The organism is Pseudomonas sp. IT-P294, from assembly GCF_949767865.1.
Classification (GTDB): Bacteria; Pseudomonadota; Gammaproteobacteria; order Pseudomonadales; family Pseudomonadaceae; genus Aquipseudomonas.
The window spans coordinates 113,137-169,753 of the sequence record NZ_CATKQW010000058.1; the positions used below are offsets into that span (position 1 = coordinate 113,137).

At 58.0% G+C, this 56,617-nt stretch carries 52 protein-coding genes, 1 tRNA gene and 1 riboswitch (2 of these 54 running past the window's edge); of the genes, 23 read left to right on the forward strand and 30 right to left on the reverse strand.

Translation table 11 applies throughout. The features are described 5' to 3' along the window. From ACM6I0_RS29365 to ACM6I0_RS29390, 6 genes are all read right to left on the reverse strand, one after another. Positions 1–932 carry the 5' end (the start) of an ATP-binding protein gene (locus ACM6I0_RS29365; protein WP_414923906.1) on the reverse strand. 1,333 nt of this gene lie to the left of the window's left edge, so 932 of the gene's 2,265 nt are visible here — the first part of the coding sequence; it begins with the start codon at positions 930–932; its stop codon lies off the left edge, out of view. Next, complete coding sequence (locus ACM6I0_RS29370; RefSeq protein WP_414923907.1) at positions 929–1,702, reverse strand: substrate-binding periplasmic protein; 774 nt, start codon at positions 1,700–1,702, stop codon at positions 929–931. The genes ACM6I0_RS29365 and ACM6I0_RS29370 overlap by 4 nt, the downstream gene beginning before the upstream one ends. Positions 1,703–1,707: 5 nt before the next feature. Then, positions 1,708–2,424, reverse strand: coding sequence for a response regulator (locus ACM6I0_RS29375; protein ID WP_285430008.1), 717 nt, complete (start codon positions 2,422–2,424; stop codon positions 1,708–1,710). 92 nt (positions 2,425–2,516) lie between these two features. Further along, positions 2,517–3,164 carry a TetR family transcriptional regulator C-terminal domain-containing protein gene (locus ACM6I0_RS29380; RefSeq protein ID WP_090181253.1) on the reverse strand — a complete coding sequence of 216 codons (648 nt, stop codon included), beginning with the start codon at positions 3,162–3,164 and terminating at the stop codon, positions 2,517–2,519. 247 nt (positions 3,165–3,411) lie between these two features. Next, on the reverse strand, positions 3,412–4,191 hold the full coding sequence (locus ACM6I0_RS29385; protein ID WP_414923908.1) for a class II aldolase/adducin family protein: 780 nt from the start codon (positions 4,189–4,191) through the stop codon (positions 3,412–3,414). Positions 4,192–4,266: 75 nt separating this feature from the next. Next, the gene (locus tag ACM6I0_RS29390; protein WP_414923909.1) at positions 4,267–5,310 is read right to left on the reverse strand and encodes an ABC transporter substrate-binding protein; all 1,044 of its coding nucleotides are present in this window, start codon (positions 5,308–5,310) and stop codon (positions 4,267–4,269) included. Between the two features lie 216 nt (positions 5,311–5,526). Between ACM6I0_RS29390 and ACM6I0_RS29395 the strand changes: the two genes are divergently transcribed. Together ACM6I0_RS29395 and ACM6I0_RS29400 are read left to right on the forward strand one after the other, a co-directional pair. Then, positions 5,527–7,488 carry an FAD-dependent oxidoreductase gene (locus tag ACM6I0_RS29395; protein ID WP_414923910.1) on the forward strand — a complete coding sequence of 654 codons (1,962 nt, stop codon included), beginning with the start codon at positions 5,527–5,529 and terminating at the stop codon, positions 7,486–7,488. Positions 7,489–7,556: 68 nt separating this feature from the next. Beyond that, positions 7,557–8,156 (forward strand): cupin domain-containing protein, encoded by a 600-nt coding sequence (locus ACM6I0_RS29400; RefSeq protein ID WP_285430381.1) that lies wholly within the window; start codon positions 7,557–7,559, stop codon positions 8,154–8,156. A gap of 90 nt (positions 8,157–8,246) precedes the next feature. Here the strand turns inward: ACM6I0_RS29400 and ACM6I0_RS29405 are convergent, their stop codons facing one another. From ACM6I0_RS29405 to dapA, 8 genes are all read right to left on the reverse strand, one after another. Next, on the reverse strand, positions 8,247–8,624 hold the full coding sequence (locus ACM6I0_RS29405) for a hypothetical protein (RefSeq protein WP_285430014.1): 378 nt from the start codon (positions 8,622–8,624) through the stop codon (positions 8,247–8,249). Continuing rightward, positions 8,617–8,916, reverse strand: a complete 300-nt coding sequence (locus ACM6I0_RS29410) for a hypothetical protein (RefSeq protein WP_090181246.1) — start codon at positions 8,914–8,916, stop codon at positions 8,617–8,619. The genes ACM6I0_RS29405 and ACM6I0_RS29410 overlap by 8 nt, the downstream gene beginning before the upstream one ends. 314 nt (positions 8,917–9,230) lie before the next feature. Next, entirely contained in the window at positions 9,231–9,563 is a 333-nt protein-coding gene (locus ACM6I0_RS29415) for a hypothetical protein (protein ID WP_285430016.1), read from the reverse strand. A gap of 157 nt (positions 9,564–9,720) precedes the next feature. Beyond that, positions 9,721–9,810: transfer RNA gene (locus ACM6I0_RS29420), tRNA-Ser, on the reverse strand. An 83-nt stretch (positions 9,811–9,893) separates the two neighbouring features. Beyond that, positions 9,894–10,607, reverse strand: coding sequence for a phosphoribosylaminoimidazolesuccinocarboxamide synthase (gene purC, locus ACM6I0_RS29425; protein WP_008034929.1), 714 nt, complete (start codon positions 10,605–10,607; stop codon positions 9,894–9,896). A 28-nt stretch (positions 10,608–10,635) separates the two neighbouring features. Then, positions 10,636–11,394 (reverse strand): MBL fold metallo-hydrolase, encoded by a 759-nt coding sequence (locus ACM6I0_RS29430; RefSeq protein ID WP_414923911.1) that lies wholly within the window; start codon positions 11,392–11,394, stop codon positions 10,636–10,638. Positions 11,395–11,398: 4 nt separating this feature from the next. Beyond that, a complete protein-coding gene (gene bamC / locus ACM6I0_RS29435; RefSeq protein WP_414923912.1) occupies positions 11,399–12,514 on the reverse strand; it encodes an outer membrane protein assembly factor BamC in 1,116 nt (371 codons plus the stop codon). A 17-nt stretch (positions 12,515–12,531) separates the two neighbouring features. Further along, on the reverse strand, positions 12,532–13,410 hold the full coding sequence (dapA, locus tag ACM6I0_RS29440) for a 4-hydroxy-tetrahydrodipicolinate synthase (RefSeq protein ID WP_090181221.1): 879 nt from the start codon (positions 13,408–13,410) through the stop codon (positions 12,532–12,534). A gap of 328 nt (positions 13,411–13,738) precedes the next feature. Here dapA and ACM6I0_RS29445 point away from each other — a divergent pair, with 328 nt between their 5' ends. Both ACM6I0_RS29445 and ACM6I0_RS29450 read left to right on the forward strand, forming a co-directional pair. Continuing rightward, positions 13,739–14,299: a glycine cleavage system protein R gene (locus ACM6I0_RS29445; RefSeq protein WP_019692529.1), complete on the forward strand. Its 561-nt coding sequence runs from the start codon at positions 13,739–13,741 to the stop codon at positions 14,297–14,299. Between the two features lie 10 nt (positions 14,300–14,309). Further along, the gene (locus tag ACM6I0_RS29450) at positions 14,310–14,783 is read left to right on the forward strand and encodes a peroxiredoxin (RefSeq protein WP_414923913.1); all 474 of its coding nucleotides are present in this window, start codon (positions 14,310–14,312) and stop codon (positions 14,781–14,783) included. 82 nt (positions 14,784–14,865) lie between these two features. Here ACM6I0_RS29450 and ACM6I0_RS29455 read toward each other — a convergent pair whose 3' ends face one another. Together ACM6I0_RS29455 and ACM6I0_RS29460 are read right to left on the reverse strand one after the other, a co-directional pair. Beyond that, positions 14,866–15,936, reverse strand: coding sequence for an AI-2E family transporter (locus tag ACM6I0_RS29455; protein WP_285430085.1), 1,071 nt, complete (start codon positions 15,934–15,936; stop codon positions 14,866–14,868). 30 nt (positions 15,937–15,966) lie between these two features. Then, positions 15,967–16,206 carry a sulfurtransferase TusA family protein gene (locus tag ACM6I0_RS29460; protein ID WP_090181214.1) on the reverse strand — a complete coding sequence of 80 codons (240 nt, stop codon included), beginning with the start codon at positions 16,204–16,206 and terminating at the stop codon, positions 15,967–15,969. Positions 16,207–16,304: 98 nt separating this feature from the next. Here ACM6I0_RS29460 and ACM6I0_RS29465 point away from each other — a divergent pair, with 98 nt between their 5' ends. Then, positions 16,305–17,738, forward strand: a complete 1,434-nt coding sequence (locus ACM6I0_RS29465) for a M48 family metalloprotease (protein WP_222590149.1) — start codon at positions 16,305–16,307, stop codon at positions 17,736–17,738. 78 nt (positions 17,739–17,816) lie between these two features. Here ACM6I0_RS29465 and ACM6I0_RS29470 read toward each other — a convergent pair whose 3' ends face one another. The 4 genes from ACM6I0_RS29470 to rpoE form a co-directional block, all read right to left on the reverse strand. Continuing rightward, the gene (locus tag ACM6I0_RS29470; protein ID WP_285430087.1) at positions 17,817–19,238 is read right to left on the reverse strand and encodes a DegQ family serine endoprotease; all 1,422 of its coding nucleotides are present in this window, start codon (positions 19,236–19,238) and stop codon (positions 17,817–17,819) included. 182 nt (positions 19,239–19,420) lie between these two features. Continuing rightward, entirely contained in the window at positions 19,421–20,374 is a 954-nt protein-coding gene (locus tag ACM6I0_RS29475; protein ID WP_414923914.1) for a MucB/RseB C-terminal domain-containing protein, read from the reverse strand. An 8-nt stretch (positions 20,375–20,382) separates the two neighbouring features. After that, positions 20,383–20,970 carry a sigma-E factor negative regulatory protein gene (locus ACM6I0_RS29480; RefSeq protein ID WP_285430090.1) on the reverse strand — a complete coding sequence of 196 codons (588 nt, stop codon included), beginning with the start codon at positions 20,968–20,970 and terminating at the stop codon, positions 20,383–20,385. 30 nt (positions 20,971–21,000) lie between these two features. Beyond that, positions 21,001–21,582, reverse strand: coding sequence for an RNA polymerase sigma factor RpoE (rpoE, locus tag ACM6I0_RS29485; protein WP_007944079.1), 582 nt, complete (start codon positions 21,580–21,582; stop codon positions 21,001–21,003). Positions 21,583–22,138: 556 nt separating this feature from the next. On the opposite strand from rpoE, the gene nadB reads away from it, so the two are divergent. Continuing rightward, positions 22,139–23,755, forward strand: a complete 1,617-nt coding sequence (nadB, locus tag ACM6I0_RS29490) for an L-aspartate oxidase (protein WP_285430093.1) — start codon at positions 22,139–22,141, stop codon at positions 23,753–23,755. Here nadB and ACM6I0_RS29495 read toward each other — a convergent pair. Together ACM6I0_RS29495 and ACM6I0_RS29500 are read right to left on the reverse strand one after the other, a co-directional pair. Then, the gene (locus ACM6I0_RS29495) at positions 23,724–24,176 is read right to left on the reverse strand and encodes a protein YgfX (protein WP_414923915.1); all 453 of its coding nucleotides are present in this window, start codon (positions 24,174–24,176) and stop codon (positions 23,724–23,726) included. The two genes, nadB and ACM6I0_RS29495, sit on opposite strands and share 32 nt — an antisense overlap. Further along, on the reverse strand, positions 24,160–24,414 hold the full coding sequence (locus tag ACM6I0_RS29500) for a succinate dehydrogenase assembly factor 2 (RefSeq protein WP_007944081.1): 255 nt from the start codon (positions 24,412–24,414) through the stop codon (positions 24,160–24,162). Before ACM6I0_RS29500 ends, ACM6I0_RS29495 begins: the two co-directional genes overlap by 17 nt. A 149-nt stretch (positions 24,415–24,563) precedes the next feature. Between ACM6I0_RS29500 and ACM6I0_RS29505 the strand changes: the two genes are divergently transcribed. Beyond that, a complete protein-coding gene (locus ACM6I0_RS29505) occupies positions 24,564–25,505 on the forward strand; it encodes a YgfZ/GcvT domain-containing protein (protein ID WP_414923916.1) in 942 nt (313 codons plus the stop codon). 35 nt (positions 25,506–25,540) lie between these two features. Then, positions 25,541–26,362 carry an HDOD domain-containing protein gene (locus ACM6I0_RS29510; RefSeq protein ID WP_414923917.1) on the forward strand — a complete coding sequence of 274 codons (822 nt, stop codon included), beginning with the start codon at positions 25,541–25,543 and terminating at the stop codon, positions 26,360–26,362. Between the two features lie 112 nt (positions 26,363–26,474). Here the strand turns inward: ACM6I0_RS29510 and ACM6I0_RS29515 are convergent, their stop codons facing one another. Next, positions 26,475–27,863, reverse strand: a complete 1,389-nt coding sequence (locus tag ACM6I0_RS29515; RefSeq protein ID WP_222590141.1) for a sensor histidine kinase — start codon at positions 27,861–27,863, stop codon at positions 26,475–26,477. Further along, complete coding sequence (locus ACM6I0_RS29520; protein ID WP_090181166.1) at positions 27,856–28,527, reverse strand: response regulator; 672 nt, start codon at positions 28,525–28,527, stop codon at positions 27,856–27,858. Before ACM6I0_RS29520 ends, ACM6I0_RS29515 begins: the two co-directional genes overlap by 8 nt. Positions 28,528–28,930: 403 nt before the next feature. Here ACM6I0_RS29520 and ACM6I0_RS29525 point away from each other — a divergent pair, with 403 nt between their 5' ends. From ACM6I0_RS29525 to ACM6I0_RS29540, 4 genes are read left to right on the forward strand one after another with little or no spacing between them, the layout of a single operon-like run. Then, a complete protein-coding gene (locus tag ACM6I0_RS29525) occupies positions 28,931–29,908 on the forward strand; it encodes a Bug family tripartite tricarboxylate transporter substrate binding protein (protein ID WP_208671691.1) in 978 nt (325 codons plus the stop codon). Positions 29,909–29,967: 59 nt separating this feature from the next. Then, the gene (locus ACM6I0_RS29530; protein WP_090181160.1) at positions 29,968–30,426 is read left to right on the forward strand and encodes a tripartite tricarboxylate transporter TctB family protein; all 459 of its coding nucleotides are present in this window, start codon (positions 29,968–29,970) and stop codon (positions 30,424–30,426) included. 1 nt (position 30,427) lies between these two features. Next, the gene (locus tag ACM6I0_RS29535; RefSeq protein ID WP_090181158.1) at positions 30,428–31,942 is read left to right on the forward strand and encodes a tripartite tricarboxylate transporter permease; all 1,515 of its coding nucleotides are present in this window, start codon (positions 30,428–30,430) and stop codon (positions 31,940–31,942) included. Beyond that, positions 31,935–32,975: an AbrB family transcriptional regulator gene (locus ACM6I0_RS29540; RefSeq protein ID WP_285430099.1), complete on the forward strand. Its 1,041-nt coding sequence runs from the start codon at positions 31,935–31,937 to the stop codon at positions 32,973–32,975. The genes ACM6I0_RS29535 and ACM6I0_RS29540 overlap by 8 nt, the downstream gene beginning before the upstream one ends. An 86-nt stretch (positions 32,976–33,061) precedes the next feature. Here ACM6I0_RS29540 and ung read toward each other — a convergent pair whose 3' ends face one another. Beyond that, positions 33,062–33,754, reverse strand: coding sequence for a uracil-DNA glycosylase (ung, locus tag ACM6I0_RS29545; protein WP_285430100.1), 693 nt, complete (start codon positions 33,752–33,754; stop codon positions 33,062–33,064). Between the two features lie 132 nt (positions 33,755–33,886). On the opposite strand from ung, the gene ACM6I0_RS29550 reads away from it, so the two are divergent. Further along, positions 33,887–34,996 carry an enoyl-CoA hydratase/isomerase family protein gene (locus ACM6I0_RS29550; RefSeq protein ID WP_285430101.1) on the forward strand — a complete coding sequence of 370 codons (1,110 nt, stop codon included), beginning with the start codon at positions 33,887–33,889 and terminating at the stop codon, positions 34,994–34,996. A gap of 60 nt (positions 34,997–35,056) precedes the next feature. Here the strand turns inward: ACM6I0_RS29550 and ACM6I0_RS29555 are convergent, their stop codons facing one another. The 5 genes from ACM6I0_RS29555 to ACM6I0_RS29575 all read right to left on the reverse strand — a co-directional run bounded on the left by ACM6I0_RS29555 (position 35,057) and on the right by ACM6I0_RS29575 (position 43,875). Beyond that, the gene (locus ACM6I0_RS29555; RefSeq protein WP_414923918.1) at positions 35,057–40,645 is read right to left on the reverse strand and encodes a calcium-binding protein; all 5,589 of its coding nucleotides are present in this window, start codon (positions 40,643–40,645) and stop codon (positions 35,057–35,059) included. A gap of 2 nt (positions 40,646–40,647) precedes the next feature. Beyond that, positions 40,648–41,505 (reverse strand): hypothetical protein, encoded by an 858-nt coding sequence (locus ACM6I0_RS29560; protein WP_414923919.1) that lies wholly within the window; start codon positions 41,503–41,505, stop codon positions 40,648–40,650. 29 nt (positions 41,506–41,534) lie between these two features. Next, the gene (locus ACM6I0_RS29565) at positions 41,535–42,749 is read right to left on the reverse strand and encodes a glycosyltransferase family 4 protein (RefSeq protein WP_414923920.1); all 1,215 of its coding nucleotides are present in this window, start codon (positions 42,747–42,749) and stop codon (positions 41,535–41,537) included. 254 nt (positions 42,750–43,003) lie between these two features. After that, entirely contained in the window at positions 43,004–43,441 is a 438-nt protein-coding gene (locus ACM6I0_RS29570) for a hypothetical protein (RefSeq protein ID WP_414923921.1), read from the reverse strand. A 167-nt stretch (positions 43,442–43,608) separates the two neighbouring features. Further along, on the reverse strand, positions 43,609–43,875 hold the full coding sequence (locus ACM6I0_RS29575) for a hypothetical protein (protein WP_414923922.1): 267 nt from the start codon (positions 43,873–43,875) through the stop codon (positions 43,609–43,611). Between the two features lie 276 nt (positions 43,876–44,151). Next, a riboswitch (guanidine-I (ykkC/yxkD leader) is annotated at positions 44,152–44,252 on the forward strand. Between the two features lie 62 nt (positions 44,253–44,314). On the opposite strand from ACM6I0_RS29575, the gene ACM6I0_RS29580 reads away from it, so the two are divergent. From ACM6I0_RS29580 to ACM6I0_RS29625, 10 genes are all read left to right on the forward strand, one after another. Continuing rightward, positions 44,315–45,382 carry a putative urea ABC transporter substrate-binding protein gene (locus ACM6I0_RS29580; RefSeq protein ID WP_414923923.1) on the forward strand — a complete coding sequence of 356 codons (1,068 nt, stop codon included), beginning with the start codon at positions 44,315–44,317 and terminating at the stop codon, positions 45,380–45,382. A 15-nt stretch (positions 45,383–45,397) separates the two neighbouring features. Continuing rightward, positions 45,398–46,213: an ABC transporter permease gene (locus ACM6I0_RS29585; RefSeq protein ID WP_414923924.1), complete on the forward strand. Its 816-nt coding sequence runs from the start codon at positions 45,398–45,400 to the stop codon at positions 46,211–46,213. After that, a complete protein-coding gene (locus ACM6I0_RS29590) occupies positions 46,210–46,998 on the forward strand; it encodes an ABC transporter ATP-binding protein (RefSeq protein WP_414923925.1) in 789 nt (262 codons plus the stop codon). Before ACM6I0_RS29585 ends, ACM6I0_RS29590 begins: the two co-directional genes overlap by 4 nt. 12 nt (positions 46,999–47,010) lie before the next feature. After that, entirely contained in the window at positions 47,011–47,736 is a 726-nt protein-coding gene (locus tag ACM6I0_RS29595; protein ID WP_414923926.1) for an urea amidolyase associated protein UAAP1, read from the forward strand. An 11-nt stretch (positions 47,737–47,747) separates the two neighbouring features. Further along, a complete protein-coding gene (locus tag ACM6I0_RS29600) occupies positions 47,748–48,389 on the forward strand; it encodes an urea amidolyase associated protein UAAP2 (RefSeq protein WP_414923927.1) in 642 nt (213 codons plus the stop codon). Positions 48,390–48,673: 284 nt separating this feature from the next. Further along, complete coding sequence (gene uca, locus ACM6I0_RS29605; protein ID WP_414923928.1) at positions 48,674–52,315, forward strand: urea carboxylase; 3,642 nt, start codon at positions 48,674–48,676, stop codon at positions 52,313–52,315. A gap of 24 nt (positions 52,316–52,339) precedes the next feature. Then, a complete protein-coding gene (gene atzF / locus ACM6I0_RS29610) occupies positions 52,340–54,112 on the forward strand; it encodes an allophanate hydrolase (protein ID WP_414923929.1) in 1,773 nt (590 codons plus the stop codon). Between the two features lie 169 nt (positions 54,113–54,281). Then, complete coding sequence (locus ACM6I0_RS29615; protein ID WP_285430111.1) at positions 54,282–55,781, forward strand: sensor domain-containing diguanylate cyclase; 1,500 nt, start codon at positions 54,282–54,284, stop codon at positions 55,779–55,781. Then, positions 55,778–55,972, forward strand: a complete 195-nt coding sequence (locus ACM6I0_RS29620; RefSeq protein ID WP_285430112.1) for a cysteine-rich CWC family protein — start codon at positions 55,778–55,780, stop codon at positions 55,970–55,972. The genes ACM6I0_RS29615 and ACM6I0_RS29620 overlap by 4 nt, the downstream gene beginning before the upstream one ends. A 56-nt stretch (positions 55,973–56,028) precedes the next feature. Beyond that, a protein-coding gene (locus tag ACM6I0_RS29625; RefSeq protein WP_285430113.1) for a pseudouridine synthase crosses the window boundary here: on the forward strand, positions 56,029–56,617 show its 5' portion. It continues 104 nt past the right edge of the window; 589 of the gene's 693 nt are visible here — the first part of the coding sequence; it begins with the start codon at positions 56,029–56,031; its stop codon lies beyond the right edge, outside the window.

The following is a 56,617-nucleotide window of genomic DNA, read 5'->3' on the forward strand; positions in this document are numbered from 1 at the left end:
TTGTACAGCGCATCCAGACGTTTGCCATCGCGCTCATCCAGATTCGCGCCGCGCAGCAATTGGGCCATGCCGAGAATGCCGTTGAGCGGTGTGCGCAATTCGTGGCTCATGGTCGCCAGGAAACGCGACTTGGCGAGGTTGGCCGCCTCGGCTTCGTCCTTGGCGCGCATCAGGCTGGCGGTGCGACGTTCGACCATTCGCAGCAATTCATCGCGGTTGTTCTGCAAGGCCAGTCGATCGGTTTCCCGTCGTTCAATGTCACTGAGAATCGCCCGGCGCATGTCGTCCAGGGCATGAGCCACGGTGTCGATTTCGTCTTCGTTCGCGCTGCGCCGCTTGTCCAGATGCAAGGGCTCGTGCCAATCACCGGCAGCGATGCGCCGGGCAAATTCGGCCATGACTTGCAGGTGCCGGGTGACCAAGCGGTAAAACAGCCCCGACAACGCCACCGCCAAACCGCACAGAAACACGCTCATCCACAGCAGGCTGGTCAATCCGGTGGCGTACAAACGCTGATGCACGGCGCCCAGATCGGTGCTGACCTCCAATTGCCCCAGATGCCGCAAAGGCCCGGACGGCGGTTTATAGTCCAGCTCGAAACGCTCGATGCGCAGTGGCCCGACCGGGTCGGCGTTGCCTTGCAGCAGATCGAAATCGGGGCTGATCAGGTGCACCCGCGCCACGTCGGAGAAGTCCACCAGACCGCGCAACTGCACGTTCAATTGTTCCTGGTTCAAGTCCCAGAGACTGCGCTCCAGGCTGGCCAGATAACCGGCGCGGATCAGCTCCATGCGCGAGTCGATGTCGCGCATCTCGCGCCGGTATTCGAAGTACAACTGCACGGTGCTCGCCAGCACGGTGAAGCACAGGCTGAACAACAGAATGAACAGCAGCAGACGCCGCAACAGTCCGCCAGGCCGGGCGCGGATCATTTGGAATTGGCCGGCAGGTTGATCATGTCGCGGTAGGTGACTTCGCTTTCGTTGAGCAAGCGCTCGACCTCCCCGCTGCTGACCATGCGCTGCAATTGCACGTCGATCTCCGGCATGCGGCTGGCCAGCGGGGATTTGCGCGAAACCGCAACCCGCAGGTAATCGACGCTCAAGGCATTGGGCAACGCGACAATGTCTTGCGCGCCCGGCAGGTTTTCGACGTACAACTGACCGGTGCGCCGTTCCGAGGTGATGAAATCGATGCGCCCGCGAATCAGTTTGCCGAAGTTCTGGCGGCTGTCGGAGACCCATTCGATGTTCTGTTGCTGGGCAACCAAACGGTCGAATTCGACGCCGTAGCTTTCGCCGAACAACAGCCCGCCCCGGTAATTGGCCAGGTCTTGCAGACGATCAAATTTCACCGGGTGCTGACGGTTGATGAACAGCGCGACTTCTTCGCGCAGCACAGGCACCGTCGAAAAAATCATGCTCTGTTCCCGTTGCGCGGTGCTGTAGGCCAGGGCCACATCGACCCGGCCTTCGGCGACATCGAGCAGGCAACGTTTCCAGTTGCCCAGCACGACGATTTCGACGTCATAGCCCAGACGGCCGAAGAGGTTTTTCACCACGCTTGGGGCCAGGCCGCGCACTTGTTTGCCGTCGCTCCAGGAGATCGGCGGATACACCGGATAGTCGCAGTAGCGAATGTTCTCGGCGGCCATCGCGCTGTTGGCGATCAGCGCCAGCAGCAGCGCAAACACCTGCCACATCAGACTCAGGCCGCCACGCTGGCGGTGAACAGATACCCGGCGCCGTGGATGGTGATGATCAGTTGCGGCTCGGCCGGGTCGTCGTGCAGTTTGCGCCGCAAGCGCCCGACCAGCACGTCGATGGAGCGATCGTTGGGCACCCATTCGCGATTACGGATCTGGTCCATCAACTGATCGCGGCTCAAGGTGTGCCCGCTGTTGCGCAGGAACACGCTGAGCAATTGATACTCGCCGTGGGTCAACAGGGTTTCGCTGCCGGTGGGGTCGATGAGCCGCCGGCGGTCGGTGTCCAGCGCCCAATCAGCGAATTGTTTGACGGGCTTGGCAACAGCCGCGACCGGTTGCGGCGTCTGCGCGTGGCGAACCCGGCGGATCAGGTTTTTCGCCCGGGACACCAGTTCGCGAGGGTTGAGCGGTTTGATCACGTAGTCATCGGCGCCGCATTCAAGGCCGACGATACGATCAATTTCATCGTTGCGCCCGGTGATCAGAATGATCCCGACCTCGGAACGCACTCGCAGCTCCCGGGTCAGGGTCAGGCCGTCCTTGCCGGGCAGGCGGATATCGAGCATCACCAGATCGACGGTCTGGCTCGCCAGGAAGGTGTCGGCCAATTCGGCCGTGGCGGCGCAATGCACTTCGTAACCTTCCTGGGACAGGTAGGCGTGCAGCAGTTCGCGAATCAGCGGATCGTCATCGACGATCAGTACCCGAGGAATCATCGCTAGGTGTCCCGCAAATGCCCGAAGGCGTGTTTCTTATTAGAGTGTTTTGTTGCCGTGGCGCCAGAGAGTATCGACAGCTGAACGAGCGATCAACAGCCCGTCGTCTGGACGCAAAACCGTTGGCGACCACCGGCCTGCAATCCGTCGACCCAGGCTTCGCAAATCTGAATGCCTTGCTCCGGGGTGAAGGTGCCGGGGTTGAGGCCCGATTCCAGCCACAAGCCGTCGAGCAACGCACTGAGGCTGATGGCGGCCAGATCGGCGTCGAAGTTCTCCCAGCCCTCTTCCTGTGCCAACTCGGTCAGCACCTTGCGCAAGATCCCACGGTACTCGCCGTAGGAATGTTCGTGCGCGAGGTTGATCGACTCGGCCGTGCGCACCGCGCCCCAGAATGCCAGCCAGGCATCGATCAGTTGCGGGTCGAGCAACTCGGCCGAAAACGAACCGCGAAAGAACGCTGACAATCGTTCGCGGGCCGTCGGCGCGGCCTTCTCCATCGCGTCGCGCAACAGGCTCATGACCCGCCCCGTAATCGCTCGGTAGGCCTCGGCGACCAGTTCATCCTTGCCGGAATAGTGGTGGCTGATCAACCCGACCGAAACCCCGGCCTCGGCGGAAATCTTGCGGATAGAAGCGCCCTGAAAACCATGACGCTTGAGGCACACCAGCGTCGCTTCGATCAGGTTGGCCTTGCGCAACTCCGGCTCCATGCGGGAAAAACGGGCTTCCTGACTCATGCGCGATACTCTCAGTGGATCAATCGTTAGGGACACGGCGGTAAAGCCTGCGGGCTGAACGACTGTACAGCAAGAGCGTGGCAAGTCTCCAGCAGTTGCATACCTCATGGGACCGAGTTGCCGCCATCGCGAGCAGGCTCGCTCCCACAATTAATCCGGGGGCACTTGGTATTCGCGCCAGCCGCAAAACCCTGTGGGAGCGAGCCTGCTCGCGATGGCGCCAGCCCCACAAATGCAGGGCCACGGGTCAATCCCGATAACCCGGCGCCACCCGATCCAGCAATCGCAACAACGCGGCCCAAACCAATTGCATGGCGTCCGGGTCGCTCAACTCGCCTTCGTCCAGCGGACGGCCGGGGTCGTTGAACTGACGCTCGGTGTGTTCGCACACCTCGGCGGGCGGCAATACCAACTCACCGGCGGCTTGCGCGGCGAGCTGGATTTCGCAGGCTTTCTCCAGGTAATACATGCGCAAAAACGCCTGGTTCACAGTCTCTCCGACAGTCAGCAAACCGTGGTTGCGCAGCATCAGCACCGATTTGTCGCCAAGGTCTTGCACCAGACGTTGCTGCTCGCTCATGTCCAGCGCCACACCTTCATAGTCGTGGTAAGCGACCCGTCCGTAGAACTCCATGGAAATCTGGTTCACCGGCAGCAATCCGCATTTCAACGCGGCGACGGCACAACCGGATTTGGTGTGGGTGTGCAGCACGCACTGCGCATCTTCACGCGCAGCGTGAATGGCGCTGTGAATCACAAACCCTGCCGGATTCACCGGGTACGGCGACGATTCGACGGCCCGGCCATCAAGACCGATCTTCACCAGATTGGACGCAGTGATTTCATCGAACATCAGCCCATATGGATTGATCAGGAAATGATGGTCAGGCCCCGGCAGGCGCACCGAGATATGGGTGAAGATCAGATCAGTCATGCGAAAGTGCGCGATCAATCGGTAACAGGCGGCCAGCTCCTCTCGCAGCTTTTGTTCCGTGGCGCTGCGCAAAGGGGTAGCGATCTCGTTCATTGTTTTGGTTCTCCAGGCTGATCGACCGCGCAAGGCCGTAAGGCTGGACGCTTTCAAACGTCCAGCCGTTTGCGACTACTTGCTGGCCCAGGCGTTGAAGCGTTCTTCAAGTTCTTCGCCGTGATCGACCCAGAACGCCACGTCCATCGACAGCGCACCCTTGAGGTTTTGCGGCGCAGTGGGCACCCATTGCGCCAGCTTGGCGTCCAGTCGGGCGGCGGCTTCGGTATTGGTCGGGCCATAAGGGATCTGCTCGACATACTTGACCTGGGCGTCCGGCTGATTGGCGAAGGCAATGAAGCGCTTGGCCTGATCGACGTGTTTGGAGCCCTTGATGATTGCCCAATAATCCATGCCATACAGGCTGCCCGGCCACACCAGCCCGAGGTGGCTGCCATTTTGCGCGGCAGCCGCCACGCGTCCGCTGTAAGTGGAGGTCATCACCACATCCCCGGCCGTCAGCCATTGCGCCGGTTGCGCGCCAGCTTCCCACCACTGGATGTAGGGTTTGAGTTCGGTGAGTTTGGCGAAGGCGCGGTCGACACCCTGCGGCGTGCTCAACACTGAATACACGTCCTCGACCTTCACGCCGTCGGCCAGCAAGGCGAATTCCAGGTTGTACACCGCGCGTTTACGCAGCCCGCGTTTACCGGGGATTTTCTGCACATCCCAGAAGTCGGCCCATGAGGTCGGAGCTTGCGCCAGTTTCTGCGTGTCATAGGCAATCGCCACGCTCCACACCAGCGCCGCCGAACCGCACGTCTGCGCCGCCTCGGGAATCAACTGCTCGGCGCGCCCCAGGGTTTTCCAGTCAAGTTTTTCGTACATGCCTTCGTCGCAACCGCGCATCAGGTCCGGGCCTTCGATCTGCACCACGTCCCAATCGGCGTTGCCGGTGTCGACCATCACTTTGATCCGGGCCATCTCACCGTTGTATTCGCTCTGGATCAGCTTGCTGTGATCTGCCGCGCTGAACGGCTGGAAAAACGCCACATCCTGGGCTTTCTGGCCGGCACCGCCATAACCCACCACCACCATGTCCGGTGCTGCCTGAGCGCTGCCAAGGCCCATGGCCAGGGACAGCATCAAGAAACCGTGCTTGAGCGTGTTCGATTTCATCAGTGGTTCCTCTTGCAGGTGCCATACGACTGAACGCCGACGTGGCCCTTTTTATTGTTGTGAGGTTCGCCCCAGATGCGGGCGCCAAATGAATCTACTGCGAGCCACAGTAAAAAAACAAGTTGATTTTTTACTGAAGGTAAATTTCTATAGGCAAATAATAACAACGCCGAAAACCCGGCCTTTCGGCTTCAGCCTGCCTGGAGTACCCGCACCATGCCGACCTCGTCCCCTGCTTTTGCGCACCTGTTCGAACCCTTGCAGCTACGTGGCAAACGGCTGAAAAACCGCATCATGTCCAGCGGTCACGACACCTCGATGCCCACCGACAACCTGGTCAACGAGCAACTGATCGCCTACCACACTGCGCGTGCCGAAGGCGGCGTCGGGCTGATCGTGCTGCAAGTGGCCGGTGTGCATGACAGCGCGCGGTACACCTCGCATGTGCTGATGGCCACTGACGACGCCTGCATCGAGGGCTATCGCAAAATCGCCGAAAGTTGCCATGCGCATGGCACGGTTGTGCTGTCGCAAATCTTCCATCCGGGGCGTGAGATCATGGAGTCCAGTGATGGCCTGCTGGCCGTCGCTTACTCGCCTTCGGCGGTGCCCAACGAACGCTTTCGAGTGATGCCGCGTGCGCTCGATCAAGCAATGATCGATGAGATCGTCGCCGGTTACGGTGCGGCGGCTCGACGCTTGTATCAGGCCGGGATCGACGGCGTGGAAGTGGTCGCCAGTCACGGTTACCTGCCGGCGCAATTCATCAACCCACGGGTCAACCGTCGCACCGATGGCTACAACGGCGAGCTGGAGCAACGTCTGCGTTTCCTGCGTGAAGTGATCGCGGCGGTGCGCGCCAACACTGATGACCAGTTCATCATCGGCCTGCGTATTTCCGCCGATGAACGCGACCCTGAAGGCCTGACCGAGGACGAATCACTGTCCGCCGTGCAATCGCTGCAAACGACGCTTGATTACGTGCACATCGTCGCCGGGACCTCGGCTTCGTTGGGCGGCGCCGTACACATCGTGCCGCCGATGGCGATCGAAGCGGCGTATCTGGCCAAGGAAGCTGGGACCTTCAAGGCCAGTCTGTCGATTCCGCTGTTCGTCACCGGGCGCATCAACCAACCGCAGGAAGCCGAACTGATTCTGGCGCGCGGTCAGGCCGATGTTTGTGGTATGACCCGTGCCCTGATCTGCGACCCGCAAATGCCCAACAAAACCGATACCGGCCACGTCGAAGATGTGCGCGCCTGTATCGCCTGCAATCAGGCGTGCATCGGCCACTTTCACAAAGGCCTGCCAATCTCCTGCATCCAGCATCCGGAGACCGGACGCGAACTGATCTTTGGCCAGCGGCAACTGACGAAACAACGCAAACGCATCATGGTCGCTGGCGGTGGCCCGGCCGGGATGAAAGCTGCCGCTGTCGCTGCTCAGCGCGGACATGACGTCACGCTCTACGAAGCCGGCTCTCAACTCGGTGGCCAGGTATTGCTCGCGCAGTTGTTACCTCGACGTGCTGAATTCGGTGGTGCCAGCACCAACCTGCAACGGGAAATGGAACTGGCCGGCGTGCGTATCGTGCGCAACACCCGAGTGGACCGGGCGCTGGTCGAACGCGAACGGCCGGACATGGTGATCGTCGCCACCGGTGCCGAACCGTATTGGCCAGCGTTCGAGCGCGGCGGTGAATTGCAGGTGGTGGACGCCTGGCAAGTATTGCGCGATGAAGTGCAGATCGGCCGTTCGGTGGTGGTGGTCGACTGGCGCTGTGACTGGATCGGACCCGGCATCGCTGAACGTCTGGTCCGCGCCGGGCACCAGGTACAACTGGCCGTCAACGGTACCCATTGTGGGGAAAACCTGCCGCTGTACGTGCGCGACCAACTAGCTGGTGAACTGCACAAACTCGGCATCCCGATCACGCCTTACGCGCGCCTGTATGGCTGCGACGACAACACCGTTTACCTGCAGCACACTGCCAGCGGTGAACCGATGCTCTTCGAAAACATCGACACACTCGTGCTCTGCCAAGGCCATCAACCGGTCGATACGCTGGGCGCCGAGCTACAAGGCCTGGTGGAGTTCCGGCGCATCGGCGACTGCCTCGCCCCGCGCACCGCCGAAGAAGCCATCTACGAAGGTTTGAAAGTCGCCTGGGAGCTTTGAGGCTGTTTTATACTCCGGGGCTTTTACAGATCCCCGGTTTGGAGCACGCCATGAGCAACAGCAGCAAGATGCCGCCTGCCAGCAGCGCGCCCACCCAGGACAGCGCAGCGGCAGAACCGCATTTCCTCGGCACACGGATTCGTGGGTTGCGTAAACGTCGGGGCATGACCCTGGCCGAACTGGCGCAGATGAGTGAGTTGACGGCGGGCTATATCAGTCAGCTGGAACGGAACCTGGCTTATCCCTCTATTCCGGCGCTGTTCAACATCGCTCGTAGTTTGGGCGTGACCATTCAGTGGTTCTTCGCCAGTGAGGGCAATACCGCGCCTGAGGACAACGGGGTGGTGGTGCGCAAAAACACGCGAATGAGCGTGCATTACGAAGACGGGATTGTGGATCAGCTGCTGACACCACAGCCGAATCGGCAGCTGGAGATGCTGCACTCGAGGTTTCCGCCGGGGACTTACAGTCAGCAGAGTTATAGCCATGAAGGTGAAGAAGCTGGATATTTGCTGTCGGGCAGTTTTGAGTTGTGGGTGGGAGAGCGCTATTTTCAGTTGAGTGAAGGCGACAGTTTCAGCTTTTCCAGCCAGGAGCCGCATCGGTATGGGAATCCCGGAGAGGTGGACGCAGTGGTCATTTGGGTGATCACGCCGCCTTCGTTCTGAGGGGCAATCGACCTCTAGAGCCAAAGAATTCAGGTGCCAGCAAACTGCACAAAAAAACCGGCATTTCACCGGTTTTCTTTTCGCGTTCGTTTACAACCACCCAAACCCTTTTCCCATCATGGCTGCCAAGCCCAATGCAGTGGTGATCAACGCGCTGAACAGTAAGCGAAAATCCGTACGGGCCTCTTTACGGTGCTCACGAAAATCCGTACGAGCTTCTTTGCGGTGTTCACAAAAATCCGTTTGAGATTCTTTACGGTGCTCACGAAACTCCACGCGAAGGTCGCCGAGGTCCCGCCGCACGTATTCGATATGTGTCTCAAGTTGGGATACACGCGGTTCCATCGGGTTTTCTCCTGGAGGACCTGGTGGTCTTCTTCCATTATCGTCACTGCCGTTTTTTTTGCTGCCAGGGAAACGATCGGGGTAATGCTCATCAAGGTTTACCAGCACAAAAGGCTCACTCATCGCTGACCTCCAGCACACTGGTTTTACACTCGTCCTGGACGATGATATTTGCCAGAGCATTGAGCGAATGCAGACGTATAAACCCACAATGCTTGCAGTTAAGCATCACCGCCGGCGTACCAAAACGTAAATACTCCTGGCCACGCGCCCAAGGCAATCCGACACCTGTTGCACCGGCCTGGAGTGGCAATTCCCACTCATCGTGCTCACAGAATGGGCACCCGGTATTTTTTATTCGCGCCTTGAAAATATTGGCTAACCGCCCTGTATCCAGATGAATATCCCTAGGCATTGGCTAACCTCGCGACATCCCCGGGCTGATCGCCATTCTGAAAATTTTCTTCACCGCCGTTGTACATCGCCACCTCTTCCTTGAGGGAATAAATCTTCGATTAAACGAACAACCATCAGATGGTGTGCCACGTTCGGTTATTTGCGTGACCTCGACGTCTATATCCGGGCCTTCGCTACAAATCGAATATACCCTCGATCAATCTCGGACGTATCTGCGTACGAAGTAAGAAGATTCGCACCGTTGCGTAAGCCCGGAATTCTCTCTGTAGGATCCGTCCACAACGTTTTTTTCTGAGGCTGAAAAACGTCGATTCACAGATTTTTCTGATGAGCCGGGTCGTCAGATTGCAGAGCCAGTGGGCCTTGCGGCGAAAGCCCTTCATCGCTCTCAGGTGTTGCAGGAGGTGGAGGAGTGCTGGGGAGGAAAAAGCCTACAAGCCCCAAGAGCACGATTTCAATCAGTGAAAGAACGCCAAAGGTGATGAAGCCAAAAATCAGCCCGGCAACCACAATGCTCAAAGGATGAATTTGCGCTGCGTCGGGGCTATCCAGCATGTAGAGAAAAGCCTGAATAGCGACGGCGACACAGGCCGCAACGGCTGCCATCAGCTTGATAATCAACCAAAGCCGTCGCCATCTGTTCATGGTCTGCCCCGCCATCCGGTGAATTAGCTCTTTATGCATGATAGCTAATGAGGGGGATCTGCCTGCTCTGCCCTGACCGCTCGTCGAGATGAATAACCAAACCACCAGAAACGAAAAAGCCCCGTAACTTTTCAGTTACGGGGCTTTTTCTATGTAATGGCGGAGAGATAGGGATTCGAACCCTAGGTACCGGTGAAGGTACAACGGATTTCGAATCCGTCCCATTCGGCCACTCTGGCATCTCTCCAACGGCGCGCATCATAACAACACTTTTGCCGGAAGCGAACCCCCTAAGCGAAATTTTTCCGTGCTATCAGATGCTTGCGTCGATTAAAGCGGTACGCCGAGACGATTGGCGACTTCTTCGTAGGCTTCGATGACATCACCGAGGCCCTGACGGAAGCGGTCCTTGTCCATTTTCTTGCCGGTAGCCTTGTCCCACAGACGGCAGCCGTCCGGGCTGAATTCGTCGCCCAGGACGATGGAGCCGTCGGAGAACACGCCGAATTCCAGTTTGAAGTCGACCAGCAGCAGGCCGGCGTCGTCGAACAGTTTGCTCAGGACTTCGTTGACCTTGAGCGACAGTTCTTTCATGCGAACCAGTTGCTCGGCGGTGCCCCAACCGAAGGCCACGACATGGGATTCGTTGATGAACGGGTCGCCCTTGGCGTCGTCCTTCAGGAACAGTTCGAAGGTGTAAGGGTTGAGCTTCATGCCTTCTTCGACGCCTAGACGCTTGACCAGGCTGCCAGCGGCATAGTTACGCACGACGCACTCGACCGGGATCATGTCGAGTTTTTTCACCAGGCATTCGTTGTCGCCCAACAGTTTGTCGAACTGGGTCGGCACGCCGGCCGCTTCGAGTTTCTGCATGATGAAGGCGTTGAACTTGTTGTTCACCATGCCTTTGCGGTCGAGCTGCTCGATGCGCTTGCCGTCGAACGCCGAGGTGTCGTTGCGAAACAGCAGGATCAAGCGGTCAGCGTCGTCGGTCTTGAAAACCGATTTGGCTTTGCCGCGGTAGAGTTCTTCACGTTTTTCCATGATGGGCTCCGCTTGCTAAGTAGGTGGGCTAGGCGATGTGTCGCCAGTCGAGCCCTGAATCTTGATCGGCCAGTTGCAGCCAGTCCGGGTCGCACCCGAGGGTGTCGACAAAACATTGCCGGGCCAGCTGCGGCAGGTTGTTCTTGCTGCTCAGATGGGCCAGGACCAGATGTTGCAGGCCTTGCCAGCCCAACTCGGCCACCAGGAATGCCGCCTGATGGTTGTTCAAATGTCCCAGTTCACCGCCTACCCGCTGCTTCAAAAAGTACGGGTAGTGACCACGAGCGAGCATGTCACGGCAATGATTGGACTCGATCATCAACGCATCGAGGTCCCGATAGCCGTCCAGCACCTTGTTGCAATACGAGCCCAGATCGGTCAGCAGGCCGAAGCGCCGCTCACCATCGCTGAAGACGTACTGCGTCGGCTCCTGGGCATCGTGGGCCACGGCTATGACCCCGATACTCAGTGCTCCGATCTGCAGTTGCTCGCCGCCAGCCAAAAGGCCAGCCGGTTCGATCGGTTTGCGCATCCCGCGCAGGGTCCCGCGACTGAGGTAGACAGGCAGATTGTAGCGCCGAGACAGCAAACCCACGCCATGCACGTGGTCGGCATGTTCGTGGGTCACGAGTATCGCGCTCAGCTGAGCCGGGTTCACACCCAGTCGCAGCAGGCGTTTTTCGGTTTCCCGCAGGGAGAAACCACAATCGACCAGTACATAGGTATCAGCGCTGGCTATCAGCGTGCCGTTCCCTTGGCTACCGCTGCCGAGAACGGCAAAACGCATGTGATCAGCCCAGGTTGTCCTGAATCACGCTCAACACTTTGCGCGCCACTTCTGCCGGCGCCACGGTGTTGATGTTTTTCTCGACGGTGACCTGGACGTTGTCGCCAACCTTGCTCAGGCGAACCTGATAACGCTCGGCACGGGCTTCAACTTCTTCCTTGCTCGGCGCACTGCCAAACAGGCCGCTGAGGAAGCCAGGCTTCTCGTCTTTCTTCTCGGCTTTTTCGGAAAGGTTGATGTAGTACAGGCCCAGGCTGCGGTTGATGTCTTCAACGCGCCATTCGCCTTGTTCCAACGCACGACCGACGCTTGACCAAGCACGGTCCAGGTCATTACCCACGTTGAGTACTGGGTTGCCGCTGCCGTCTTCGCTCAGGCTGACACGGCTTGGCGTATCGAAATCACGCGAAGCCAGCATCGAAACAGAACCGCCCTTCTCAGAAGTGCGGCTCATGCTCGCGAGCATGTCGTCGACCAGTGCTGCGTCCAGGCCAGTGTTGACCGAACGGTTGGTGAAGGCCACATCGGCGGAGCTGCCAGCAGGACGCTCGGCGCTGACCACATAGACTTCACTGGTGTTGCGTTGCACGCCCGGCTCAATACGCACTCGAATGCGGGTTTGGCTGTCGGTGGCGACGCCGGCTGCGCTCAGGCGTTTGGCCATCGCTGCAGACAGTTCGTCGGAATGTTGCCAGGTGGTGGTGAATTCACCGGTTTGCGGACGCTGTTCGTCCAGACGGAAACCGTTGTCCTGGAAGAATTGCACGGCCACTGGCCAGACTTCAGCGGGTGGATTCTGGGCAACGATCCAGCGCGAATCACCGGTTTTTTGCAGGGAATACCCGGTAGCGTCGGCCCCGGCCGATAACGGCTGCGGACGCGGCACGACGTATTCGCCCTTGACGGTGTCATCAGCGACGTTACGCGGAATAGGCAGCAGCGGGTCCAGACGTTTGGCGGTGCTGACGTCCGGCGGCAATTGCATGGGTGCAGTCTGTTGCGCTTCCAGGTAATCGCTACCACGGTCACGGAAATAACCTTCCGGGCCCCAGACCCATCCACAGCCACTGGTGCTGGAGATAATCAAGGCAAGTGCGGAAAGTCCGGCCAATCGCTTCATGCGTAGTGCTTCCTCAATTAAACCAGTACGCCGGACTGGCGCATGGCCTGCCGCAGCGGTTCGTGACAGGCAGCGCTGAGCCAGGTGAGCGGCAGACGGATACCGTCCGGCATCAAGCCCATTTCATGCAGAGCCCATTTCACGGGGATAGGGTTGGATTCGATAAACAGGGTTTTATTGAGCGGCATCAGCTTTTCGTGAATCGCGCGGGCCGTAACGGCATCGCCTTTCAGGGCAGCGTTGCACAGGTCGGCCATGTCGCGCGGGGCAACGTTGGCGGTCACCGAGATGTTGCCTTTGCCGCCGAGCAGGATCAGTTCGACTGCGGTGGCGTCGTCACCAGACAGAACCAGGAAGTCTTTGCTGACACCATCGATGATGGCTTTGGCACGGCTCAGGTCGCCGGTGGCTTCCTTGATGCCGATGATGTTTTTCACGGTAGACAGGCGGATCACGGTTTCAGTCAGCATGTCGCACGCCGTGCGGCCCGGCACGTTGTACAGGATCTGCGGAATGTCGACGGCTTCGGCGATGGCCTTGAAGTGCTGGTACAAGCCTTCCTGGGTCGGCTTGTTGTAATACGGAGTGACCAGCAGGCAAGCGTCGGCGCCGGCGGTCTTCGCATTGGTGGTCAGCTCGATGGCTTCGCGAGTCGAGTTGGCGCCGGTACCGGCGATCACCGGAATGCGCCCTGCAACCTGCTTCACCACGTAACGAATCACTTCGATGTGTTCGTTCACGTCAAGGGTGGCCGATTCACCTGTGGTGCCGACCGCCACGATGGCGTGGGTGCCGTTTTGCAGGTGAAAGTCCACCAGTTTGCTCAGGCTGTCCCAGTCGAGACGACCTTGTGCATCCATGGGTGTGACCAGTGCCACCATACTGCCCGCAATCATGCAACCGCTCCTGCCGGAAAAAGAGAGCCGTAATGGTACTGGCGCCAAGATGCTTGTACAAGCGAAGTACTGCGCTGCTGCCATTCCCCTTGGCGCTGCTTTTCGCTACCCTTCAGACTTTGATCGGTACTGATAAGCTCGTACGCCGGGTTCCAGCCTTCATTTTCGGCATCACAAGCCCCGATCCAGCGTTGCCACCCCTCGTTCCTGCCACTCTGGAGCAGGTTGCAACCTTCCGGCTCGGGTTTTCTGAATTCGCATCCGCAGGCTCGTCCCCGGTAAAAAAGCCCATTAAGGTATCGACCGCTCATCGCTTTAGGAATGCTGCATGTCCACCCCCACAGTTCGCGAACAATTCCTTGTCATCAGTGCCCTCGGCGCCAACCCCATGGAGCTGACTAACGTCCTGTGCCGCGCCAGCCATGAAAATCGCTGCGCCGTGGTCACCTCTCGCCTGACCCGTCATGGCGAGTGCAGCGCGTTGGTCCTTGAGATCTCCGGCAGCTGGGACGCCTTGGCGCGCCTGGAAGGCAGCCTGTCGAGCCTCGCCAAAAAGCACGCCTTCACCGTTAACGTGGTGCGCAGTGCAGCCCTGGAGAACCGTCCACAGGCCTTGCCATACGTTGCTTACGTCAGCTCAGCCTATCGCTCGGACATTATCAACGAGCTCTGCCAGTTCTTCATGGACCACAACGTCGAACTGGAAAACCTGACGTGCGACACATACCAGGCGCCGCAAACCGGCGGCACCATGCTCAATGCCACGTTTACCGTGACCTTGCCTGCTGGCGTACAGATCAGCTGGCTGCGCGATCAGTTCCTGGATTTCGCCGATGCGCTGAACCTCGACGCCCTGATCGAACCGTGGCGCCCACAAAACCCAATGTAAGGAAGCTTTCATGGCCGTTGCCATCGAGCAACCGGTTGCCGACTTCGAAGCACCCGCCACCAGCGGGCAGACCATCAGCCTCGCAAGCCTCAAGGGCAAGCAAGTGGTGATCTACTTTTATCCGAAGGACAGTACGCCGGGCTGCACGACTCAGGGGCAAGGCTTTCGCGATCAACTTGAAGCCTTTAAGGCGGCCAACACCGAAGTATTCGGTGTGTCCCGTGACAGCCTCAAATCCCACGAAAACTTCAAGGCCAAGCAGGCGTTCACCTTCGAGCTGATCAGCGACAAGGAAGAAGCGCTGTGCCAGTTGTTCGATGTGATCAAGCTGAAGAAGCTGTATGGCAAGGAATACATGGGCGTTGATCGCAGCACTTTCCTGATCGACAAGGATGGCGTGCTGCGCCAGGAATGGCGTGGCGTCAAGGTCCCAGGGCATGTGGATGCTGTTTTGGCTGCGGCGCAGGCACTGAACAAGGCCTGATCCATCTGTTGCCTGTTATTACGCCTTCGCGGGCAAGCCCGCGAAGAAACGCTCAGCCTCAATGAAGAATCAGGGCTGAGCGTTAAAGCAGCGGCGCCACTATCGGCTCCTTGCGCGGCCACGCATCGAGCACAGCCTTGAACAGCGTCGCCAGGGGAATCGCAAAGAATACCCCCCAGAAGCCCCACAACCCGCCAAACAACAGTACTGCGCAGATGATCGCCACCGGGTGCAGGTTGACCGCCTCCGAGAACAGCAGCGGCACCAGCACGTTGCCGTCCAGGGTCTGAATGACTCCGTAGACCGCCATCAAATAGATGAACTGATCACTCCAGCCCCACTGGAACAATGCGATCAGCATCACCGGAACCGTCACCACTACCGCCCCGACATACGGCACCACCACCGACACGCCCACCAGCAATGCCAGCAGCGCCGCGTAGTTGAGCCCCATAACAACGAAGCCGATGTAAGTCACACCACCGCAAATGACAATCTCGATGACCTTGCCGCGAATGTAGTTGGCGATTTGCCGGTTCATCTCATGGGCAACCCGTGTGATCAGCGTGCGCTCACGCGGCAGGTAACCAAGCACCCACTGGCCGATCATCTCCCGGTCCTTGAGGAAGAAGAACACCAGGATCGGTACCAGGACCAGGTAGATCATGATGTTCACCAGCAGCGGCAGACTCGACAGCGAAAAGGTCAGCGCCCACTGTCCAAACTTGCCGATCTCGCCCCGCGCCAATTCGATGGCCTGCAACACCTGCTCATCGGACACCAGATGCGGATAACGCTCAGGCAGCAGCAACAGTAGCGATTGCCACTTGGCGAGCATGCCGGGCAGTTCATTGAACAGCGTGATCAGTTGATGCCAAAGCAACGGCACCACGACAACGATGAAGACCAGCAAAACGCCCATGAACAATGCAAAGACCAGCCCGACCGCGACAGCGCCCGGAACGCGCAGGCGCTCGAGCGTGAGGACCAGGCCTTGCATCAGATACGCCAGCACCATCCCGGCCAGCACCGGTGCGAGCATGCCACCCAACGTGAGGACGGCGCTAAATGCCAGAAACAGCAGAACCGCCAGCACCACGGCTTCTTCGTCGGAAAAGTAGCGCTGGATCCAGTCGCGTAACACCTTGAACATCAATAATCCTTAGAAATGAACGCAGCAGGTTCAGGCCTTTTTCAACCAATAGCGGTAAATACCCGCCTCATCTTCTTCGCGAAGCAGCGTATGACCGGCCAATCGGGCAAAGGTGCGAAAGTCGCGCTGGGAGCCGGCATCTGTCGCGGTGACCTTGAGCACAGCGCCACTGGCCAGCCGATTAAGCTCCAGCTTGGCCTTGAGCAAGGGCAAGGGGCAATTGAGGCCACTGGCGTCCAGTTCGGCGTCATGGGCTACAGCATCGGTCATTGCGTCACTCCGGGTCAGGTGGTGGAGTTGCCTAGAATATCTGGTCCCAAGCCAAGTGTCCGGCTACAGTAAGCTCTTTGTCGACTAAGGCTTTGTGCATGACTTTTTTGCGCCCTACCCTGCTGACGCTCGCTTGCCTGCTCGCCTCACCGGGCTTCGCTGACGACTTGCCGTCACTCGGCGACGCCAGTTCTGCCATCGTCTCGCCGCAACAGGAATACCAACTGGGCCGCGCATGGCTGGCGCTGTTGCGCAGCCAGGTCAAGCAGCTCAACGATCCGCAGCTCAAGGATTACGTCGAATCCAGTGTTTACCGACTGGTTGAGACCAGCCAGGTCAATGACCGGCGCCTGGAGTTCATCCTGATCAACAGCCCACAGCTCAACGCCTTTGCGGCGCCGGGCGGGATCGTCGGGGTCAACGGTGGACTGTTCCTCAATGCGCAGACCGAGGGCGAATACGCGTCGGTACTGGCCCACGAATTGGCTCACTTGTCACAACGCCATTTTGCCCGTGGCGTTGAAGCGCAACAGCGCATGCAAGTACCGATGATGGCGGCCCTGCTGGCCGGTATCGTGATTGCGGCGGCCGGCGCTGGTGACGCGGGGATCGCGGCGATTGCCGGTACTCAGGCAGCAGCCATTCAGGAACAGCGACGTTTCTCGCGCCAGAACGAACAGGAAGCCGACCGCATCGGTATCCTCAATCTGGAAAAGGCCGGTTACGACCCACGGTCGATGCCGACCATGTTCGAGCGGTTGATGCGCCAATATCGCTTCGATGCCAAACCACCGGAATTTCTGCTGACTCACCCGGTAACCGAATCGCGTATCGCCGACACCCGCAACCGGGCAGAACAAGCTAAACCGGGCGGTATCGAAGATACGATGCGGTATCAGCTGATTCGTGCACGCGTCCAACTGATCTATGAAGAAACCCCGGGACTGGGGGCCAAACGTTTCCGCGCGCAACTCGATGAGAACCCGAGCAGCGACGTCGCGCGGTATGGTTTGGCGATTGCCCAGATTAAAGGCGGCCAGCTCAATGAAGCACGGGAGAACCTCAAGCTGCTGTTGGCCAAGTCGCCGAACGAGATCATCTACAACCTGGCACAGGTCGATCTGGACATCACCAACAACCGCCTGCCCGATGCACAGACGCGGGTCGACCGGATGCTCACCCAGTACCCCGGCAACTATCCGTTGAACCAAGTGCGCGTGGATCTGTTGCTGAAACAGAACCGCACCGCCGACGCTGAAAAGGCACTTGAAGGCCTGCTCAAGTCGCGCCCGGACGATCCAGATGTCTGGTATCAGGTGGCCGAGACTCGCGGCCTGTCGGGCAATATCATTGGCCTGCATCAGGCGCGTGCGGAGTACTTTGCCCTGGTTGGGGATTACCGTCAGGCCATCCAGCAACTGGATTTCGCCAAACGCAAGGCGGGTACCAACTTCCCGTTGTCTTCGCGCATCGATGCGCGCCAACGCGAGTTGATGGAGCAGGAGCGCATGATCAAGGACATGATGGGCTGAAGCTCACAGGGAACCTGAATTACGCGCACAAAAAAACCGCCTCTTTCGAGGCGGTTTCTTATTCAGCCATCTACCGGTTTATTCAGCCAGTTTGAAGGTGATGAAGCTGGCACGACCTTGACGCAGAACACGCATTGAAACCGAGCGGTTCTTCGGCAGCGCCTTGGCAATTTCAGTGAACTGCTTGCTGTCACTGATGGCCTGGTTGTTCAGGTGAGTGATGATATCGCCAGGTTGCAAGCCGATCAGTTCAGCTGGACCGTCTTGAACCTCCTTGATAACTACCCCACCCTTGAGGTCATAGGTCTTCTTCTGCTCAGCGGTCAAATCGCCGACGGCAACACCCAGACGATTGCTGCTGGCTTCTGCACCGGATTTAAGCGGTGAATCCAGCTCCGCGCCCTCATCAGGGATCGCCCCCACTGTCAGTTCGACATTTTTGCGTTTGCCATCACGGATCACTTCGAGATTGGCCTTGGCGCCTTCTTTCAGTGCACCGACCAGATGCGGCAGATCAGCAGACATGATGATCGGCTGACCATTCATGCTCAAGATCACGTCGCCCACCTGCAGACCACCTTTAGCTGCCGGGCCGTCGTCCTGGATCTGAGCCACCAGCGCACCGGCCGGTTTCTCAAGACCGAAAGACTCGGCCAGATCCTTGCTCACTTCCTGAATTACCACACCCAGCCAGCCTCGGCTGACTTTACCACCAGCTTTCAGCTGGTTCGAAACGTCCATCGCGACATCGATGGGAATCGCGAACGACACGCCCATGAAGCCACCGGAGCGGGTGTAGATCTGCGAGTTGATCCCGACCACTTCACCGGCCAGGTTGAACAGCGGGCCACCGGAGTTACCCGGGTTGATCGGCACGTCGGTCTGGATGAACGGTACATAGTTCTCGTTCGGCAGGCTGCGACCGATGGCGCTGACGATGCCTTGAGTTACCGTGTGATCGAAGCCGAACGGCGAGCCGATGGCAACAACCCACTGGCCGGCTTTCAGGTCTTGGGATTTGCCGAGTTTCAGTACCGGCAGGTTTTTGCCTTCGATCTTCAGTAATGCCACGTCGGAACGCGGATCGGTGCCGATCAGCTTGGCCTTCAACTCACTGCGATCGGCAAGGCGAACGAGAATTTCGTCAGCGTCAGCGATCACATGGTTGTTGGTCAGGATGTAGCCATCAGGCGAGATGATGAACCCCGAGCCCAGGGACTGCGCCTCACGGCGATCACCGCGAGGTGAGCGCGGCTGCGGCATGCCCCGTTCGAAGAACTCACGCAGTGCGGGCGGCAAGCCTTCAAGATCAGGCATCTGGCCAGAAACTTTGCGATCTGGCAGTTTTTGCGTGGTACTGATGTTTACCACCGCAGGCGAGGCCTGCTCGACCAGTTGAGTGAAGTCAGGCAATTCGACTGCTTGAGCAGTGACCGCCTGACCGAGCACCAGCACGGTGGCAAAAATGGAGAGATAAGACTTCAAGCGTGGTATCGACATACGGCTCCCGTTACGACGAGCATGGTTAAGCGATATGGAGCAAGGAACACCGGGAAAGATACGCCGGTATTTTTGTTCCGGGAACAACAAAACAAGGCCAGAGCCGTGAGGCTCTGACCTATAGAAAAATTCAGGTTTTTTTGCAAATTGAAATGCTCACCAAACATTTCGGTATCAGCTCACTACTTTGCTGCAGTGGCATCGGTACGCATGGACAGCGCAATCCGTTCAGCAGTTCCTATTGGAATCTCGCCGACTACTGTCACCATTATCTCGCCTTGAGGAGTCGTCAAGCGTCGCGATACAGCAACGGTTGGTCCTAGCTGTGTGCGAGTGTCGGTGACGGTTGCACCGTTCAACGGCTCAAGGAACACCGAGAAGCGTGCCAGACCATCGTCATACATCAGACTGTTGACCTGGGTCTTGGTCTCAGGATCCTTGCGAGCGTTGCTGCTGGTCAATTCGAAACCTGGCGGTAGCCAATCCGAATGCCAGACTTGCGCAACCTTGGCGGCAGAAGCCTTGTCGCTATCGAGGGCGATAGCTTTACAGTCGGGGCCCGGCTGCAATTCACTTTCTGGCGGTACATCGGTGTCCAGTTGCGTGAACTGGAATCGCTCCAGCAGTTGCCCTTTCTCATTAAGCAGCAATGACTTGAGGGGCAGGCCGGATTCTTTATCCAGATGCAGTTCAAAACCGTATCGGTGCTGATCACGGGGTACCAGTGAAACGATCACTGCCGCCCGCCCAGCCACACGCGACTTGCCGATCACGGCAAGGTCGTACCAATTCTTCAGCTTTTGTGGATCGAGTGAACGAGCAGCGGAGCTGGGAGAATCCCCAAGCCCTGCAATCAGGTTGCCGCTGACACATTGAGTATGCCCATCAATGCGCACGACTTCCTGCGCTGAGCCGTCGAGCTGGAGTAAACGCTCTCGGACCTTGCCATCCTGGACGCGGTGCCAGATGTTATGGGTAGAAAAACTACCGTTACGCTCGTAAACAAAAGTGCCGTGAAAGCTTTGCTGTTGCTCGGCTTGGCCCAGGCGTGTCAACCAGTCCTGGGCTTCATCAGCATGGGCTGGAACAACAAACCAGCCACCGAGCAGAAGCGAAAGTAGAGGTATGGCGCGCATGATCCTCCTTAACGGTTTTCCAGGCTCGCTGCACGAGCGTAAGGCAGAGCGCTTTCAGTACCTTTCAGTGCAGCCTGTTGAGCATGTTGGCGCAAGTAGCCTGGCAGACGCTGATCGTGCCAACCTGGCTGGCCTTGCAATACGCCGTTGGCCATAGGGCCAGTGGCATCCGAACTCTCATTGTAGCCTGCTAATACGGCTGGGCCTTTAACTTGAGGAGCGACCAGGCTTTGTTGACTGGAATGCTGTGCCAGCTCAACACCAGCGATCTCGTCCTGGTTATACAGACGAACACCTGCCAGTACGGCAACGGTCACCGAAGCAGCAACGGCCAGTCGACCCAGGCTGCGCCATGGACCGCGAGATGCTTTTGCCGGTACGGCTTCGTCAGCCAACGCAGCAGAAACTGCCGCAGCGATGTCCAAGCGTGGAAGCAGCAAATCCTTGTGCATAACTGCCCGAGCGATTTGATAACGAGCCCAGGTTTCACGGGTTTCGACATCGTCAAAGGCATTCAACACCCGACGCAATTCCAGTTCGTCCGCTTCGTTATCCATCACTGCGGACAGCGATTCCTGCAGGGCTTCACGACTCATGGCGTTCCTCTCTTGGCTATCGCCGCTGTCTCAGTTTTCCTGCAACAACGGCTGCAGGGCTTTATCGATGGCCTCCCGAGCGCGGAAAATCCGGGAGCGCACGGTACCCACCGGACATTGCATGACGGCTGCAATGTCCTCGTAACTCAGACCATCGAATTCACGTAAAGTTAACGCCGTACGTAAATCTTCTGGCAGTTGCTGGATGGTTCGATGGACGGTGCCTTCGATCTCATCCCGCAGCAACGCACGCTCTGGTGACTCGAGATCCTTGAGGCCATGATCGCCATCGTAGAACTCTGCATCTTCGGAACTGACATCGCTATCCGGCGGCCGACGGCCGCGTGAAACCAGATAGTTCTTCGCCGTGTTGATGGCGATGCGGTAAAGCCACGTATAAAACGCGCTGTCTCCGCGAAAATTTCCAAGTGCGCGGTAGGCCTTGATAAAAGCTTCCTGTGCCACATCTTGGGCTTCATGGGTGTCGTGCACGAAACGCACGATCAACCCGAGAATTTTGTGCTGATATTTCAGCACTAGCAGATCGAAAGCTCGCTTGTCGCCGCGTTGAACGCGCTCGACGAGCTGCTGATCCTCTTCCTGGGTTAGCATGAACACTCCTCGATAAGCTCGGAGGAGGCTTGCATAACTAAACGACCAGGCTTGCAAACATAGACTCGGGCTTTTCGCAAAAGTTCTCCCCCTCCAAGCAAGTTTCCTGCGGGCTCTGATTTGGCACGCACGAAAAGCGCAGCTCGGCATGACCCGGCTGCGCGAATAATCTTGTCATCGGTCCGCCAGGAAGGACCAAACCGCACGTCCATCCTGAAGCCGACACTGTCCTTCTTTTCAGGCACCGTCTATTGATCTTGAGCCTTCCGCAAAAGTTCCAAATATTTATAGCCGGGCCAATTCGACATTGTGCAACCGTGAATAGAAAAAGAATGTTAAATCGCTGATACAGTCGCGTTGTCGCCAAACCGGTGGAAAAACCATCCGACGAAGCGTCAGATATTTTCCGTCACAGTAGTTTCACAATGCCATATGCGCTCGGGTATTGTGCCGCTCCCCCCCTCTATATACTAGTGGGCTGTGTGGCTGCCTCGACTCGCCGTTCCAGGAGTCTTGCGCCAACCCCGACCCGGGTCGCTTTGAGCGGAATCCTGAAATGAGCCAACAGTTTCAACATGATGTTCTGGTTATTGGCAGCGGCGCTGCCGGTTTGAGCCTTGCGCTGACTTTACCCGGTCATTTGCGTATCGCCGTACTCAGCAAAGGCGACCTCGCCAATGGCTCGACGTTTTGGGCCCAGGGCGGTGTCGCCGCCGTGCTGGACGACACCGATACTGTCGAATCCCACGTCGACGACACCCTCAATGCCGGCGGAGGCCTCTGCCACGAAGACGCCGTGCGCTTTACCGTCGAGCACAGTAAAGAGGCGATTCAATGGTTGATCGACCAAGGCGTACCCTTTACCCGCGATGAACAATCGGGCACCGAAGACGGTGGATTCGAGTTTCACCTGACTCGCGAAGGCGGTCACAGTCATCGGCGCATCATTCATGCCGCCGATGCCACGGGCGCGGCGATATTCAGAACCTTGCTCGCCCAGGCCAGACTGAGGCCGAATATCGAGTTGCTGGAACAGCGGGTCGCCATTGACCTGATCACCGAAAAACGCCTGGGCCTTGAAGGTGATCGTTGCCTGGGCGCTTATGTGTTGAATCGCAGCACCGGCGAAGTCGATACCTACGGCGCCCGTTTCGTGATCCTGGCCTCCGGTGGCGCGGCCAAGGTCTACCTCTATACCAGCAACCCTGACGGCGCCTGCGGTGATGGCATCGCCATGGCCTGGCGTTCGGGGTGCCGGGTGGCGAATCTGGAGTTCAACCAGTTCCATCCGACCTGCCTCTATCACCCGCAAGCCAAGAGCTTCCTGATCACCGAAGCCCTGCGCGGTGAAGGTGCTCACCTGAAGCTGCCTAATGGCGAACGTTTCATGCAGCGCTTCGACCCGCGCGCCGAACTGGCGCCACGTGACATCGTCGCCCGCGCCATCGACCATGAAATGAAGCGCCTGGGGGTCGACTGCGTCTACCTGGACATCAGCCACAAGCCCGAAGCATTCATCAAGTCGCACTTCCCGACGGTGTATGAACGCTGCCTCGAGTTTTCCATCGACATCACCAAGCAACCGATCCCGGTGGTTCCGGCGGCGCACTATACCTGCGGCGGCGTGATGGTCGACCAGAACGGTCGCACCGATGTACCCGGACTGTATGCTATTGGCGAAACCAGTTTCACCGGCCTGCACGGCGCCAACCGCATGGCCAGCAATTCGCTGCTGGAGTGCTTCGTTTACGCCCGCTCGGCGGCGGCGGACATTCTTGAGCAACTGCCGCAAGTTTCGGCTTCTATCGCCCTCCCCGTCTGGGATGCGAGCCAGGTGACCGACTCCGACGAAGACGTGATCATTGCGCACAACTGGGACGAATTGCGGCGGTTCATGTGGGACTACGTCGGCATCGTGCGCACCAACAAGCGCCTGCAGCGTGCGCAGCACCGGGTGCGATTGTTGCTGGACGAGATTGACGAGTTCTATAGCAACTATAAAGTCAGTCGCGATTTGATCGAGTTACGCAACCTGGCCCAGGTCGCCGAGCTCATGATCCAGTCAGCGATGGAACGCAAGGAAAGCCGCGGCCTGCATTACACCCTCGACTACCCGAACATGCTGCCCGTCGCTCTGGACACTATTCTGGTGCCGCCCACCTACGTCGACTGAACTTGAGTCGAACCCGCAGGCGGCGATGGACATCCGCCGCCTGCGAATCGTGGGGGACGCAGAGTGATCTGACGCGGCGCTCGCCTCGCAGACGAAATCGCAGGACCACCATCAATGGCAATGCCAGGCTGTCCGGGCGCAATTGCACGGACTGCCAGCCCTGCGCCTGATTCCACAATTGCCAGCCATCGGCATCACGACGCAAACCGCGAAACGCCTGTGGATGTGTCAGCAGGATCTGTCGCGGCAGCAGCCAAACGCCATGCGCCAGGCACAGCGCAACGGCAGGCAAACTGGCCCAGAAGGGTATCGAAAGTATAAACAGCGAACCCAACGCGAACAGCTGGGCCAAGACATAAGCCGCCAGCAATTGCCGTGAGGCATGCCAGCGGCATTCGAACGCGTTACTTGGGTTGGACACGATCCAGGATCATGCGAACCATGCGCTGAAGCTCCGGATCTTCGGACTCGGCGCGTTCCATAAACCAGCCGAACATGTCCTGATCTTCGCATTCGAGCAGCTTGCGGTAGCAATCGCGGTCGACGTCATTGAGGTGCGGGTAGACCTCTTTCACGAACGGCACCAGCAACACGTCAAGCTCGAGCATGCCGCGGCGGCTATGCCAGTAGAGGCGATTCAGTTCAACATCTTCGACCATGGAGCGCTCCTCAAATAGGCGGCAAGTATACAGCCCCGGGCACGCTCGAACAGCCGGCTTTGGTCGGGCATGTTCAAGCCTTTGTGAACTACCCATTTCAAGAGCGCCCCCTTATGATGTCCCCCAGACTCTTTACCCTGCGATGACCCATGGCCGATTCTGCTTTTTTCTGCACCCTGTCTCATGAAGGCGTTCTTGCCGTCCGCGGCGCGGATGCGAGCAAATTCCTGCAAGGCCAACTGACCTGCAACCTCAATTACCTGAGCGACACCCAAGCCAGTCTTGGCGCTCGTTGCACGCAAAAAGGGCGCATGCAGTCCAGTTTCCGCATCCTGCTCGAAGGCGACGGCGTGCTGATGGCCATGGCCACCGAACTGCTGGAGCCGCAGCTCGCGGACCTGAAAAAGTACGCCGTGTTCTCCAAGTCCAAGTTGACGGATGAAAGCGCTGCCTGGGTCCGCTTCGGCCTTGAGCATGCCAACGCCGCGTTGATGAGCCTGGGACTTGAGCTGCCGGCCGACACCGACAGCGTCGTACGCAACGACGGCCTGATCGCCATTCGCGTCTCGCCGGAACGCGCCGAGTTGTGGGTTGCCGCCGATCAAGCGGAAACGATCAAGGGCAAGTTGTCCACGCAACTGGCCGAAGGCAATCTGAATCAATGGCTGCTGGGCCAGATCCGCGCAGGGATCGGCCAGGTCATGCCGAGTACCCGTGAGCTGTTCATCCCACAGATGCTCAACCTGCAAGCCGTCGGTGGCGTCAGCTTCAAGAAAGGCTGCTACACCGGTCAGGAAATCGTTGCGCGCATGCAGTACCTGGGCAAACTCAAGCGCCGCTTGTATCGTCTGACACTGGATGCCAGCGAATTGCCCGAGCCTGGCACCCCACTATTTTCCCCGACCCACGGTAGTTCCATCGGCGAAGTGGTGCTGGCCGCCACCGCGGGGCAAAACATTGAACTTCTGGCAGTGCTGCAAGCCGAAGCAGCAGAAGGTGGCGATATCCATCTGGGCGCGCTCGAAGGGCCCGCCCTGCACCTGCTCGACCTGCCTTATCAACTGGATCGCGATCGCGAAATCCAGCGCTAACTGCAGCACTTGTTGCAACACCCTAGAGAAAATAGATGAGCGAGCTGGCGGATAAGGTCCAACAGGATTTGGTTGAGGCCATCGATAACGATGACCTGGTTCTGCCAACTTTACCGGAAGTGGCCCTGCAGATTCGCAAGGCTGCTGAAGACCCGGAAGTCAGTGTCAGTACCCTGAGCAAAGTGATCGGTCGCGATACGGCTCTGTCTGCGCGCCTGATCAAAGTGGTCAATAGCCCGCTGCTGCGCGCGACTCAAGAAGTGACTGACCTGCACACGGCAATCACGCGCCTGGGCGTTAACTACAGCAGCAATCTGGCGATCGGCCTGGTGATGGAGCAGATTTTCCATGCCCGATCCGAAGTGGTCGAGCAGAAAATGCGCGATGTCTGGCGCAAAAGCCTGGAAATCGCCGGTGTCAGCTATGCGCTGTGCCGTCGCTACACCCAACTCAAACCTGATCAGGCGGCCCTCGGCGGGCTGGTGCATCAGATCGGCGTATTGCCGATCCTGACCTACGCCGAAGACCATTATGAATTACTGTCGGACTCGGTCAGCCTTAACCATGTGATTGACCAGATTCATCCGCTGATCGGCGACAAACTGCTGAGGGTCTGGGAATTTCCGGAAATGTTGGTGAAGTTGCCGGGGTTGTATCTGGATTTCAAACGCGAGTCCGAACGGATCGATTACGTCGATCTGGTTCAAGTTGCGAGCCTCTATTGCCATAAAGACACCGACCATCCCATCGCTCGCATCGATGCGTTCAGCGTGCCAGCCTTCAAGAAACTGGGGATCGATCCGCAGAACGAGGCGGTGTGCCGGAGCCTTGAAGAGTCGCGGTCGATGTTTTACTAGACGGGACTGCGGCGCTTCAATCGCGAGCAGGCTCGCTCCCACAGGGTATCTTCGGGTTAATCAATCCAGTGTGGGAGCGAGCCTGCTCGCGATGGGGCCATAACAGGCGCCATCACTCTCCCGCAATAAAACTCACCCGAACCTTCAAACCCGTCGATTCGCCATCGTGCAGACTGATCTGCGCCAGGTGTGCGCGACAAATCTCACCAACAATCGCCAACCCCAGCCCCGAGCCGGCGACCTGCTGATTTCGCCGGTAAAAGCGCTCGAACACTCGATCCCGCTCATCAATGGGAATGCCTGGCCCGTCATCCTCGACCTCCAGCACAGCGGGTGCCGTGACCCGCAGAATCACATTTCCACCCGGCGGTGTATGCGCCAGCGCATTGTCCACCAGATTGCTCAGCAGTTCGTTCAACAGCGTCGGCTCCCCGCGTAACCACACCGGCTCGTCCGCCTCCAGCGCCAGGGCCACGCCGCGCGCATGAGCCAAGGGTGCCATCGCCATGCCCAGCTCTCGAGCCAACTGACTCAGGTCCAGCAATTGCGCCCCGCCTTCAGCGATCGCCCGAGCACCGTTTTCCACCCGAGCCAGCGAGAGCAATTGATTGGCCAGATGCGTCAGACGGTCAGTGCCTTGGGCGGCAGTTTCCAGGGTGTTGCGCCAGGTATCGGGTTCGTTCGAGCGCAAACCAAGCTCAAGTCGTGCTTTCAGAGCGGCCAATGGCGTGCGCAATTCATGGGCGGCATCGGCGATAAACTGTGCCTGTCGCTCGAATTGCCCACGCAGGCGCTCGGTAAAGTGATTGAGGGCCCGCACCAGCGGCCATAACTCGTGTTGCACTTCCACCAGTGGCAGCGGGCGCAGATCGTCCGGCTGGCGCTCTTCCACCGCCGTACGCAAGCGTTCCAGTGGACGCAACGCCGCACTGACCGCAAACCACACCATCAATAAAGCACCAATGGCCAACATGCCCAGGCGCAGCAACGTGTCAGCGGCCAGGCTACGGGCCATCGCCACCCTCGCCTCATCGGTTTCTGCCACACGGATTTCCGCCATGCCATTCATGTTCGGCTCGCTCACCGGCTTGAGCAAACTCACCACGCGCACGTTCTGCCCTTGGTACTTGGCATTGTAGAAACGTGCAAGTGCGGGATAGTCATCGGTGCGCGGGGTTCCCGGCGGCGGTGGCGGAAGGTTTTCGTACCCGGAAATCAACTTCTGATTGATATCGTTGACCAGATAGAAAATCCGCCCGGCGCTGTCGTAAGCGAAGGTGTCGAGGGCCACATAAGGCACGTCGGCACTGAGGCTGCCGTCGCGCTGGGACACACCGGCGGCAATGGTCCGCGCCGACGCCAGCAACGTGCGGTCATAGGCGGTGTCCGCCGCTTCGCGACCATTCCAGTACGCACTCAAACCACTGGCCAGCATTAACACCACCAACAACAGCGCCAGGTTCCACAACAACCGCCAGCGCAGGCTGCTGGGCTTATGCATCACGGCTTTCCAGCAAATAGCCGAGGCCGCGGAACGTCACGATGGCGACCGGCTGGCCGTCGAGTTTCTTGCGCAGGCGGTGGACGTAGATTTCGATCGCATCGGGACTGGCTTCTTCATCCAGACCAAACACCTGGGAGGCCAGTTGCTCTTTGCTCATCACACGACCAGGCCGGGCGATCAATGCTTCGAGCACGGCCTGCTCGCGCGAGGTCAGGGTCAGCAGTTCTTCGCCGAGGGTGAAGCGTCGCGTGTCCAGGTCGTACGCCAGCACGCCACAACGTTGTTGACGTTCGCCACCCAGCACGCTGCGCCGCAACAAGGCTTTGACCCGCGCTTCGAGTTCCGTCAGCTCAAACGGTTTGGCCAGGTAATCGTCGGCGCCCAGATTCAAGCCGTGCACCCGATCCTTGACGTCGCTGCGAGCGGTCAGCATCAGTACCGGCAGGTTCTTGCCCCTAGCCCGCAGGCGCGCCAGCACTTCGAAACCATCCATGCGCGGCAGGCCGACATCAAGGATCGCCATGGCGTATTCCTCGCTGCCCAAGGCCAGGTCGGCCGCCACACCGTCGTGCAGCACATCCACGGTCAGCCCGGTGCTCTTGAGCGCCTGGGCGACACTTTCGGCGAGCTGCAGATGGTCTTCGACGAGCAGAACACGCATGGATCTTTACCTCATTCAGGGATGTTCGACGCCATTCTTTGGCGCGGAGTTTACAGCCGCATCCGCTGCTGTGAAGCCGCAAAACGGTGAAAGTCCACTGAAAGGTTAGCGAAAGGTTGGGCCGTTAGAGTCGATCCACGGAGGGTTTCGACTGCAGACCTTCCAATCGTAGTTTGAAAACGTGCCTGAAACGTAGCTCCCGAAAAACGCCTTGAAGCTTTTCGCCAATAAGAACAATAACCGAGGTACTGCACCATGCCGCGCATCGCGCTTGAGACCTGTCCGCCCCACCCTTCCTCTCGATTCCCATCGTTGACGCTTGCCAGCGCCGTTGCCGGCTGCACGACGCGAAACCGCCGCATCTGAAACATCCCCAAAAACAAAAACTCCCGTGGAGACAACAATGAATCGATCACTGCGCCGTTTCGCCCTCGCCGCCAGCTGCATGCTGTTCGCCGGCCAACTGATGGCCGAGCCAAAACGTCCTGAATGTATCGCTCCGGCCTCGCCAGGCGGCGGTTTCGACCTCACTTGCAAACTGGCGCAAAGCGCGCTGGTGAACGAAAAGCTGCTGACCAAACCGATGCGCGTGACCTACATGCCCGGCGGTGTCGGCGCGGTGGCATACAACGCGGTGGTTGCACAGCGCCCGGCAGACGCCGGCACGCTGGTGGCGTGGTCCAGCGGTTCGCTGCTGAACCTGGCCCAGGGCAAGTTCGGTCGTTTCGATGAAACCAACGTGCGCTGGCTGGCCGCCGTCGGCACCAGTTATGGCGCCATCGCGGTGAAAAGCGATTCGCCATACAAGAACCTGGACGATCTGGTTCAGGCGCTGAAGAAAGATCCGAGCAAAGTGGTGATCGGTTCCGGCGGCACCGTCGGCAGCCAGGACTGGATGCAAACCGCACTGATCGCCAAGGCCGCCGGGATCAACCCGCGTGACCTGCGTTACGTCGCCCTCGAAGGCGGCGGTGAAATCGCCACCGCCCTGCTCGGTGGTCACATCCAGGTCGGCAGCACCGACATCTCCGACTCCATGCCGCACATCCAGAGCGGTGACATGCGCTTGCTGGCCGTGTTCGCCGAAAAACGCCTGGACGAGCCGGAAATGAAAGACATTCCGACCGCCAAGGAACAAGGCTATGACATCGTCTGGCCAGTGGTTCGTGGCTTCTACCTCGGGCCAAAGGTCAGCGATGAAGACTACGCCTGGTGGAAAAACGCTTTCGACAAGCTGCTGGCGTCCGAAGACTTTGCCAAGCTGCGCGATCAGCGCGAACTCTTCCCGTTCGCCATGACCGGCCCGGAGCTGGACACTTATGTGAAGAAGCAGGTCGCGGACTACAAAGTGCTGGCCAAAGAGTTCGGCCTGATTCAGTGATCGCCTCTGTCTAGCGGCTGCGGCCCCCGTCCTGCGGGGTCGCGGCACAGGAGTTTCCCATGCTCTTACAACGCATTTTTGCTTCGGTGCTGTTACTGGCCTGTGTTGGCCTGGCGCTGATGGCGTGGCCGTACCAGGCCGCTTTTTCCTACGAACCGGTGGGCCCTCGCGCATTTCCGCTGTTGATGCTGGGCCTGATGGGGCTTGGCTTGCTGTACATGGTGTTTCGGCCAACGCCGATCATCCACAGCGACGACGACCCGAAACTGGACCGTGAAACGCTGATCAAGATCGGCATCTGCGTGGTGCTGTTGCTGGTGTTCGCCGGCACCTTCGAACCCCTTGGTTTCATCGTCTCCAGCATCCTGATCGGCGTCCCCATGGCTCGCCTGTACGGCGGCCGCTGGCTGCCGAGCGCGGTGATCATCAGCCTGATGGCCATCGGTCTTTACCTGCTGTTCGACAAGTTGATGGACGTGCCTCTGCCCTTGGGCGTACTCGACGTTCTGGAGAACTGATATGGATACTCTTGGCTATTTGGGTCAGGGTTTCGGCGTCGCGCTGACCCCGTACAACCTGGTGACCGCGCTCTGCGGCACCCTGATCGGCACCGTTGTCGGCCTGTTGCCGGGCCTGGGCCCGATCAATGGCGTGGCGTTGTTGATCCCGATCGCGTTCGCCCTGGGCCTGCCACCGGAGTCGGCCCTGATTCTGTTGGCGGCGGTATACCTGGGCTGCGAATACGGCGGTCGTATCAGCTCGATCCTGCTGAACATCCCCGGCGAAGCTTCCACCGTCATGACCACCCTGGACGGTTACCCGATGGCCCGCAAAGGCCTGGCCGGCGTGGCTTTGTCGCTGTCCGCGTGGAGCTCGTTCATCGGTGCGTTCATTGCCACGTGCGGCATGGTGCTGTTCGCGCCGTTGCTGGCGAAGTGGGCGATTGCCTTCGGCCCGGCGGAATATTTCGTGCTGATGGTATTTGCGATTGTCTGTCTCGGCGGCATGGCCGGGGACCGACCGTTGAAAACCTTTATCGCAGCGCTGATCGGTCTGTTCCTGTCTAGCGTGGGGATCGATGCCAACAGTGGCGTCTACCGTTTCACTGGCGACAACATCCATCTGACTGACGGCATTCAGTTCGTGGTGCTGGTGCTGGGCCTGTTCTCCATCAGCGAAATTCTCCTGCTGCTGGAGAAGACACATCGCGGCCAGGAAGCGGTGAAAGCCACCGGGCGCATGATGTTCAACTTCAAGGAAGCCTCGGCGGTGTTCGTGGTGAACATCCGTTGCGGCTTGCTGGGCTTCATCATGGGCGTGTTGCCGGGTGCGGGCGCGACCCTCGCCAGCGCCGTGGCCTACATGACCGAAAAGCGTATCGCCGGCGCCAAGGGCACTTTCGGCCAAGGTGACATGCGCGGCCTCGCCGCCCCGGAAACCGCCATCGGCGGCGCAGCCTGCGGTGCGCTGGTGCCGATGCTGACCCTCGGCGTTCCAGGTTCGGGCACTACGGCGGTGATGATCGGCGCGCTGTCGCTGTACAACATCACCCCTGGCCCGCTGCTGTTCCAGCAACAACCTGACATTGTTTGGGGCCTGATCGCCTCGCTATTCGTTGCCAACGTCATGCTGGTGATCCTCAACATCCCGATGATCCGCATTTTCACCCGCATCCTCGCCGTGCCGAACTGGGCGCTGGTGCCGGTGATCGCGATCATTACCGGGATCGGCGTCTACGCGGTGCACGCCACCACCTTCGACCTGTTCCTGATGATCGGTATCGGCATCTTCGGTTACATCCTGCGCAAGCTGGACTTCCCGTTGTCGCCGGTCCTGCTGGGCTTCATCCTCGGCGGCTTGATGGAACAGAACCTGCGTCGCGCCCTGTCGATCTCCAACGGTGCGCTGGAAATCCTCTGGTCGAGCCCGATCACGTTCGGTGTCTGGGTGCTGACGGCGATTATGCTGTTGATGCCGATTCTGCGGATCTGGCGCAAACGCTCGGTTGCGCGTCGCGCTATCGCCGATGTCTGATCGAACACCCTTCAACGCCTGGTGGGGTACGCCGCTGGTCGGCGCGCTGGGCGGTTACCTGGCCAGCCTCGTCGGCTGGCCGTTGCCATGGATGGTCGGCTCGTTGCTGGCGATCATCCTGGTGCGTTGCCTGACACCCTGGCAATTGGCGGAAATCCCTGGCGGCCGCAAGTGCGGCCAGTGGATCGTCGGTATCGGCATCGGCCTGCACTTCACCCCGGTCGTAATGGAGCAGGTGCTGAGCCACTTCGGCCTGATCTTCTGCGGTGCGTTGATCACCAGCCTGTCCGCCGTGGTCGGGGTCTGGTTGATGCGACGCACCGGTGAAGATCGCGCCACTGCCTTCTTTTCCAGCATGCCGGGCGGCTCCGGGGAGATGGTCAACCTCGGCGCGCGTAATGGCGCGGTGCTTAGCCGGGTTGCGGCGGGGCAAAGTCTGCGGGTGTTGGTCGTGGTGCTGTGTGTGCCGGCGGCGTTCAAATATCTGTTGGGTTACGGTGCACCGGTCTTGCATCCAACCGAAGTCAACTGGTGGTTGCTGGCCCTGCTGTTCCCGGCCGGCGCGTTGGCCGCCTGGATCTGGGAACGTCTGCGCCAGCCCAATCCCTGGCTGTTCGGGCCATTGCTGGTGAGTGCGGCCGTGAGCATTGGTTGGGATTTGCACATTGGCTTGCCCAATGGCGGCAGCCAGATCGGACAATGGCTGATCGGCAGCGGGTTGGGCTGCCACTTCAATCGGCAGTTTTTCCGGCGCGCACCGTCGTTCATGGGACGAACCTTGATTGGCACGGTGCTGACGATGTTGATCGCCACGGCTGCGGCACTGGGATTGAGTGCGCTGACCCATCTGGATCTGCGCTCCCTGACCCTGGGCATGATGCCCGGCGGGATCGCGGAGATGAGCCTGACGGCAGAAACCCTGCAATTGTCCGTACCACTGGTGACGGCGATGCAGGTGATGCGGCTGTTGTTTGTGTTGTTTCTGGCGGAGCCATTGTTCAGGTATTGGAACCGCGAGCCCGATTCAGACTGATAGACCACGTCGCCGCCATCGCGAGCAGGCTCGCTCCCACAGGGTTCGCATGCTCCTTGTGGGAGCGAGCTTGCTCGCGATGCTTTTCAGACTGGAGGCAACCGCCACTCGATCGGCGTTTCGCCATTCTGCTCAAGAAACTTGTTGGTCCGGCTGAAATGCCCGCAACCGAGGAAGCCGCGATAGGCAGACAGCGGTGACGGATGCACCGACGTCAGCACCAGATGCTTGGTGGCATCGATGAGTTTCTGCTTGCTCTGGGCATGCGCGCCCCACAGCAAAAAAACCAGATGCGGCTGATGCTCGCTGACCACTTCGATAATCCGGTCGGTGAAGTGCTGCCAGCCCTTTCCGGCATGGGCATTGGCGTTGGCACGCTCCACGGTCATGGTGGTGTTGATCATCAGCACGCCCTGGTCAGCCCAGCTTTGCAGGCAACCATGGTTGGGAATGTCGATGTTCAGGTCGCGTTTCAACTCTTTATAGATGTTCACCAGCGAGGGCGGTGCCGGAACACCCGGTTGCACCGAGAAGCACAGCCCATGGGCCTGGCCTGGGCCGTGGTATGGGTCCTGGCCAAGAATGACGACTTTGACCTTGTCCAGCGGCGTCGAGTTGAGCGCATTGAAAATCATCGGCCCGGGTGGGTAGATTTCTTTGCCCGCCTCGCGCTCCTGCTGCAGGAAATTACGCAACTCTGCCATGTAAGGCTGGTCGAATTCGGCACGCAGCGCTTCCTTCCAGCTCGGTTCGAGTTTGATACGGTCGTCAGCAGTCATGGTTACATCCGGCAAAAACAATGGGGCGAACCCTAGGAAAGCTGACCATGCTTGTCAATTGATCTGACGCAGATCCGCCACTTTCCTGTACAGCGATCATACTGAACGCTTAATTTCCCTATCGAGGTCACGATGAATCTGCACTTCGAAGAACTCACCGGCACCGACGGCGCCCGCATCGGCATCGCCAGCCTGGATGCCGAAAAGTCCCTCAACGCGCTTTCCTTGCCGATGATCAACGCCCTGCGCGATCAAATGGACGCCTGGGCCAAGGATCCGCAAGTTGTCTGCGTCCTGCTGCGCGGCAACGGCGCCAAGGCTTTCTGCGCGGGCGGCGAAGTACGCAGCCTGGTGGATGCCTGTCGCGCGCATCCGGGGGAAGTCCCGCCGTTGGCTGCGCAATTTTTTGCGGCGGAATATCGCCTGGACTTCAATCTGCACACCTATCCCAAGCCGCTGATCTGCTGGGGGCATGGCTATGTGCTGGGCGGCGGTATGGGGTTGCTGCAAGGCGCGAGCATCCGCATTGTCACGCCGAGCAGTCGCCTGGCGATGCCTGAGATCAGTATCGGCCTTTATCCGGATGTCGGCGCCAGTTGGTTTCTGTCACGACTGCCCGGCAAGCTCGGTTTGTTTCTGGGTTTGACCGGCGCTCATATGAATGGTCGTGATGCGATCGATCTGGACCTGGCCGACCGTTTCCTGCTCGATGAACAGCAACCAGAATTGATCGAAGGCTTGCTGCAACTGAACTGGCAGGAACAGATACCGATGCAGCTCAACAGTCTGCTCAAGGCCTTGCAACAGGAAGCCGTCGCACAAATGCCCGAAGCGCAATGGTTGCCGCGACGCCAGCAAATCGACGAACTGCTGGACGTTGCCGATGTGCGCTGCGCCTGGAAAGCCATCAGCCATCTGCGTGACAGCACGGACCTGCTGTTCAGCCGCGCCGCGAAAACCATGAGTGAAGGCGCGCCCCTGACCGCTCATCTGGTGTGGGAACAGATCGCCCGTGCCCGCCATATGTCGCTGGCGCAGGTTTTCCAGATGGAATACACGATCAGCCTCAACTGCTGCCGACATCCGGAGTTCAGCGAAGGGGTTCGAGCGCGATTGATCGACAAAGACCAGAAACCGCATTGGCACTGGCAGGACATCAATGTGCCTGAAGCGGTCGTGGAAGCGCACTTTCACAAGGTTTGGGAAGGTCGGCATCCGTTGGCGGACCTTTCCGAGTACTGAAATTTTGGAGTTGCCCGCGATAGCTTTATGAAAGGGTCTATCGTGGGCAAGCCATTTTCACTAAACCTTAATTTTATAAAACCCCATTGTTTCTTTAATGGCTTCTGCCGCACCTTCATCAGCACGTAAAAATATATCTTCCATATCTCTTAGCGGGGGCAGAGGATGTAGAAGTTCAAGCAACTGGTCCGCGGTATAGTCTTTAGGTGCTCTGTCTACATCTTGTACCCTTATAAAACTTATCGCAGCTTCGCCACCTAAGAAATAATTTTCAACTCGTATCTTAGGAGAAGAGCCGTAATTCACAACGACTACAAGATCATCACTATCGCGATGAAATTTCAATTGATGGATGGACGCACCAAAATCTGTGAAGTCGATACCATCTATACCGCCCGATTTATTAATAATCAAATCTCTTCCGAGGCCGTCATACTTATAAATATCATCACCTGCACCGCCGACTAAAGTATCGTTACCTGCTCCTCCCCACAAAATACCGCCCCCAGCACCACTGGAAATCAAATCATCTCCCTGCATGCCTCGCACCTCTACCGCGCCACTCAAAGTGTCATTACCTTGTCCACCAACGAGAGGAAGTTTCTTACCGTCCCGAAGAGATACGACCTCAGCCGCATTATCGATAAAGACACCATGGCGGTAAGTATCAGGAGCGGTGCCCAATTTACTGTTAGCTATAAGATCCTCCAAACTGACATGCGATCCATCTGCAAATTTCACGACTTCAACACCTGAACCACCAAGATCACTTGCATTAGGCAACACAATACGAACCTGTTGATCTTTCCCCCAGGAAATATCAAGCGTGGAATACAGCATCTGCCCAAGAGGTGGATTGCGGTAGGTGCCGCGCTTCGGGTTTGGTGCCAATTCAATATTGACCGCTTCAATTAACACGGCGCCCCAGCTTAACTGCAACTGCTCAAGCGTTATCCCATCAGGCAGCCTGACGGTATCCGTATCGGCTAACCCGAACTCGGCGCTCCACCCTGCAACTCCAACTTCCGGACGAAGAAACACAGGACTTAATATGTCCGCAACGATGGTAGTCGTTCCAGTATGTGCACCTATTATATAAGTATCTGGGCCATTCCCACCGTAAAGCCAATCATGCCCTGAGCCTCCAATTAAATAATCCTGACCTTCTGACCCGAGCAAAGTATCGTTTCCTGCCCCGCCTGAAATAAACGCACCGGAAACCCTACCCTCATTCTCAACATAATAAATATTGGGCGTCTCATAAGTAACGACCAAGTCGTCACCCATCCCGCCATGAAAAATATTACCGGCCTCAAGATTTACCCTGCCACCGCTATCGTCGCCTTGAACAATTTGGTGCTTGATAGTCTCAGTCGTGACATCCCAGCTGAATTTCTTGTAACTTACTTCACTACCTTCAATGCTTCCAGCAGGGTAAATAAACCAACCTTGAATTATACCCACCTCACTTTTATGCTCGACTATAACTTCACCAGCCGTTAAGGAAAAACCACTGTAGCTTGAACCAGATGGATAGTAACGTGGTTCTTGTTCTGGTTTGTATTCTATCCCACCTACTACTGTCGGCCGGGATTCAGTATGGGACGTAGAGCTTGAATCTCTGTTACTGAGCACTGCTTTACCAGAAACAAGGCTCATCCGCTCCGGGGATTGTGACAATGAACCTGACTGGAAGCTTTCAACAATTAAATTAGTTTTTTCGTGGTAGCCATGATCATTATCAGTAATGTGGCTTTTGCTCCAGGCTCCCTGAGCATTTAGCACGAACCCCGATGCCAGTATCAATGCCGAGCGGCGTTTTTTCAGAGTCCCCAGAAACTCTTCGCTCCACAATTTACTTGTATCAGCTTCAACTCGCGGGATATCAACCACAGCATTATTGATAACCTCCGCCTCATTGGGTTTTTCGTTACCTCCTGATTGCGCCTTAATATGAGTATTACTTGGAGTCCCAACATTGTCGTCTACGCCTGGCACCACGGACGTTTCCGCCAAGGACGAAGCATCTGTCGGGCCATGAATTATTTTCATAACGTCCTGAAAACTTAAAATAGAACCGTCACCAAAACTAAACGATGAATATTGCCATTTATCGTAATCACGAATCAGAACAGCATCACCCAACCCGTTAAAAATCCGTAATACCGGACCAACATCTACAACAATGATGTCAGCTTTTAAATTATCTACAGTAAATCCACGGCCGAACTTTATGACGTTATTTCCGCCTGCATCAGCAATAACATCGAGCCCATCGCCGATGCCAAAATCATAGGTATCATCGCCGTCTTGTCCGTCCAGATAGTCATTGCCGCGGCCTCCTTTATATACGTTATTACCGGAACCACCGCGAAGGTAATCTGCACCTGTTCCGCCATACAAAGTGTCGTTTCCGCCACCGCCTATTAGAGTGTCATTACCTGAACCTCCATCAAGATAGTCCGCTCCGTGCTCTGTTTCGGGTGTTTGCTCATAATCACCCAGCAAGAAGTCATCATCGGCACCACCGTGAAGCGTGTCAGCGCCTAAGCCTCCCCAGAGCGTATCGTTTCCAGCATCACCTCGAATGTAGTCATTATTGGTTAGTCCGGCTGGCTGGCTGTGCTCGTCTCCATCCAAGGCGTCATTCCCTTCGCCCCCTATCAGCGTGTCGGAGCCCCCCATGCCTCGAAGCGTGTCATCACCAGTACCGCCATCTAGAAAATCATTACCTTGGTATCGAGCCGGGTGATCGGAGTAATCCCCGGATAAAACATCGTTGCCTGCGCCGCCATAAAGAGAATCATCAGCACCGCCACCTTGGAGAGTGTCGTCACCTGCACCACCATCCAGAAAATCATTACCGAAGTAATTTGCGGCGTTACCCTCAACACCCTGCAAAACAAAGTCATCGCCGGTCAGCTCATCGTTACCGAGACCGCCGTACAACACATCGCTACCACTATTACCGGCCAGGGAATCATTACCATCGCCCCCATCCAACAAATCGTTGCCGTGGTGCCGACTTTGCAGACCGCCTCCCCAATCCAGGTTGTCACCCAACAAAATGTCGTTATCGTTGCCACCATGAAGAGTGTCATTCCCCCCATCGCCACTCAAAACATCGTTTTCAGTTCCACCATCGAGTAAATCATCGCCCCAACCGCCGTTGATAAAGTCACTGCCTCCCTGACCAAAAAGAACGTCATTGCCACCTCCCGCAGGAGCGCTGAGAGAGGCACGGGCAAAGACGTTACGCCTGCTAACGACACCTTCACCAATGGGGACATCAATCCTTTTGAAATTCCAGGTTTTTTCCAGCATCCCGGTCACATCATCACCGGATAAATTGTCATCGCCAGCTCCCCCAATGAGCGTATCTGGACCGTCGCCACCGAGCAGCACGTCTCGGGACTCAGTGCCCACGAGTAGATCCTCACCCTGCCCCCCATCAAGCCAATCGCCACGACTTGCCTTGCCGGGACCCGCTCCAGCAGCCATCGCTTGTTCGATTGTTAACGGCTGATCTGCAAACAACCGGTCATTTCCGGCTTTACCAAATAGCTGATCGGAACCACCAAGCCCGATGAGGACGTCGTCGTTCGGCGATCCGTGAAGCACATCTGCCTTATTTCTCTGCTTCACCTTACGCACGATAACGTTGCCCAATTCATCATGAGCGAGCTGATCACCGGGAACAGTGGGGTCGGTGTCTTTTGCTTTCCAGTCACCCACGACGGTTAGACCAGGCCCTGAAAAGTCCTGGCTTTGGTAATCCGGGAGAAGGATGCCCAACATGCTAGGCGTGAAGTGTTTAATAAAAACCAGATCATTCCGGCCGTATTTGATATGGAGCGTTTTTTCAGAAAGCTCTTCGATGACAGTTAAAGTGATAGCCCCATCTTCCGTAACCCAAGTATTGCTCAGAGGACCACTACGCTTAAGGGCAGGAATAGGTAAACCATTTATAAGTATCTGGCCATCAACGCCAACGTCGGAAATCTGATCGACGCCATCGCCACTCGAAAACTCGTATCGATCACTGCCAACGCCTCCAATCAGAATATCGTTACCTTGACCGCCGACTAATACATCATCCCCAGACATACCGTGTAGCACGTCTCTGCCATCTCCGCCCTTTAACCAATCACGCCCCTGACCACCTTCGATGTAATCATTTCCTTCGAGGCCGATGATCGTGTCATTACCCAAGCCACCATAGAGATGGTCGCTATTGGGGCCGCCGCTGAGCGAACGACTTCCATCATCACCAAACATAACCAGAGGATTTGAAACCCCGGTAGTCATAGACGCTTGTTTACCTGATTGAAGATCCGAGTAGGAATGGGCCTGAATCGTGTTTTCTCCGAATGATCCATTGGTCCTGGCTATCAAGCGACCTAACATATCCGCGCGATCAACCAGCCATCGTTCGGTGATGAAGCCTTCGCCGGTTTTCGAGTCGTAGAGTTCTAGTCCCCTCCCTGAAAAACCGTCAATTCTTTCAATGACTATTTCACTCAAGTATTTCAGGGAATTCCGCAGCGCCATCCCGGCAGGCGATTCCTGGGCCGCTAATGTTCCCCAATCAGAAGCGCTGCCGTATTCCCTAATTGTCTTGGCAACAATATTTTGAGATTGGCTCGGTGATAACGACGAGAAAAATTCATGGCCATTTGCGGCAAAGGTTGCATCTGTAGTGAGTGAAGCTGAAGAAACACCATCATAGGTTAGTTTGAATATATCAAAGAAGGCATTAACCCCATACCTTAATATTAAATCTACCGTGGATGAAATCGGTGTACCTTTGACAATTGACTGAATGAACGGACTATAACTTTGACTGCTGCGCGCAATATTTATCTGCTCAGGCACAACTGAAAACAGGCTCTCAAATACATTCCAACCAAAATTTTTGGCCACTGCTTCAAGCGCCACATTGTAGGAATCGATGGCGAATAGGATATTCTTAAAATCGTCCAGCCTATTGACTGTTGCCAGTGCGTGTCTTTCTTTAATTTCCGAACCGGGATCACCTGCTGAAATCAGCCTCCACGTTTCATAGGGATATTCCCCACCCAACAGACTAAATCCAATTGTTCCAGACCATCCAGCGTTGCGACTTGCAGCGGTGTCTTCTTCCAATCCTTCCTGAGGAAACAGTATTTCACCAATGGCGCTTGCATCGATGGAAGCGATTTGGTCAATTGCAGGCACGGTCCACGGCGCCAAGTTAAATTTAAGTGATCCATACAGCAAAGTATTCATGAAATTGACAGCCACCTGATTAGATGACTCCTGCATCAATTCATCACTAAACATTTTATTCAGTCGCAACTGTCCTTGCCGTACTGTATAAGCACGGATCAAAGCTGAGTAAGCACCGCGTCCTGCGTTCGCATCGATTGCCACATCAAGCCACAACTTGGCACTCTTGAAAACCTTCTTGACACTCTCATCAAAAACCACCAAACCAGAAAGCTTTTCACCAATCATATCTGACAATTTTTGATAAAAAGGCTCACAGTTCGCACCCACCAACGCAACTGCCTTATACTCTTTATCCGGCAGATCAAACTTCATTCCGGTACAGACACTGACAGCATCAATAATTATTTCTTTCTCTACAGCATTAAAAACATAACTCATCATTACTTCCCTGTAATTATGGCACTCGAAAGATATTCACTAATAAATTTAAGCGCTGCAGGAGCAACACGCAGCGAGCGCGTCCCTAGATGAACACGAGCGTCTCCACCTGCAAAATCGAAATTATGCAACCCCACTGTGCAACGGGTATTTAACTGACCAAAATCCAGATTTTCCAGTTGTGATTTATTAAACGTTAACAAAACCTCTCTGCTGAACCCACTTTCCAAAACTTCGCTAGATGGAGAACCCAAACCATCACACGCAATTACTCGCGGAGTTCCATCACTTCGGCGCCAATCGCGCATTATAAAACCGCTTACCGCGAATTCATTTTCAACACTAGGAGGTGGAGCGTTGAGCCAGAGCTCCAGGCCGGGATAGTTTTTGAGTTTCACAATGAGGTCTTCAGGCCATTCCTTGGTCTGACGTCCCATGTTAATTGGCTCGGTAGACTCTGTCCTTGTGTACAACCTGGCAATCACACTGAAAAGCTTTCGGTTGGGTGACGGCTCCTTTCCGAGCTCCTGATAGGTAGGACGAAGTTCAGTACCCGTCCACCAGAAAGAGCCCTCGAGGCCTTCCGCAATACACAGCCCGCCCCTCGTGGCAGAACTGTAATAAAACCCCGGAATTTTACTTATATCAAGAAGGCCACCCCCCAAAATTGGAACATGTTCCATACCAGCGAGTTTCTGATTGCATTTTTCTGATTCTTCTCGACTACGATTCCGCTCTTCCGCCATGCGTTCAGATTCGACATAACAACTCACCAACCAAGAGCAAAAAGCCACAACCAAACCATATTTGAGTATCGTCTTACACCACCAATATGCATCCTTGCGATAGACCTTATACATTTCAAACTCCATTTAAATTATCAGACAACCTACTTTAAAGCTGTCATCACGCGATCAAAAACTCCAAAATAGCCACGCACACCATGTTTTACATCAAACCGATTCGCTGTCGATTTTGCTGACTTCCTAATAGAACCAAAATCACCAGAAAACTTTAAGACTCTACAAACTTTTTCAGCTATTGCCTCTGCGTCAAAAAAATCCACCAACAATCCATTTACACCATCAACAATCACCTCCCGAACCGGTGCGGTATCGGAACCTATCACCACACACTCAGACGCCATTGCCTCTAACAACGACCAAGACATAACGAAGGGATAGGTCAAATAAACATGTACTTCTGACACCTGCAAAACTGCTCTATACGTTTCATAAGGCAGCTTGCCGGTGAAATACACTCTGGAAAGGTCTATCTCCAACTCCGCTAGTAACTTGGCGCGCCAACTATCAAACCCTATCGGCAAACGCCCATAACTGACGCCATCGCCTCCCACGATTACGATCTGGGCGTCAGGGCACACGGCCTGAATATAAGGAATGGATCTCATGAAACTATGAAATCCGCGATAAGGCTCGAGGTTTCTAGCGACATACGTCACGATTGGCTGCCCGGTTTCCAGCACCTGTCCACTGGGTAGCTTTACGGAAGTAATCGGAGCAGGCTCGGTTGCTTCTATAGAAATCCCCTCATGAATCACCTGAATTTTGGAGTGATACGCTGACGGGAACAGACTGCGCTGCCATGAGGTAGGTGCAATTCCAATGTCACATTGCTCAAGATTCAAAAGATGCATCGAATTCAGTGGTCGAATTCTTGAAGAGGCATCCGGCGCACACGGAAATTCGGGATCAAAGCCCATATCCGCGCCCGTTGAATGATAATAATATTCACAAAAATTAATCAGGGGAGCGTCAGGATATACATCCTTAACAAACAGTGCTTCACCCCATCCAGGGTGTGCAAGTATCACATCAGGGCGATAACCTTTTTGTTTGAGCACTTTCAACAGCAAAAATACTTGTTGCCCGTCAACGACGGCATTTCCATATTGATGCAAGTACGAATGAGTGCAATGTGATTGCTTTCTTATAGGCTGATACCTGAAGAGCTTAATCCCTTGAACACCTGGAGCCGTATCTCGCCCTATCGCAACGACTGTAACGTCTGGCCGACTATGCGCCGCCAATGCAACATGCCGGAATTGACCAGGAAAGTTTTGATGAATAATAAGTAGATTCATGATTCAACTGATCTGCTAGTACGCCCTCATTTCATTGAAGTTTTTAAACATCAATACGAATGCACAAACGCTAACAAATGCGCAGAAATAAAACTGTAGGAGGGTTCCGAGAACGTCCGAGGACATGTAGCCATACAGGGTAATTTCGAAACAGGCAGGAGCAACCTTCTCCTCGTCACAGACCTGGGCGCCATACCTTGCGCATAAAAAAAGCGGCGCATGATGCGCCGCTTTTCTAAAGGTTTGCGTCAGAGTTACCAGCGACCACCTCGGTCACCTCGGTCACCATGATCGCCGCGACCCTCATGGTCGCCTCGTCCACCGTGATTGCGTCCACCCTCGCCACGGTAGTCGTTGTTCCAGCCGCCACGGTTACCGCCGTCCCAACCGTGATTCTGATGAGCCCGGTAGTCGCCTCGTTGCGACTGGTAATAACGGGGAGCCGGTTGATAAACCCGCGGCTGGTAGTAATACCGTGGGGTTGGCTGGTAATACCGGGCCGGTGGCGCGTAGTAACGACGCGGCTGGGTGTAGTAGCCGTCGCCACCGGAGTAATAGACCGGCGCCGGTGAGGTGTAGACCTCGGAACTGTAGTAGCTGGCTCCTCCATCGGAATAGGGTACGCACGCACCAAGAGACAATCCCAATACAGCCATCAGAAGAATTCGTTTGACCCGTTTTCGACAGAGCATGGCGGCCTCCTGGACCGCGAGTGAGCCGTACCAGCGACGCTGGTAGGCGACAGTCAATTATTCGGTGACTGTCGAAAGATCAGACATCGAATTCGAAATCTGGTGCGTTTCTGAAACACATTGAAACAAGTAGCCGATGAAAGGTTTTTCACCTATTCACAGGCTGATTAATGGTGACCACCGTGGTATCCACCGCCGTAATGACGTGGCCCGTACCCGCGCCAGTAGTAATAGCGATAGCCGCCGTAAAAGCGCGGGCCATAGTAATAACGGGGGCCGTAATAGTAGTTATAGGGCGAATAGCCAGGGTAGTAATAGGGCCAGTAGCCTGGGTAGTAATAAGGCGCGGAATACACATCGTAGCCGCCAGCGTCGTAATAGCAGCCGGCCAACCCCAGACCGAGAACCATACCCAACAACAGTCGACGAAACATCGCGGCCTCCTGAAAGACCCTCAACCGGAACTCGCCGGCTGATACCACTTTTGACTGGCGATGCCGGGCCGAGTGCCGAGCGGCGCAGACCTTCGGATCAGTGGCCTGCCCGGTCCATTGCGGTGCGTCCACGCACCATCACAAAGCACCCTCCCCGCCCTCTTGACCGCGCCAATCGCGTAGCCCCGCACGCTAGAGCGCTTTAGCCGACTTGGCACGGCTCTCGCTTTAGTAAACCCGTGCAGGAGTCATCACAGGTTCGCGGCACCACAATTTGCAATGGCTGACTAGGGTTCCGGCTCGCTTAAGCGAGTGGCTGGTCCGAGAGTTGGCGACCTCCAGTTGAGGTTACACGGCGGGACAAAAGCCCGGGAGACAAGCCACCGTTCGCGGTGCCGCGTTGACTCCTGCCCGCCCTTGATCAACTGGAGAACCACCCATGCTCAAGCTTCGTTTACCCGCCCTGCTCGCCGCTGCTTTCGCAGCCATCGTGAGCGCCTCGTCCCAAGCCGCACAGAAAGACCACTTCAGCGTCTGCTGGACCATCTACGCCGGCTGGATGCCCTGGGAATACGCGGGCAGCCAAGGCATCGTCGACAAATGGGCGAAAAAGTACGGCATCAAGATCGATGTGGTGCAGCTCAACGATTACGTCGAATCCATCAACCAGTACACCGCCGGCCAGTTCGACGGCTGCACCATGACCAACATGGATGCACTGACCATTCCCGCCGCCGGCGGCGTCGACAGCACCGCGCTGATCGTCAGCGACTTCTCAAACGGCAACGACGGCATCGTGCTCAAGGGCGATGGCAAGAAAGTCACAGACCTCAAGGGCATGAACGTCAATCTGGTCGAACTGTCGGTTTCCCACTACTTGCTGGCTCGCGCGCTGGATTCGGTCGATCTCACCGAGAAAGACCTGAAAGTGGTCAACACCTCCGACGCCGACATCTCGGCCGCCTTCAACACCGATCAGGTGAAAGCCGTCACCACCTGGAACCCGATGCTCTCGGACATCAAGGCCAAGCCTGCGGTGACCGAAGTGTTCAACTCCAGCCAGATTCCCGGCGAGATCATGGACATGATGGTGGTCAACAGCGCCACCCTCAAAGACAACCCGGCCCTGGGCAAAGCGCTGACCGGCGCCTGGTTTGAAGTGGTCGAGTTGATGAACGAGAAAAACGCCGCCAGCAAAGTCGCCCTCGAACACATGGCCAAAGCATCCGGCACCGACCTGGCCGGTTTCCAGGCGCAACTCGATACCACCAAGTTGTTCGCAACGCCCAAGGAAGCCCTGACGTTCTCCACCAGCAAGCAACTGCCGGAAACCATGCGCAAGGTGGCAGAGTTCTCCTTCCAGCACGGTTTGCTCGGTGAAGGCGCCAAAGACACCAGTGCGGTGGGCATGGCCTTCGCCAATGGCGTGACCAGCGGCGACAAGAGCAACCTCAAGCTGCGCTTCGACCCGACCTACGTGCAGATGGCGGCCGACGCCAAGCTGTAAACAGGAGGACTGGCCATGCGCCTGATCAATCGCCACCCGGATCGCCCGAGTCGCTTGCTGTTGGTGATCCTGCCGTTCGCCCTGGTGCTGTTCGCCTACTTCATGGGCTCGGCCGAGCGGCTGACGGACAACCCCAACGACAAGCTTCTGCCGAGCGCCGTGCAAATGACCGACGCGGTCAAACGCCTGGCGTTCACCGCCGACACCCGCACCGGCGAATACGTACTGTGGCAGGACACCGCATCCAGCCTGCGACGCTTGGCAATTGGCCTGGGCATCAGTGCGCTGGCCGGTCTGTGCCTGGGCATTGCCGCCGGCACCTTGCCGCTGTTTGGCGCACCGTTGTCGCCACTGCTGACGGTGCTGTCGATGGTGCCGCCGCTGGCGATCCTGCCGATTCTGTTCATCGTGTTCGGGCTGGGGGAATTGTCGAAAGTGATGCTGATCGTGATCGGTATCACCCCGTGCCTGGCGCGAGATCTGGAACAGCGCGCCCGGGAAATTCCGCTCGAGTTGCTGATCAAGGCCCAGACCCTCGGCGCCTCGACCTGGACACTGATGCTGCGCGTGGTGCTGCCACAGCTGTTGCCGCGCCTGCTGATCTCGCTGCGGTTGATGCTGGGCTCGGCGTGGTTGTTCCTGATCGCCGCCGAAGCCATCGCCTCCACCGACGGCCTCGGCTACCGGATCTTCCTGGTGCGCCGCTACCTGGCAATGGACGTGATCTTGCCGTACGTGGTCTGGATCACCCTGCTCGCCTGGCTGATGGATTGGGGGCTCAAGCGCCTGACTCAACGTGCGTTCCCTTGGTACGAAGGAGCGCGGTCATGAGCTTCATCACAGTCAAAAACGTCTGGCAGCAATACGCCGATCAGGTGGTGCTTGAAGGGCTGAACCTGACCGTCAACGAGGGTGAATTCTGCACGTTGGTCGGCGCGTCGGGTTGCGGCAAGTCGACCTTCCTGCGGCTGTTGCTCGGCCAGGAACGCGCCAGTCGCGGTGAGATTCTACTGGACGGCCACGCCTTGGCCGGCGAGCCGGATTCGAGCCGTGGCGTGGTGTTCCAGCGCTACTCGGTGTTCCCGCATTTGACGGTGCTGGACAACGTCGCTCTGGGCCTCGAACTGCCGCGCTCGCCGCTGCTCGGGCGCTTGTTCGGCAGCGCCAAACGCGAAGCGCGGGAGCAGGCCTCGGTGCTGCTGCACAAAGTCGGCCTCGGCCATTCGCTGGATAAATACCCGGCGCAGCTCTCCGGCGGTATGCAGCAACGATTGGCCATCGCTCAGGCGCTGATCATGAAACCCCGGGTGTTGCTGCTCGACGAACCGTTTGGCGCCCTCGATCCGGGCATCCGCAAAGACATGCACGGCCTGCTGCTGGAGCTGTGGCGCGAGACGCAACTGACCGTGTTCATGGTCACCCACGACCTGTCCGAAGGTTTCAGCCTGGGCACGCGCCTGCTGGTGTTCGACAAGGTCCGCGTCGACCCGCACGCACCCGGCGCCTATGGCGCGCGCATCACCTACGACATCCCTTTGAACAGCGACCGCCGCGTCAACCGCGCCGCCGTCGACGCCCTGCCGCAAGCACTGGCGGGCTCGCTTCGCATCGCTTAGAGGAAATTTGAAATGACTGATTCGACTCAACTGTTCCCACCCTTTGCCGAAGAAATACTCCCCGGCGGTGGCCATCGTTCCTTCGTGTTGAAGCGCGGCCAATTGCTGCGCCTGACCGACCTGCGCGGCGGCGCCAATGTCAGCCTGACATTGCTCAACGCCTGTGAGAAAACCGAACGCCTGAACCTGCCCGACAGCCTCAAATGCCAACACACCGCCAAACTCACTAGCGGCCATTGCCTGTACTCGGACATGGGCCGCGTACTGGCCGCCATCACCGCCGACACCTGCGGCTGGAGCGACAGCCTCGGCGGTGTGCTCTGCGCCGAGGAAGTCGCTGAAAAATACGGCGCCGGCCGCTACCAGGAACTGCGCAACGGTTTCTTCCGCAACGGCACCGACAACCTGTTGGTGGAACTGGGCAAGTGGGGTTTGGGCCTGTCGGATCTGCTGATGACCCTCAACCTGTTCAGCCGCGTCAACGTCGACGAAGCCGGGCGTTTCCATTTCGTCGAAGGCAATTCCAAGGCCGGCGACTACATCGAGTTGTACGCGCCAATGGACACGCTGGTGGTGCTCACTGCGCTGCAACACCCGATGGACCCGTCGCCGGAATACGCACCGAAACCATTGAAGCTGAGCTGGATGAACGCTGACGCCAGCGTCGCTGAACATTGCCGCACCTCGCGCCCGGAAAACGAGCGCGGCTTCATCAACACCGACCGTCTGTTCGCCTGAGGATCGCTGCCATGTCACTCGCCATCGCTACCACACACAAGCATCCAGAAACGGCGGTCTACCGCGCCATCATCCCCGCCGGCGAACCCTGGCTGATGGAAGTCAAGGCTGGCCAGACGCTGCGCATCCTCGATCTGGAAGGCAACCAGGCCGTCGACACTTTGTTCTACAGCGTCGCCAACCCGAAGGAACGCTACGACGTGCAGCGGACCTTGCGCCGGCAGAACAGCGTCTATTTGAGCACCGGCAGCGTGCTGTATTCCAACCTCGGCAAACCAATGCTGACCATCGTCGCTGACACCTGCGGCCGCCACGACACCCTCGGCGGCGCCTGCGCGCAGGAGAGCAACACCGTGCGTTATGCACTGGAAAAACGCTACATGCACAGCTGCCGCGATAACTACCTGCGCGCTTGTGTCCACGACGGACGACTGGGCAAGGGCGACATCGGACCGAACATCAATTTCTTCATGAACGTGCCGGTCACCGCTGATGGCGGGCTGACGTTTGAAGACGGCATTTCGGCGCCGGGTAAATACGTTGACCTGCGGGCCGAGATGGACGTGATCGTGCTGATCTCCAACTGCCCGCAATTGAACAACCCGTGCAACGCCTACAACCCGACCCCTGCGGAGTTGCTGGTATGGAATTGAAACTCGTACGTTTGCGCCGCTGGTTATTTGCCCTGTGCCAGGCGCGTTCGGGCCAGTGCCTTAAATCTCCTAAACACCACTAATCCCACTGTGGGAGCGGGCTTGCTCGCGAAGAGGCCGTCACATTCAAAATTGATGTCGACTGCCACGCCGCTTTCGCGAGCAAGCCCGCTCCCACAGAGGTTCAGTGGTGTTTTTGAGTGAAGTGACTTTGCCGTCGGGGACGACCCCGGCGCTCATCGAAAAACTGCGGGACGGCCCGCATCCCCTTCAGGGGTTATGCCATGTTCGAAAAAGTCCTGATTGCCAACCGTGGCGCCATCGCCTGCCGCATTCTGCGCACGCTGCGTGAATTGCAGGTAAAGGGCGTCGCCGTTTACTCCGAAGCCGATGCCGCCAGTTTGCACATCCTGCAAGCCGACGAAGCCCACAGCCTCGGTGAAGGCGCCGCCGCCGGCACCTACCTGGCGGTCGATAAAATTCTTGCCATCGCCACCTCTACCGGCGCCACCGCGATCCACCCCGGCTACGGCTTCCTCTCGGAAAACGCCGCGTTCGCCGAAGCCTGCGAAGCCGCTGGCGTCGCGTTTATCGGCCCGACCCCGGAGCAGCTGCGGGTGTTCGGCCTCAAGCACACCGCCCGCGCCCTGGCCAAGCAACACGGTGTGCCGATGCTCGAAGGCACCGAGCTGCTCGACAGCCTCGACGCGGCCTTGATCGCCGGTGAACAGGTCGGCTACCCGGTGATGCTCAAGAGCACCGCCGGCGGTGGCGGCATCGGCATGCGCGTGTGCCGCAGCGCCGCCGAGTTGAGCGAATCCTTTGAAACGGTGAAGCGCCTCGGCCAGAACAATTTCAGCGACGCCGGTGTGTTCATCGAGAAATACATCCAGCGCGCCCGGCACCTGGAAGTCCAGGTGTTCGGCGACGGTCGCGGCGAAGTGATTGCCCTCGGCGTACGCGATTGTTCGGTGCAACGGCGCAACCAGAAAGTCCTCGAAGAAACCCCGGCGCCGAACCTGCCAGAGGGGATGGCCGATGAGTTGTGTGCGGCGGCGATCAAACTGGCAAAAGCAGTCAACTACCGCAGCGCCGGCACCGTGGAATTTGTCTTCGACAGCGAGGACCAGCGTTTCTATTTCCTGGAAGTGAACACCCGCCTGCAAGTGGAACATGGCGTCACCGAGCAAGTGTGGGGCGTGGACCTGGTGCGCTGGATGGTGGAACTGGCGGCCGGTGACTTGCCGCCATTGAGCGAGTTGAGCCAGGGCCTGAAGGCCGACGGTCATGCGATTCAGGCACGGCTCTACGCCGAAGACCCGGGCCGCGATTTTCAGCCGAGCCCAGGATTGCTGACCGCTGTGAATTTCCCGGCCGCCGATGGCAAACAGCTGCGCATCGACACGTGGGTCGAGGCCGGTTGCGAGATTCCACCGTACTTCGATCCGATGATCGCCAAGGTCATCAGCTGGGCCCCGACCCGTGAAGAAGCCCGCGCCGATTTGCATCAGGCACTGGGTGACAGCCAGCTCTATGGCGTGGAAACCAATCGCGATTACCTGCGGCAGATTCTGCGGGATGTACCGTTCGCCAGCGGTCAGCCGTGGACCCGTTGCCTCGAAGGCCTGGTGTATCAGGCCAACACCTTTGAGGTGCTTAGCGCCGGCACCCAGACCAGCGTCCAGGACTATCCCGGCCGTCTCGGCTACTGGGCCGTGGGCGTGCCGCCGTCAGGGCCGATGGACAGTCGCGCGTTGCGACTGGGCAACCTTTTGCTGGGCAACGACGAAGGCGCCGCCGCGCTTGAAATCACCATGAGCGGGCCGCTGCTGCGCTTCAATTGCGATGCGGTGGTGGCGGTGACCGGAGCGGTGATTCCACTGACGTTGAACGGTGAAACCGTCGAGATGAACACGGCGCTGCTGATTCCGGCCGGTGCCACGTTAAGCCTCGGCACGATTGCCGGTGCCGGCGCACGCAGCTACTTGTGCCTGCGCGGTGGCCTGCAAGTGCCGGATTATCTGGGGAGCAAAAGCACGTTCACGCTGGGACAGTTTGGCGGGCACGGCGGTCGTGCGCTGCGCGCGGGTGACGTGTTGCACGTGCCTGCGTTGATCGACCGAGGTGTCGGTCAGCAACTGCAACACGTCACCGAATTACCTGCCGTGCGTCAGATCCGGGTGATCTACGGTCCGCATGGCGCGCCGGAATACTTCACCGAAAACTACATCGGCACGTTTTTCGCGACCCAGTGGGAAGTGCATTTCAACTCCAGCCGCACCGGCGTGCGCTTGATCGGCCCAAAACCTGAATGGGTGCGTGCAGACGGTGGCGAAGCCGGGCTGCATCCGTCGAACATCCATGACAATCCGTATGCCATTGGCGCTGTGGATTTCACCGGGGACATGCCGGTGATCCTGGGGCCGGATGGCCCGAGCCTCGGCGGGTTTGTGTGCCCGGTGACGGTGATCGAGGCGGACCTTTGGCAGTTGGGGCAACTGAAGGCTGGGGACAAAGTCCAGTTCTCACCGATCGACATCAAAACCGCCCGCAACCTCGCCTTGAAATGGAATACCCCCTGTGGGAGCGGGCTTGCTCGCGAAGAGGCCGGGCCAGTCAACACTGATGTATCTGACATACCGCTTTCGCGAGCAAGCCCGCTCCCACAAGAAATTGTGTCGCCCGTGGTGTTGGATTTGGGTCAGGGGGATACGCGGCTGGTTGCCAGGTTGTCGGGTGATACTCACCTGCTGTTGGAAATTGGCGCACCTGAGCTGGACCTGGTCCTGCGCTTCCGCGCCCACGCCCTGATGCAAGCGCTGGAAGGCAAACACCTGCACGGCGTCATCGACCTCACGCCCGGCATTCGCTCGCTGCAAGTGCACTACCAACCCGAGCAACTGCCGCTCGCTGATCTGCTCGGCATCGTCGCCGGAGAATGGGACGCCGTGTGCGCCGCCAAAGACCTGCAAGTGCCGTCGCGCATCGTGCATTTGCCGCTGTCCTGGGATGATCCGGCCTGTCAGTTAGCCATCGAAAAATACATGACCACCGTGCGCAAGGACGCACCGTGGTGCCCGAGCAACCTGGAGTTCATCCGCCGCATCAACGACCTGCCGAACCTCGACGAAGTGCAGCGCACGGTGTTCGACGCCAGCTATCTGGTGATGGGCCTGGGCGACGTTTACCTCGGCGCGCCAGTCGCCACCCCGCTCGATCCACGCCATCGGCTGGTCACCACCAAGTACAACCCGGCTCGCACCTGGACCGCCGAAAACTCGGTGGGCATCGGCGGCGCCTACATGTGCGTCTACGGCATGGAAGGCCCCGGTGGTTATCAGTTCGTCGGTCGCACGTTGCAGATGTGGAACCGCTACCGCGAAGTCGCGGCGTTCGATGGCAAACCGTGGCTGCTACGCTTTTTTGACCAGATCCGTTTCTACCCGGTCAGTGCCGATGAGTTGCTGCGCATCCGTCGCGATTTCCCCCTTGGGCGCTTCGATCTGAACATCGAGTACAGCCAGTTGAACCTGGCGGACTACCAGGCCTTCCTGGCGAAAGAAGCCGAGACCATCGCCGCCTTCCGCGATCAGCAACAAGGCGCGTTCAACGCCGAACGCGAACGCTGGATCACCAGCGGCCAGGCGCATTTCGACAGTGAAGAACTGATCGCGCAAGTGACCGAAGACGCGCCGCTGGCCAGCGGTGAAATGAGCGTCGACAGCCACATCGCCGGCAATCTCTGGCAGGTGCAGGTAGAGAACGGCAGCCGCGTGGAAGCCGGCGATGTGCTGGTGATTCTGGAGTCGATGAAGATGGAAATTCCGCTGCTCGCGCCCCTCGCCGGCGTAGTGCGCGAGATTCGTGTGCAACCGGGTTCGGCGGTGCGTGCCGGACAGCGCGTCGTGGTGCTGGAACTCGACTGAAGCCATTTTAAAAAGGATCAAGCCATGAACATCAATCTGCAACTCGACGCCCTGCGCAGCGCTTACCGCGAAGGCAGCACCACGCCTCGGCAACTGCTGCTGAGCCTGCGCGACAAAGCCGCGGCGCTGAACCCGGACTATCACCTGTTCATCCACTTGCTCAGTGTTGACGAGCTGGAACCGTACCTCGCGGCCCTCGACGGCCGCGAACTCGACAGTCTGCCGCTGTACGGCGTGCCGTTCGCGATCAAGGACAACATCGACCTGGCAGGCATTCCCACCACCGCAGCGTGCCCTGAATTTACTTACGTGCCGGAACGTTCGGCGACCATCGTCGAGCAACTGCTGGCACTGGGCGCGATCCCTTTGGGCAAGACCAATCTTGACCAGTTCGCCACCGGGCTGAACGGCAGCCGCTCGCCGTATGGCGCGTGCCGCAACAGTGTGTTGCCGGAGTATCCGTCGGGCGGTTCGAGTGCCGGCTCGTCGCTGGCGGTCGCGCTGGGCGTGGCGAGTTTTTCGCTGGGCACGGACACGGCAGGGTCCGGGCGAGTCCCGGCGGCGCTGAACAATCTGGTCGGCCTTAAAGCGACCAAAGGGTTGATCTCAACGGCGGGCGTGGTGCCGGCCTGTCGCACCCTCGATTGCGTGACGACGTTTACCGCGACAGCGCGGGAAGCCTGCCAGTTGCTCGCGCTCACCGCGCACCTCGATCCGCGTGATGAATACAGCCGCCGCAATCCGCTGTGGAATGACGGCTCGGCGTTCGGCGCACCGCACCCCTTCCGCTTCGGCGTGCCCCGTGCGCAGGACCTGGAATTTTTCGGCTGCCCTGAAGGGCCACTGCTGTTCGGTGATGCCATCGATCAGCTCAAGGCGTTGGGCGGTGACGCGGTGGAGCTCGATCTGTCGCCGTTCCTTGAGGCTGCGCGCCTGCTCTATGAAGGTCCGTGGGTGGCCGAGCGTTACAGCGTGGCTGGCGAGTTGATGGAGCAAAATCCACAAGCTGTGTTGCCCGTGATCCGCGCCGTATTGGCCAAAGCACCGGCGGTGACGGGCGTGCAGACCTTCCGCGCCCAGTATCGACTGCAAGCCTTGAAAGCGCTGTGCGACAAGGCGCTGGAAGGACTCGACTGCGTCGTCACACCGACCATCGGCCGCCCGGTTACGCTGGCGGAACTGGACGCCGAACCGGTTCTGCGCAATTCGGAACTGGGTTACTACACCAACTTCATGAACCTGCTCGATTACGCCGCCGTTGCGGTGCCGAGCGGCTTCATGGGCAATGGCTTGCCGTGGGGCGTGACGCTGTTTGGCCGGGCGTTTACCGATCAGTATCTGTTGAGCGTGGCAGATGCGTTCCAGCGGGGTTCGGCCGAGCCTGCACCGACGACGGTCGCCCGCAATGACCGCGCACGCCTGGTGGTGTGCGGCGCGCATCTGGACGGGCTGGCGTTGAACTGGCAACTGAAGCGGCGCGGGGCTCGGTTGATCGAGACCACGTTCAGCTCACCGGACTATCAACTGTATGCATTGGCCGGTGGGCCGCCGTTTCGTCCGGGGATGGTTCGGGTGAAAGAGGGCGGCGTGGCCATTGCGGTGGAAGTTTGGGAGTTGCCGAGCAGTGAACTGGGCTCGTTCCTGACCGGGATTCCGGCGCCACTGGGATTGGGCAAGGTACAACTGGCGGATAGGCGCTGGGAGAGCGGGTTTATCTGTGAGGCGTATGGGTTGGAGGGGGCCGCCAATATCAGTCATCTCGGCGGATGGCGTGCGTATCTGCGATCCCTTTCATAGCGCGAAAGAACGACCAGACACCTGTGGGAGCGAGCTTGCTCGCTCCCACAGGGTACGGGTGCCTCTTGCATGGCGTGCGTGGACAATCATTCGCGCTGAACATGGAGCAGTTATTTTCCGGCAGTGCCATTAGAATGCCAGCCACCGGGTCACTGCCAACGGAATCGTCATGCCGCTTCGCTCGCCGCTGTACTCACAACGCTCGTTGGTCCTCACGCTCATCGCGTTGCTGGGCGCAGGTTTCCTGGCCACGTCCTTCCTGAGCTACTACGCCTCGCGAGCGTCGATCCGCGACAGCATCGTCAACACCGAACTGCCGCTGACGTCCGACACGGTCTACTCGGAAATCCAGAAAGACCTCGTCAGACCGATCCTGATTTCCTCGATGATGTCCCGCGACACCTTCATGCGTGACTGGGTGGTAAACGGCGAGCAAGACCCCGATAAAATGACCCGTTATCTCAACGAGGTCATGACGCACTACGGCGCCTACACCGCCTTTTTCGTTTCCAACACCAGCCTCACTTACTACCACGCCAAAGGCGTACTCAAGCAGGTCAAATCCACTGAACCCCGCGACGCGTGGTATTTCCGCGTACGCGACATGGCCGATCCCTATGAGATCAATGTCGACCCGGACCTCGCCAACAAGGACAACCTGACCTTCTTCATCAACTACAAGGTCTACGACTACAACAACCGCTTCATTGGCGCGGCGGGCGTTGGCCTGACAGTCGATGCGGTGATCAAGCTGATCGACAAGTACCAGCAGCGTTACCAGCGCAGCGTGTATTTCGTCGACAACTTCGGACGCCTGGTGCTCACCGGTGCCGGGGGCGGCCCACAAGGCGCGCATATCGGCCAGAAACTCGATGAACTGGACAGCATGAAGGGGCTGGTCAGTCAGCTACCCAAACCCCACAGCGGCAGCTATGAATACTCCGTCCACGGCCAGGGCCATTTCCTCAATGTGCGGTTCATTCCGGAGTTGAACTGGTACCTTTTTGTCGATAAACGCGAAGACGGCGCGCTCGATGAAATCCGTCAGTCTCTCTACCTCAACCTGCTGATCTGCCTGCTCGTCACGCTGATCGTGCTGGCCCTGCTCAACCGGGTGATCAAGCGCTACCAGGGCAAGATCCAGGCGCAAGCGACACTCGACAGCCTGACTGAATTGCCGAACCGGCGCGGCTTCGACCTTCTGGCCGCGCAAGCCATGCACGAAGCCCAACGCGAGCCCAAGCCGCTGACCGCGTTATTGCTGGATCTGGATCACTTCAAGACCTTGAACGACACCTACGGTCACCTGGCCGGCGATCAGGTGCTGATCGGCTTCGCCCGGGACCTGGAGAGTTGCCTGCGCCACTCCGACATTGTCTGCCGCTGGGGTGGCGAAGAGTTCATCGTGCTGCTCAAGGACACCGACGGTGAGACGGGTCTGATGATCGCCGAGAAAATTCGCCAGCACGTCGAACAGCAGCGTTATGCCTACGACGCAAAGGAACTGCAGCTGACAGTCAGCATCGGCCTCACCACCTTGCAAGTCGATGAAACCTTGCACACCCTGCTCTCTCGGGCCGATCATGCGATGTACCGGGCCAAGCAAGCCGGCCGCAACCGAACGTGCGTGGAAATGCCTCACTCCAGTTATGAATACAGTCCTACATGAATAATCCTGACCTGTGCCCGGCCTGCGGCGCCTCCAACGCCTGCACCCTGGCTGACCCGCGAACCGTCGATCAAACGTGCTGGTGCTTTGGCGTCAGCATCGACCCGGCAGTGCTTGAAGCGCTGCCAGTCGAACTGCGCAATAAATCCTGCCTGTGCCCACGCTGTGCCGAGGTCGAGGCGCAGTTGTAAGCAGCCGCTCGGCTGATCACGTAAGATACGCGCCCTTTTACCACTGATCCTTCGTCATGCGCGTTGACCGTTTTCTCAGCAATCTGCCGCGTTTCAACCGTCAACAGGTTCGCCTGTTGCTGGTGGAAAAGCGCGTGCGGATCGACGGAAAAGTCGTCAGCGACCCGCACGCTCAGGTGCTGGAGTTCAGCCGCGTCGAGGTCGATGGGGATGTGCTGCAAGTCGGCAAGCCCGCACGCTATTTCATGCTGCACAAACCACCCGGCTGCGTCAGCGCCACCCGCGACCCGCAACACCCGACGGTCCTCGACCTGATCCAGGAGCCGGACAAGGAAGACCTGCACATCGCCGGTCGCCTGGATTTCAACACCACCGGGCTGATGCTGATCACCAATGACGGCAGCTGGTCGCGACGCCTGACCCAGCCGCAGACCAAACTGCCCAAGGTTTATTACGTCGAGACCGAGCAAGCGATCGGCCCGGAATATGCGTTGAAATTCGCTGAGGGGCTGTACTTCGCCTTCGAGGATCTGACCACGCAACCGGCCGGGCTGGACGTGCTCGGCCCCACGTCCGCTCGACTGAGCATCGTCGAAGGTCGTTACCACCAGGTGAAGCGGATGTTCGGCCACTTCGACAACAAAG

What these genes read in the sequence shown, in the direction of transcription:
- ACM6I0_RS29370 (WP_414923907.1), bottom strand. Translation starts at nt 1,702, where the DNA reads ATGTGGCAGGTGTTTGCGCTGCTGCTGGCGCTGATCGCCAACAGCGCG.
- ACM6I0_RS29375 (WP_285430008.1), bottom strand. Translation starts at nt 2,424, where the DNA reads ATGATTCCTCGGGTACTGATCGTCGATGACGATCCGCTGATTCGCGAA.
- ACM6I0_RS29380 (WP_090181253.1), bottom strand. Translation starts at nt 3,164, where the DNA reads ATGAGTCAGGAAGCCCGTTTTTCCCGCATGGAGCCGGAGTTGCGCAAG.
- ACM6I0_RS29385 (WP_414923908.1), bottom strand. Translation starts at nt 4,191, where the DNA reads ATGAACGAGATCGCTACCCCTTTGCGCAGCGCCACGGAACAAAAGCTG.
- ACM6I0_RS29390 (WP_414923909.1), bottom strand. Translation starts at nt 5,310, where the DNA reads ATGAAATCGAACACGCTCAAGCACGGTTTCTTGATGCTGTCCCTGGCC.
- ACM6I0_RS29395 (WP_414923910.1), top strand. Translation starts at nt 5,527, where the DNA reads ATGCCGACCTCGTCCCCTGCTTTTGCGCACCTGTTCGAACCCTTGCAG.
- ACM6I0_RS29400 (WP_285430381.1), top strand. Translation starts at nt 7,557, where the DNA reads ATGCCGCCTGCCAGCAGCGCGCCCACCCAGGACAGCGCAGCGGCAGAA.
- ACM6I0_RS29405 (WP_285430014.1), bottom strand. Translation starts at nt 8,624, where the DNA reads ATGAGTGAGCCTTTTGTGCTGGTAAACCTTGATGAGCATTACCCCGAT.
- ACM6I0_RS29410 (WP_090181246.1), bottom strand. Translation starts at nt 8,916, where the DNA reads ATGCCTAGGGATATTCATCTGGATACAGGGCGGTTAGCCAATATTTTC.
- ACM6I0_RS29415 (WP_285430016.1), bottom strand. Translation starts at nt 9,563, where the DNA reads ATGAACAGATGGCGACGGCTTTGGTTGATTATCAAGCTGATGGCAGCC.
- purC (WP_008034929.1), bottom strand. Translation starts at nt 10,607, where the DNA reads ATGGAAAAACGTGAAGAACTCTACCGCGGCAAAGCCAAATCGGTTTTC.
- ACM6I0_RS29430 (WP_414923911.1), bottom strand. Translation starts at nt 11,394, where the DNA reads ATGCGTTTTGCCGTTCTCGGCAGCGGTAGCCAAGGGAACGGCACGCTG.
- bamC (WP_414923912.1), bottom strand. Translation starts at nt 12,514, where the DNA reads ATGAAGCGATTGGCCGGACTTTCCGCACTTGCCTTGATTATCTCCAGC.
- dapA (WP_090181221.1), bottom strand. Translation starts at nt 13,410, where the DNA reads ATGATTGCGGGCAGTATGGTGGCACTGGTCACACCCATGGATGCACAA.
- ACM6I0_RS29445 (WP_019692529.1), top strand. Translation starts at nt 13,739, where the DNA reads ATGTCCACCCCCACAGTTCGCGAACAATTCCTTGTCATCAGTGCCCTC.
- ACM6I0_RS29450 (WP_414923913.1), top strand. Translation starts at nt 14,310, where the DNA reads ATGGCCGTTGCCATCGAGCAACCGGTTGCCGACTTCGAAGCACCCGCC.
- ACM6I0_RS29455 (WP_285430085.1), bottom strand. Translation starts at nt 15,936, where the DNA reads ATGTTCAAGGTGTTACGCGACTGGATCCAGCGCTACTTTTCCGACGAA.
- ACM6I0_RS29460 (WP_090181214.1), bottom strand. Translation starts at nt 16,206, where the DNA reads ATGACCGATGCTGTAGCCCATGACGCCGAACTGGACGCCAGTGGCCTC.
- ACM6I0_RS29465 (WP_222590149.1), top strand. Translation starts at nt 16,305, where the DNA reads ATGACTTTTTTGCGCCCTACCCTGCTGACGCTCGCTTGCCTGCTCGCC.
- ACM6I0_RS29470 (WP_285430087.1), bottom strand. Translation starts at nt 19,238, where the DNA reads ATGTCGATACCACGCTTGAAGTCTTATCTCTCCATTTTTGCCACCGTG.
- ACM6I0_RS29475 (WP_414923914.1), bottom strand. Translation starts at nt 20,374, where the DNA reads ATGCGCGCCATACCTCTACTTTCGCTTCTGCTCGGTGGCTGGTTTGTT.
- ACM6I0_RS29480 (WP_285430090.1), bottom strand. Translation starts at nt 20,970, where the DNA reads ATGAGTCGTGAAGCCCTGCAGGAATCGCTGTCCGCAGTGATGGATAAC.
- rpoE (WP_007944079.1), bottom strand. Translation starts at nt 21,582, where the DNA reads ATGCTAACCCAGGAAGAGGATCAGCAGCTCGTCGAGCGCGTTCAACGC.
- nadB (WP_285430093.1), top strand. Translation starts at nt 22,139, where the DNA reads ATGAGCCAACAGTTTCAACATGATGTTCTGGTTATTGGCAGCGGCGCT.
- ACM6I0_RS29500 (WP_007944081.1), bottom strand. Translation starts at nt 24,414, where the DNA reads ATGGTCGAAGATGTTGAACTGAATCGCCTCTACTGGCATAGCCGCCGC.
- ACM6I0_RS29505 (WP_414923916.1), top strand. Translation starts at nt 24,564, where the DNA reads ATGGCCGATTCTGCTTTTTTCTGCACCCTGTCTCATGAAGGCGTTCTT.
- ACM6I0_RS29510 (WP_414923917.1), top strand. Translation starts at nt 25,541, where the DNA reads ATGAGCGAGCTGGCGGATAAGGTCCAACAGGATTTGGTTGAGGCCATC.
- ACM6I0_RS29515 (WP_222590141.1), bottom strand. Translation starts at nt 27,863, where the DNA reads ATGCATAAGCCCAGCAGCCTGCGCTGGCGGTTGTTGTGGAACCTGGCG.
- ACM6I0_RS29520 (WP_090181166.1), bottom strand. Translation starts at nt 28,527, where the DNA reads ATGCGTGTTCTGCTCGTCGAAGACCATCTGCAGCTCGCCGAAAGTGTC.
- ACM6I0_RS29525 (WP_208671691.1), top strand. Translation starts at nt 28,931, where the DNA reads ATGAATCGATCACTGCGCCGTTTCGCCCTCGCCGCCAGCTGCATGCTG.
- ACM6I0_RS29530 (WP_090181160.1), top strand. Translation starts at nt 29,968, where the DNA reads ATGCTCTTACAACGCATTTTTGCTTCGGTGCTGTTACTGGCCTGTGTT.
- ACM6I0_RS29535 (WP_090181158.1), top strand. Translation starts at nt 30,428, where the DNA reads ATGGATACTCTTGGCTATTTGGGTCAGGGTTTCGGCGTCGCGCTGACC.
- ACM6I0_RS29540 (WP_285430099.1), top strand. Translation starts at nt 31,935, where the DNA reads ATGTCTGATCGAACACCCTTCAACGCCTGGTGGGGTACGCCGCTGGTC.
- ung (WP_285430100.1), bottom strand. Translation starts at nt 33,754, where the DNA reads ATGACTGCTGACGACCGTATCAAACTCGAACCGAGCTGGAAGGAAGCG.
- ACM6I0_RS29550 (WP_285430101.1), top strand. Translation starts at nt 33,887, where the DNA reads ATGAATCTGCACTTCGAAGAACTCACCGGCACCGACGGCGCCCGCATC.
- ACM6I0_RS29555 (WP_414923918.1), bottom strand. Translation starts at nt 40,645, where the DNA reads ATGAGTTATGTTTTTAATGCTGTAGAGAAAGAAATAATTATTGATGCT.
- ACM6I0_RS29560 (WP_414923919.1), bottom strand. Translation starts at nt 41,505, where the DNA reads ATGTATAAGGTCTATCGCAAGGATGCATATTGGTGGTGTAAGACGATA.
- ACM6I0_RS29565 (WP_414923920.1), bottom strand. Translation starts at nt 42,749, where the DNA reads ATGAATCTACTTATTATTCATCAAAACTTTCCTGGTCAATTCCGGCAT.
- ACM6I0_RS29570 (WP_414923921.1), bottom strand. Translation starts at nt 43,441, where the DNA reads ATGCTCTGTCGAAAACGGGTCAAACGAATTCTTCTGATGGCTGTATTG.
- ACM6I0_RS29575 (WP_414923922.1), bottom strand. Translation starts at nt 43,875, where the DNA reads ATGTTTCGTCGACTGTTGTTGGGTATGGTTCTCGGTCTGGGGTTGGCC.
- ACM6I0_RS29580 (WP_414923923.1), top strand. Translation starts at nt 44,315, where the DNA reads ATGCTCAAGCTTCGTTTACCCGCCCTGCTCGCCGCTGCTTTCGCAGCC.
- ACM6I0_RS29585 (WP_414923924.1), top strand. Translation starts at nt 45,398, where the DNA reads ATGCGCCTGATCAATCGCCACCCGGATCGCCCGAGTCGCTTGCTGTTG.
- ACM6I0_RS29590 (WP_414923925.1), top strand. Translation starts at nt 46,210, where the DNA reads ATGAGCTTCATCACAGTCAAAAACGTCTGGCAGCAATACGCCGATCAG.
- ACM6I0_RS29595 (WP_414923926.1), top strand. Translation starts at nt 47,011, where the DNA reads ATGACTGATTCGACTCAACTGTTCCCACCCTTTGCCGAAGAAATACTC.
- ACM6I0_RS29600 (WP_414923927.1), top strand. Translation starts at nt 47,748, where the DNA reads ATGTCACTCGCCATCGCTACCACACACAAGCATCCAGAAACGGCGGTC.
- uca (WP_414923928.1), top strand. Translation starts at nt 48,674, where the DNA reads ATGTTCGAAAAAGTCCTGATTGCCAACCGTGGCGCCATCGCCTGCCGC.
- atzF (WP_414923929.1), top strand. Translation starts at nt 52,340, where the DNA reads ATGAACATCAATCTGCAACTCGACGCCCTGCGCAGCGCTTACCGCGAA.
- ACM6I0_RS29615 (WP_285430111.1), top strand. Translation starts at nt 54,282, where the DNA reads ATGCCGCTTCGCTCGCCGCTGTACTCACAACGCTCGTTGGTCCTCACG.
- ACM6I0_RS29620 (WP_285430112.1), top strand. Translation starts at nt 55,778, where the DNA reads ATGAATAATCCTGACCTGTGCCCGGCCTGCGGCGCCTCCAACGCCTGC.